47 protein-coding genes, 1 tRNA gene and 1 pseudogene (1 of these 49 running past the window's edge) are annotated in these 57,671 nt (G+C 43.0%); 25 read left to right on the top strand and 24 right to left on the bottom strand.

Features of this window, described 5'->3' with window-relative positions; all coding sequences use genetic code 11:
- A protein-coding gene (locus H5123_RS08340) for an NADH-quinone oxidoreductase subunit L (RefSeq protein ID WP_182697667.1) crosses the window boundary here: on the bottom strand, positions 1-198 show its 5' portion. The gene continues 1,395 nt to the left of window position 1, outside the view; 198 of the gene's 1,593 nt are visible here — the first part of the coding sequence; its start codon is at positions 196-198; its stop codon lies off the left edge, out of view.
- A 97-nt stretch (positions 199-295) separates the two neighbouring features.
- Here H5123_RS08340 and H5123_RS08335 point away from each other — a divergent pair, with 97 nt between their 5' ends.
- Positions 296-1,192: a LysR family transcriptional regulator gene (locus H5123_RS08335; RefSeq protein WP_182697666.1), complete on the top strand. Its 897-nt coding sequence runs from the start codon at positions 296-298 to the stop codon at positions 1,190-1,192.
- Between the two features lie 286 nt (positions 1,193-1,478).
- Complete coding sequence (locus H5123_RS08330; RefSeq protein WP_182697665.1) at positions 1,479-3,023, top strand: methyl-accepting chemotaxis protein; 1,545 nt, start codon at positions 1,479-1,481, stop codon at positions 3,021-3,023.
- 199 nt (positions 3,024-3,222) lie between these two features.
- Here H5123_RS08330 and acnA read toward each other — a convergent pair whose 3' ends face one another.
- Complete coding sequence (acnA, locus tag H5123_RS08325; protein WP_182697664.1) at positions 3,223-5,958, bottom strand: aconitate hydratase AcnA; 2,736 nt, start codon at positions 5,956-5,958, stop codon at positions 3,223-3,225.
- A 92-nt stretch (positions 5,959-6,050) separates the two neighbouring features.
- Between acnA and H5123_RS08320 the strand changes: the two genes are divergently transcribed.
- Positions 6,051-7,427, top strand: a complete 1,377-nt coding sequence (locus H5123_RS08320) for a lyase family protein (protein ID WP_220487586.1) — start codon at positions 6,051-6,053, stop codon at positions 7,425-7,427.
- A 156-nt stretch (positions 7,428-7,583) separates the two neighbouring features.
- Here the strand turns inward: H5123_RS08320 and H5123_RS08315 are convergent, their stop codons facing one another.
- Together H5123_RS08315 and H5123_RS08310 are read right to left on the bottom strand one after the other, a co-directional pair.
- Positions 7,584-9,110: an EAL domain-containing protein gene (locus tag H5123_RS08315; protein WP_182697663.1), complete on the bottom strand. Its 1,527-nt coding sequence runs from the start codon at positions 9,108-9,110 to the stop codon at positions 7,584-7,586.
- A gap of 167 nt (positions 9,111-9,277) precedes the next feature.
- Positions 9,278-10,093 (bottom strand): RecX family transcriptional regulator, encoded by an 816-nt coding sequence (locus H5123_RS08310; protein WP_182697662.1) that lies wholly within the window; start codon positions 10,091-10,093, stop codon positions 9,278-9,280.
- A gap of 800 nt (positions 10,094-10,893) precedes the next feature.
- On the opposite strand from H5123_RS08310, the gene H5123_RS08305 reads away from it, so the two are divergent.
- The 7 genes from H5123_RS08305 (at position 10,894) to H5123_RS08275 (ending at position 17,371) form a co-directional block, all read left to right on the top strand.
- Entirely contained in the window at positions 10,894-11,226 is a 333-nt protein-coding gene (locus H5123_RS08305) for a hypothetical protein (RefSeq protein WP_243640999.1), read from the top strand.
- Between the two features lie 175 nt (positions 11,227-11,401).
- On the top strand, positions 11,402-12,439 hold the full coding sequence (gene cyoA / locus H5123_RS08300) for a ubiquinol oxidase subunit II (protein ID WP_124018233.1): 1,038 nt from the start codon (positions 11,402-11,404) through the stop codon (positions 12,437-12,439).
- A gap of 2 nt (positions 12,440-12,441) precedes the next feature.
- On the top strand, positions 12,442-14,424 hold the full coding sequence (gene cyoB, locus H5123_RS08295) for a cytochrome o ubiquinol oxidase subunit I (protein WP_182697661.1): 1,983 nt from the start codon (positions 12,442-12,444) through the stop codon (positions 14,422-14,424).
- Entirely contained in the window at positions 14,424-15,047 is a 624-nt protein-coding gene (cyoC, locus tag H5123_RS08290) for a cytochrome o ubiquinol oxidase subunit III (protein ID WP_124018231.1), read from the top strand. The genes cyoB and cyoC overlap by 1 nt, the downstream gene beginning before the upstream one ends.
- A complete protein-coding gene (cyoD, locus tag H5123_RS08285; protein WP_182697660.1) occupies positions 15,047-15,376 on the top strand; it encodes a cytochrome o ubiquinol oxidase subunit IV in 330 nt (109 codons plus the stop codon). The genes cyoC and cyoD overlap by 1 nt, the downstream gene beginning before the upstream one ends.
- A 13-nt stretch (positions 15,377-15,389) precedes the next feature.
- The gene (gene cyoE / locus H5123_RS08280; RefSeq protein ID WP_124018229.1) at positions 15,390-16,322 is read left to right on the top strand and encodes a heme o synthase; all 933 of its coding nucleotides are present in this window, start codon (positions 15,390-15,392) and stop codon (positions 16,320-16,322) included.
- 248 nt (positions 16,323-16,570) lie between these two features.
- The gene (locus H5123_RS08275; RefSeq protein WP_182697659.1) at positions 16,571-17,371 is read left to right on the top strand and encodes a hypothetical protein; all 801 of its coding nucleotides are present in this window, start codon (positions 16,571-16,573) and stop codon (positions 17,369-17,371) included.
- Between the two features lie 60 nt (positions 17,372-17,431).
- Here H5123_RS08275 and H5123_RS08270 read toward each other — a convergent pair whose 3' ends face one another.
- A complete protein-coding gene (locus tag H5123_RS08270; RefSeq protein ID WP_182697658.1) occupies positions 17,432-17,917 on the bottom strand; it encodes a hypothetical protein in 486 nt (161 codons plus the stop codon).
- Positions 17,918-18,176: 259 nt separating this feature from the next.
- Here H5123_RS08270 and H5123_RS08265 point away from each other — a divergent pair, with 259 nt between their 5' ends.
- From H5123_RS08265 to H5123_RS08240, 6 genes are all read left to right on the top strand, one after another.
- Positions 18,177-19,448, top strand: a complete 1,272-nt coding sequence (locus H5123_RS08265) for an efflux RND transporter periplasmic adaptor subunit (protein ID WP_182697657.1) — start codon at positions 18,177-18,179, stop codon at positions 19,446-19,448.
- Positions 19,441-20,148, top strand: coding sequence for an ABC transporter ATP-binding protein (locus H5123_RS08260; protein WP_182697656.1), 708 nt, complete (start codon positions 19,441-19,443; stop codon positions 20,146-20,148). Before H5123_RS08265 ends, H5123_RS08260 begins: the two co-directional genes overlap by 8 nt.
- Positions 20,138-22,513, top strand: coding sequence for an FtsX-like permease family protein (locus H5123_RS08255; RefSeq protein WP_182697655.1), 2,376 nt, complete (start codon positions 20,138-20,140; stop codon positions 22,511-22,513). Before H5123_RS08260 ends, H5123_RS08255 begins: the two co-directional genes overlap by 11 nt.
- 205 nt (positions 22,514-22,718) lie before the next feature.
- Positions 22,719-23,444 carry a two-component system response regulator OmpR gene (gene ompR, locus H5123_RS08250; RefSeq protein WP_182697654.1) on the top strand — a complete coding sequence of 242 codons (726 nt, stop codon included), beginning with the start codon at positions 22,719-22,721 and terminating at the stop codon, positions 23,442-23,444.
- Between the two features lie 3 nt (positions 23,445-23,447).
- Positions 23,448-24,779 (top strand): two-component system sensor histidine kinase EnvZ, encoded by a 1,332-nt coding sequence (gene envZ, locus H5123_RS08245; protein ID WP_124018222.1) that lies wholly within the window; start codon positions 23,448-23,450, stop codon positions 24,777-24,779.
- Between the two features lie 124 nt (positions 24,780-24,903).
- Positions 24,904-26,859, top strand: coding sequence for a methyl-accepting chemotaxis protein (locus H5123_RS08240; RefSeq protein WP_182697653.1), 1,956 nt, complete (start codon positions 24,904-24,906; stop codon positions 26,857-26,859).
- Positions 26,860-26,940: 81 nt separating this feature from the next.
- On the opposite strand, the gene H5123_RS08235 is transcribed toward H5123_RS08240, so the two are convergent.
- The 4 genes and pseudogenes from H5123_RS08235 to H5123_RS08225 all read right to left on the bottom strand — a co-directional run bounded on the left by H5123_RS08235 (position 26,941) and on the right by H5123_RS08225 (position 29,238).
- Positions 26,941-27,414 (bottom strand): peroxiredoxin, encoded by a 474-nt coding sequence (locus tag H5123_RS08235; RefSeq protein WP_124018220.1) that lies wholly within the window; start codon positions 27,412-27,414, stop codon positions 26,941-26,943.
- 30 nt (positions 27,415-27,444) lie between these two features.
- Positions 27,445-27,957, bottom strand: coding sequence for a DUF2937 family protein (locus H5123_RS08230; protein WP_124018219.1), 513 nt, complete (start codon positions 27,955-27,957; stop codon positions 27,445-27,447).
- Between the two features lie 89 nt (positions 27,958-28,046).
- Positions 28,047-28,217 (bottom strand): annotated as a pseudogene (locus H5123_RS20615) (LysR family transcriptional regulator); the annotation flags it as partial.
- 124 nt (positions 28,218-28,341) lie between these two features.
- On the bottom strand, positions 28,342-29,238 hold the full coding sequence (locus H5123_RS08225) for a LysR substrate-binding domain-containing protein (RefSeq protein ID WP_124018218.1): 897 nt from the start codon (positions 29,236-29,238) through the stop codon (positions 28,342-28,344).
- Between the two features lie 149 nt (positions 29,239-29,387).
- Here H5123_RS08225 and H5123_RS08220 point away from each other — a divergent pair, with 149 nt between their 5' ends.
- Both H5123_RS08220 and H5123_RS08215 read left to right on the top strand, forming a co-directional pair.
- Complete coding sequence (locus H5123_RS08220; RefSeq protein WP_182697652.1) at positions 29,388-29,834, top strand: DoxX family protein; 447 nt, start codon at positions 29,388-29,390, stop codon at positions 29,832-29,834.
- A 45-nt stretch (positions 29,835-29,879) separates the two neighbouring features.
- Positions 29,880-30,575, top strand: a complete 696-nt coding sequence (locus H5123_RS08215; RefSeq protein WP_182697651.1) for a pirin family protein — start codon at positions 29,880-29,882, stop codon at positions 30,573-30,575.
- A gap of 68 nt (positions 30,576-30,643) precedes the next feature.
- Here the strand turns inward: H5123_RS08215 and H5123_RS08210 are convergent, their stop codons facing one another.
- Genes H5123_RS08210 through H5123_RS08200 form a run of 3 tightly spaced genes read right to left on the bottom strand, consistent with a single transcriptional unit; the run spans position 30,644 to position 32,826 of the window.
- The gene (locus H5123_RS08210; RefSeq protein WP_182697650.1) at positions 30,644-32,233 is read right to left on the bottom strand and encodes a PepSY domain-containing protein; all 1,590 of its coding nucleotides are present in this window, start codon (positions 32,231-32,233) and stop codon (positions 30,644-30,646) included.
- Between the two features lie 15 nt (positions 32,234-32,248).
- Positions 32,249-32,506 (bottom strand): hypothetical protein, encoded by a 258-nt coding sequence (locus tag H5123_RS08205; RefSeq protein WP_182697649.1) that lies wholly within the window; start codon positions 32,504-32,506, stop codon positions 32,249-32,251.
- A gap of 2 nt (positions 32,507-32,508) precedes the next feature.
- Complete coding sequence (locus H5123_RS08200; RefSeq protein WP_124018213.1) at positions 32,509-32,826, bottom strand: hypothetical protein; 318 nt, start codon at positions 32,824-32,826, stop codon at positions 32,509-32,511.
- Between the two features lie 677 nt (positions 32,827-33,503).
- Between H5123_RS08200 and H5123_RS08195 the strand changes: the two genes are divergently transcribed.
- Genes H5123_RS08195 through H5123_RS08185 form a run of 3 tightly spaced genes read left to right on the top strand, consistent with a single transcriptional unit; the run spans position 33,504 to position 37,587 of the window.
- Positions 33,504-34,802, top strand: a complete 1,299-nt coding sequence (locus H5123_RS08195) for a cytochrome c (protein WP_124018212.1) — start codon at positions 33,504-33,506, stop codon at positions 34,800-34,802.
- 18 nt (positions 34,803-34,820) lie between these two features.
- Positions 34,821-35,300, top strand: a complete 480-nt coding sequence (locus H5123_RS08190; protein ID WP_101084828.1) for a (2Fe-2S)-binding protein — start codon at positions 34,821-34,823, stop codon at positions 35,298-35,300.
- On the top strand, positions 35,284-37,587 hold the full coding sequence (locus H5123_RS08185) for a xanthine dehydrogenase family protein molybdopterin-binding subunit (RefSeq protein ID WP_182697648.1): 2,304 nt from the start codon (positions 35,284-35,286) through the stop codon (positions 37,585-37,587). The genes H5123_RS08190 and H5123_RS08185 overlap by 17 nt, the downstream gene beginning before the upstream one ends.
- 105 nt (positions 37,588-37,692) lie before the next feature.
- Here H5123_RS08185 and H5123_RS08180 read toward each other — a convergent pair whose 3' ends face one another.
- The 10 genes from H5123_RS08180 to argC all read right to left on the bottom strand — a co-directional run bounded on the left by H5123_RS08180 (position 37,693) and on the right by argC (position 47,836).
- The gene (locus H5123_RS08180) at positions 37,693-37,833 is read right to left on the bottom strand and encodes a hypothetical protein (RefSeq protein ID WP_165870184.1); all 141 of its coding nucleotides are present in this window, start codon (positions 37,831-37,833) and stop codon (positions 37,693-37,695) included.
- 33 nt (positions 37,834-37,866) lie between these two features.
- Positions 37,867-39,012: an HlyD family secretion protein gene (locus H5123_RS08175; protein WP_124018210.1), complete on the bottom strand. Its 1,146-nt coding sequence runs from the start codon at positions 39,010-39,012 to the stop codon at positions 37,867-37,869.
- Between the two features lie 2 nt (positions 39,013-39,014).
- The gene (locus H5123_RS08170) at positions 39,015-39,398 is read right to left on the bottom strand and encodes a DUF3302 domain-containing protein (protein WP_124018209.1); all 384 of its coding nucleotides are present in this window, start codon (positions 39,396-39,398) and stop codon (positions 39,015-39,017) included.
- 246 nt (positions 39,399-39,644) lie between these two features.
- On the bottom strand, positions 39,645-40,700 hold the full coding sequence (locus H5123_RS08165) for a hypothetical protein (protein WP_182697647.1): 1,056 nt from the start codon (positions 40,698-40,700) through the stop codon (positions 39,645-39,647).
- 6 nt (positions 40,701-40,706) lie between these two features.
- Positions 40,707-41,756: a hypothetical protein gene (locus H5123_RS08160; protein ID WP_124018207.1), complete on the bottom strand. Its 1,050-nt coding sequence runs from the start codon at positions 41,754-41,756 to the stop codon at positions 40,707-40,709.
- 541 nt (positions 41,757-42,297) lie between these two features.
- On the bottom strand, positions 42,298-43,662 hold the full coding sequence (gene argH / locus H5123_RS08155) for an argininosuccinate lyase (RefSeq protein ID WP_124018206.1): 1,365 nt from the start codon (positions 43,660-43,662) through the stop codon (positions 42,298-42,300).
- A 155-nt stretch (positions 43,663-43,817) separates the two neighbouring features.
- Positions 43,818-45,041 carry an argininosuccinate synthase gene (locus H5123_RS08150; protein WP_124018205.1) on the bottom strand — a complete coding sequence of 408 codons (1,224 nt, stop codon included), beginning with the start codon at positions 45,039-45,041 and terminating at the stop codon, positions 43,818-43,820.
- Between the two features lie 93 nt (positions 45,042-45,134).
- Complete coding sequence (locus H5123_RS08145) at positions 45,135-46,040, bottom strand: ornithine carbamoyltransferase (protein WP_124018204.1); 906 nt, start codon at positions 46,038-46,040, stop codon at positions 45,135-45,137.
- Positions 46,041-46,054: 14 nt separating this feature from the next.
- Complete coding sequence (gene argB / locus H5123_RS08140; protein WP_124018203.1) at positions 46,055-46,837, bottom strand: acetylglutamate kinase; 783 nt, start codon at positions 46,835-46,837, stop codon at positions 46,055-46,057.
- Positions 46,838-46,855: 18 nt separating this feature from the next.
- Positions 46,856-47,836: an N-acetyl-gamma-glutamyl-phosphate reductase gene (argC, locus tag H5123_RS08135; protein WP_182697646.1), complete on the bottom strand. Its 981-nt coding sequence runs from the start codon at positions 47,834-47,836 to the stop codon at positions 46,856-46,858.
- Positions 47,837-48,097: 261 nt separating this feature from the next.
- Here argC and argE point away from each other — a divergent pair, with 261 nt between their 5' ends.
- From argE to H5123_RS08115, 4 genes are all read left to right on the top strand, one after another.
- Complete coding sequence (gene argE / locus H5123_RS08130; protein ID WP_182697645.1) at positions 48,098-49,249, top strand: acetylornithine deacetylase; 1,152 nt, start codon at positions 48,098-48,100, stop codon at positions 49,247-49,249.
- A 151-nt stretch (positions 49,250-49,400) separates the two neighbouring features.
- Positions 49,401-52,049, top strand: a complete 2,649-nt coding sequence (gene ppc / locus H5123_RS08125; RefSeq protein ID WP_182697644.1) for a phosphoenolpyruvate carboxylase — start codon at positions 49,401-49,403, stop codon at positions 52,047-52,049.
- On the top strand, positions 52,046-52,585 hold the full coding sequence (locus H5123_RS08120; protein ID WP_182697643.1) for a DUF1439 domain-containing protein: 540 nt from the start codon (positions 52,046-52,048) through the stop codon (positions 52,583-52,585). Before ppc ends, H5123_RS08120 begins: the two co-directional genes overlap by 4 nt.
- 185 nt (positions 52,586-52,770) lie before the next feature.
- A complete protein-coding gene (locus H5123_RS08115) occupies positions 52,771-55,830 on the top strand; it encodes a DUF2339 domain-containing protein (protein ID WP_182697642.1) in 3,060 nt (1,019 codons plus the stop codon).
- A 50-nt stretch (positions 55,831-55,880) separates the two neighbouring features.
- Here the strand turns inward: H5123_RS08115 and H5123_RS08110 are convergent, their stop codons facing one another.
- Both H5123_RS08110 and H5123_RS08105 read right to left on the bottom strand, forming a co-directional pair.
- Positions 55,881-57,155 (bottom strand): CinA family nicotinamide mononucleotide deamidase-related protein, encoded by a 1,275-nt coding sequence (locus H5123_RS08110; protein ID WP_182697641.1) that lies wholly within the window; start codon positions 57,153-57,155, stop codon positions 55,881-55,883.
- Between the two features lie 437 nt (positions 57,156-57,592).
- Positions 57,593-57,669 (bottom strand) — tRNA-Asp (locus tag H5123_RS08105).
- Between the last annotated feature and the right edge of the window lie 2 nt (positions 57,670-57,671).

The following is a 57,671-nucleotide window of genomic DNA, read 5'->3' as shown; positions in this document are numbered from 1 at the left end:
AGCGTGAAGACTCGGTAAAGCAATACTTACCACCAAGGCGGTAATATAGAGCACAACAATAAGACCGCTGAGCTTAATTAACCATCTAGATTTATTGTTAAACCTCGCACTGTCACTTAAACGCCCACTCAGGGCGCTAGCCAAAAGTAACGTAATGGGAATACATAATAAAAAAACGGACGATAACGCGATATTCATAAACTGCCTCTTCTTTTAGTCAACAGAGTATGTCAGAGCTATATATTTAATAAAAATATATATAAACTAATAAAACGTTCTGTTTTGGTTAACTATAATGAGTCGTCTTAATTATCATCACCTTTATTATTTTTGGCGTGTCGCGGTTGTAGGCAACCTGACGCAAGTCGCTAAAGACCTGCATATTTCTCAGTCAGCATTGTCGGCACAAATTAAGCAATTTGAACACAACATGAATGTTGAGTTGTTTGAGCGCAGAGCACGACGCCTCAACCTAACGGTGCATGGTCACCGTGTATTGGCTTATGCCGATGATATATTCAGTAAAGGCGAAGAGTTGGAGTCTTTTTTACGCAAAGGCAGTATGAGTGAAAAGCAGCATTTATCTATTGGGGTCTTAACCACATTATCGCGTAACTTTGTGGAGAGTTTTATCAGCCCGTTGCTGGCCAATCCTAATGTGAGCTTTTCTTTATCGGCCAGAGGTATGAGCGATCTATTAAACGGACTGGCGGATCACGAACTGGATTTAGTACTGACTAATCGACCTATCAGTGTCGATAAAAAAGATCCATTATGGCAAACCCAGTTGGTTTCCAGGCAACCTTTGGCGATTGTGGGCCCCAAAGCTAACCGGATAAACGCCAGTTTCCCGGAAGGTTATCAAGACATGCGCTGGGTTCTACCGGGTAAAAATACTGAAATTAGGGCAGCATTTAATTCCTTTTGCGCGACCTGGCAATATCAACCCGATGTGCAAGCAGAAGCCGATGACATGGCCATGCTGCGTCTTTTAGCCCGCGACAGTGGCGCACTGGTTGTGTTACCTCCAGTGGTTGTTAAAGACGAAATTGAACAGGGAATTTTAGATGTGTATCAGCACTTACCCAATGTTTATGAAAATTTCTATGCCATTACCACCCAACGAAAATTTGTACCTGAGGTGTTATTAGCGCTATTGAAGCAGCAGCTTGATCCTGCATTTAGTGATTAATGTCTATCCATATTTGTTCGCCAATGATATCGCTAAGCCCGCTGAAATAACTATGTGAACACTAAATTTTCGAGCATAAAGCCTAATCCGCTGCTGTTCATTTCAGATCCCTTGCGGTGAATGCGTTTTGGCCTATTCGAGTGAAATTAGTTAGCTTAAAACCTTGGTAAATATCACTTAACGACACACTAAACATATTAAGTAGATTATTTAAGCTTAGACCAAAGTCGATAGCCTACAATGACATATAGAGTGCTAATCTGAATAAAAATGGATTGGAGTCTTCATGCTAACTAAAATAATGTTAATTAATGGTTTAGTGATATTTACCTTAGCAATGCTGCTGAGTTTTTTATCTCTACCTTCATGGCTATATGCATTTTTAGTCGCGGTTGCCTCTGTTATCACCTTACTGCTTACCCAAAAAAAACCTATAGCTGCAGATAGCACGGACTCATCTCAACAAGATGAACACGTTGCCAATGGCATAAGTAAAGCCGCCACTCGAATAGCCATTGGCGGAGCCGAAGTATCATTTTTTATTGAAAAACTCGCACACGCAATGGGTTTACAAGTTAAGCATGTTCAAGAAATCTCACAACGCGCCAGCAATTTAGAACAAGGTGCTCAACAACTATTAGGCCAATCAGCCAATGTACGAGCGCTAGTTGAAGAAGCCAGTACACAAGCGTCTAGCTACGCCGAAGAAATAAAGCAAGTGGATGAACAACAACAAAAATTGTCGACTGAAATTGAATCCACTGCAGTATTACTCATCGAACTAAAAAATAAAGCCAGCGCGATCAGCAGCATCACAGATACGATTAATAAACTGTCTGATCAAACTAATATGCTGGCACTCAATGCTGCCATTGAGGCCGCCAGAGCTGGAGAGCAAGGAAGAGGGTTTGCAGTCGTTGCCGATGAAGTGCGCAATTTGGCCCATAAAACGGCCGAAGCAACCCAAGGTATTGAGTCATTGCTATCCGAAATTGGTCAAAACAGTATTCAATCAGTACAAGCCATGCAACAAGTCAGTGATATGGGCGGCAAACTGTCTAGTCGGATGAATGAAATTTATATACTCACCAAAGCCAGTCAAGAAAGCATGGCCAGTGCCGCGAGCGAAATGCTGCAAATGGATCAAACCGTTAATTTTACCGTTGATAATACCAATGGTATTGGGGCAAATATTGAAGGCATTGGCGCTTCTATCCTTAAAGTCGATACTGATTTAATTGAAGCTTCAGATAGGGTGCTTGTGCTCAGTGGCTTTGCAGAACAGATATTCCGTCATCTACAACATTTTGAATTATCGGATAAACATGCAGTCATCGCCAAAGTAGCTTTGAATGCTGCAGCCAATGTCGGCGCTATTTTTGAACAAGCCTTAACTAAAGGTTCGCTTACACAAGCGCAATTATTTGATTCAAATTACCAACCCATTCCTAATACCAACCCACAAAAGTTCACCACAGGTTTTGATCGTTTTACCGACTCAAATTTACCGAGTATTCAAGAAGCTATTTTAGATAATAATGCCGATATTATTTATGCTGGTGCGGTGGATGTTAGAGGATATTTCCCCACTCATAATCGCAAATTTACCCAAGCGTTAACCGGAAATCGCGAACGCGATCTTGCCGGTAATCGCACCAAGCGTATTTTTGATGATCCAACAGGTAAACGCTGCGGCAGTAACGTTGAAAGTTTCTTATTGCAAACATATAAACGCGATACCGGCGAAGTGATGCATGATCTCTCTGCCCCAATTTATGTTAACGGTAAACATTGGGGCGGATTTAGAATTGGCTACAAGGCAGAAAATTAATACCCTGCATTATTTCGATCGCAATCGTTTGGGGAATATAGCCAGCGGCGATATCTAAACTCAATACAAGTAAATAACGCCTCCCCAGCCATCGCTGCCACAGCTCATCTCGATTCCAAAAAAGAGGCCCAAGTCATGCAACTTGGGCCCATTTACAGGCTATTTAACGCCCTGTTCAACTGAAATACACCTCAATGACTTAGCTAGACGACTTAGCCAAATTGCGTAATACATAATGCAAAATACCGCCATGTCGGTAATAACTGAACTCATTAGGCGTATCAATACGGATTTTAGCTTCAAACAAACGTTGCTTACCCGCTTTGTCGATCACTGACACATTGACGGTTTTCTGATCGGCGCTTACAGCAGGAATACTGAATTGCTCTTCACCGGTAAGATTTAGCGACTCCGCACTGTCATCAGGCATAAACTGCAACGGCAAAATACCCATGCCAACCAAATTAGAACGGTGAATACGTTCATAACTTTGTGCGATAACCGCTTTTACTCCCAAAAGTGCAGGCCCTTTCGCCGCCCAATCGCGTGAGCTACCAGTACCGTACTCCTTACCCGCAAGCACAATACACGCTGTGTTATGTTGCTGATAATACATGGCAGCATCAAATACTGTCATCGACTCACCTGTCGGCATCAAGCGAGTCCAGCAACCTTCGGTCCCTGGCGCCAGCAAATTTCTTAGCCTTACATTGGCAAAGGTGCCGCGCATCATGACTTCATGGTTGCCGCGGCGTGAACCGTAAGAGTTAAAGTCCTTAATGGCGACCCCTGCTTGCTGTAAATAGTCTCCGGCTGGGCTGTCTGGTGCAATAGAGCCCGCGGGTGAAATATGGTCGGTAGTCACCGAATCACCCAATTTAAGTAAACAACGGGCATTGTCGATACCCATAATTTGGGGAACCTCTGCACTGATCCCATCAAAGAATGGCGGTTGTTTAACATAAGTGGAATCAGGCCAGTTATATTTTTGGCTCTGCACTACCTCAAGTCCTTGCCAGTCTACATCACCGCTGTATACATCGGCATAACGGGAAACAAACATCTCGCTTTGCACCGCGCTGGCCATAACCTGTTGGATTTCCTGATTGTCTGGCCAGATATCTTTTAAATAGACGGCTTTGCCATTGGCATCCTCACCCAGTGGTTCAGTAACCATGTCGGCTTTCATATTACCGGCCAATGCATATGCCACCACCAGCGGCGGCGATGCTAAGTAATTGGCTTGTACTTCTGGATGGATGCGACCATCAAAGTTACGGTTGCCCGATAACACCGAACACACCTTCAACCTGCCCTGTTGTATCGCTTCACTGACGGGCTGAGGCAATGGGCCGGAATTACCAATACAGGTAGTGCAACCGTAGCCAACCAACTGAAAGCCTAGAGCATCTAAATCGACATTAAGACCTGATTTTATTAAATAATCCGTCACTACCTGCGAGCCAGGTGCAAAACTGGTTTTCACCCAAGGTTTAACCTGTAAACCTTTTTCACGGGCATTTCTGGCCAATAGTCCAGCGGCGATTAACACTGATGGATTAGAGGTATTAGTACAGCTGGTTATCGCAGCTATCACCACAGCGCCGGCTTCGAGCACAAAGTCTTTATCTCGATAACGACACGCAACACCTGCGCTACCATCGACGACGGGGACTTGCACCGATGGGCCACCCTCGCTTGCCAGCTCATCTTTACCTTCAGCGTCTATTTGGCTAACAGGGATTTGACTGTCTAACCACTGACGGAAACTGACTCCAGCTTGCTCAAGTGCAATTCTATCCTGTGGCCTTTTGGGACCTGCGATAGAAGGCACAATACTGCCTAAATCCAGTTGTAAGCTGGCGTGATAACAGGCTTTATTGTCAGATGCACTGGCCCACATGCCCATCTTTTTAAGATATGTCTTGATCAGCTCGATATGCTCTGGATCACGACCAGTAAGCTTTAGGTAATCTAGCGTTTGTTGGTCTATCGGGAAAATGCCACAGGTGGCACCGTATTCTGGCGCCATATTGGCAATGGTCGCCCTATCGGCCAAGGTTAATTGATCAACCCCGGCACCAAAAAACTCGACGAACTTGCCGACCACGCCAAATGAGCGCAGTTGTTCAGTTACGGTTAACACCAGATCGGTAGCGGTAACCCCAGGAGGCAATTTGCCGACAAATTCAAAACCAACGATCTCGGGTAACAACATAGTCACTGGTTGGCCTAACATCGCAGCCTCAGCCTCAATACCACCCACGCCCCACCCCAACACACCCAAGCCGTTGATCATGGTGGTATGCGAATCGGTTCCGACTAAGGTATCTGGATACAATAAGTTATCTTCATCTTCTTTAACAAAAACCACTCTTGCCAGATATTCTAGATTGATTTGATGCACGATACCGCGCCCTGGCGGCACGACTTTAAAGTTATCGAAGGCTTGCTGACCCCAACGCAAAAACTGATATCGTTCGCGATTTCGTTGGATTTCAATGGCAGTATTTTGTTGCAACGCCCCTGTTTCGGCAAATACATCGACCATCACTGAGTGGTCAATAACCAGCTCTACCGGGTTCAGCGGATTAATCGCGGCAGCATTACCACCTAGCGTTATAATGGCATCACGCATGGCGGCTAAATCGACGACTGAAGGTACACCGGTAAAATCTTGTAAAATGACCCGGGATGGGACAAAGGCAATTTCGGTTTCAGACCAGTCATCTAAATCCCAGCGGGCCAAGGTTTCAATATCCTTTGGCTGGACAAACTCCGAATTTTCATAGCGCAGTAGATTTTCTAATAATATTTTTGCCGCAAAGGGTAAGCGGGATAAATCGAAGTGTTCGGCTAATCGGTCAAAGCTGTAATATCGGAAATTTTTTCCATTACTTTCAAGTTGTTTCAATAATTGCATAGAGTCTTTCATTAATGATCTCCCTATAAACGTTTATGAGTACTTCCTGCTAAGCTTAGTGAACACACTAACATATCCCAATCAAAAATCGAGTCGGAAATATTATGAGTAAGATACGTATAGAATATGACAGCATGGGTAAAGTTGAAGTGCCAAATGATGTTTATTATCAGGCACAAACCCAGCGAGCACAGGATAATTTTCAATTTTCAGAGCGGCGTTTTCCTACACCGGCAATCGTTGCCCTACTCGACATAAAATCAGCGGCAGCACACGCTAATAGTCAGTTAGGTTTGCTGGATAACGCCATGGCGGCGGCGATCCAACAAGCGATTACCGCCAGTAAACAGCTCGACTTTTCAACCCATTTCCCACTGGATCTGTTCCAAACCGGTTCAGGCACCAGTTCCAATATGAATGTTAACGAAGTGATTGCCAGCTTAGCCAGCGACATTTTGCAGGATAAAGTTCACCCCAACGATCATGTCAATATGGGCCAAAGCAGCAATGATGTGGTGCCCGCCAGTATTCACATTAGTACAGTGCGGCATTTAAAGGCTCTACTGTATCCGGCCATTAATAGCTTAAGTGACAAATTAGCGTTTTTGGTCAATGAGCATGCAAATTTGGTCAAAACTGGACGCACCCATTTAATGGACGCTATGCCCATTACCTTAGGGCAAGAACTACAATGTTGGCGACTACAGCTCAATGCTGCTCAAGCGAAGCTCCAACAAGCAGAGCTCAACTTACATCATTTACCTTTGGGCGGCACTGCGGTTGGCACTGGGGTTAATTGTGATCCGCGTTTTGCCAAACTCGCTTGTGATTATTTACAGCAGCAAGATCAGCATCCTTGGCAGGCGGCACCTGTTCCGGCCTTATACATGAGTAGCCAAGATCACACTCTTGCCGTGGCTTCGGCGCTCAAAGGATTGGCGATCACCTTAATGAAAATTGCCAATGATTTACGCTGGATGAACTCAGGCCCTATCGCCGGACTACAAGAAATTAGTGTAACCGCGCTGCAACCTGGTTCATCGATAATGCCCGGTAAGGTTAATCCGGTTATTCCGGAGGCGGTTGCCATGATTGCCGCTGAAGTGATCGGTAATGAAACGACCATAACCATCGCGGCGCAATCGGGTAATTTTCAATTAAATGTCATGCTGCCACTGATTGCTGACAAGTTACTCTCCAGCATCGATTTATTAACCCATGCCTGCCAATCCATGACGGATAAGGTATTTGCGGATTTTGCGCCCAATAGCGACAACTTGACTCAAGTGTTGAAGAAAAATCCTATTCTTGCCACCGCGCTCAATTCAGTGGTGGGTTACGATATGGCCGCGAAAATAGCCAAACGTGCACATAAAGAACATAAATCGGTATTAGACATTGCACTGGAAGAAACCGAGCTGAGCGAAGATGAACTCACTGCGATACTCGATCCCTTGCATCTCGCGAAGCCTCATCAATAACGCCACCAACAGCCAGCGCTAAGAGTGCAAAAGACTAACGCCAAACAGAGTTGGCGAGATAGAAACCTATATTATGTGAATAGGTAAAATCTCGCTAACTTGCCTTGCTGAACTCATCTCCAACCCAAGGTTGGGCCAATAGAATAAAACCAAACATTAAATCTTAAAATGTTTAATTATTGGGCAAAGATCATCGGCACTCATTGGCTTACCGTATAGCCATCCTTGTCCGTTTAATATACCTAAATTTTTAAGTGCTTGATGTTGCATGATGTTTTCAACACCTTCGGCAACAACGTCTATATGAAGTTCGTTAGCCATTTGGACAATATAAGGTATTAATGATGAACGGATGGACCCTCCTTCCATGGCATTAATAAAGCTTCTATCGATTTTCAAAATATGACACGACAATTTTGACACTTGGTTTAAATTTGAATATCCAGTGCCAAAATCATCGATTGCAATCAGAAAACCATGTTGCACCAGGATCTCTAAGTGGTTTGCAAACTCTTTACCGGTCAACTGTTCATCTTCTACAATCTCAAGAACAATCTTAATGGGATGATCATTCACATACGGCAGATCAATTATCTTTAACACTTTTCCGCTAGAAACATCAGAAGGAAAAATATTAATATTGACTTTAAAACCCTTCAAATCAATACCGCTTTCACTTAGGCGCAGCAGCGATTTTTCAACAAGTTGCTCAGTAAACTCCCATGACAGGCCCAGCTGTCTAATTTTGGGAATAAATTCATCTGGAAATATTTTACCTTCGTTATCTTCAAATCGCGCCAGCACTTCACAGCCGACGATCTTACCGGTTTGAATATTGACTATCGGTTGAAATAAAGGAAAAAACTTGTTTGATTTAACGCCTCGTTTAACTCGAGCGCTTATTGACATAAAACCATTGATTTTAAATGATATAAAATAATATAAAAATAATGTCAGAAAAAATGATGACGTAATAATGATAGCAATCAACAGGCGGTTTTTTTCATAAAACTCGCCAGCACTAAGGCTCAGTGCGACACAGTAAGATGATTCAGGATCACATTGTTGAAATTGATAGGCATGGGTTAAGTTCACTCTGCCAACGATACCTTTGACATATAGATTATTGCTGCCTGACACATGTTTATAATGATTTGCTCTATTGAATACAATTTCCCAATCGAATCCCATAGAACTGAATTTATTGATCTCCGCAGGCTCAATCACTACATTGAAAGCGTTATGCTTGATGACAACCGCGGTATGTAACCTATCAAAAAGCTCTAACGCTTTATTTACCCACACTTTTGCACCGTAGTTATTAATGTAGTCGGGCTCAGATTCCATACTCTTTGTAACAATTATCCCTAAACCTGCGGTACACAGCAATTTACCATTTTCATCTGAATAGCCTATATCTTTGATAAAGATAGACAGGAAGTTCTCACGGCGCATATGCAGCAACATTTCACTACTACACACTGGATCATCAAGCCTATCTAATCGCTCAAGAGTGTGTTGAATGTCTTTGCTAATAGTACTCATTAAGGCCAAATGGGTTGTTGCAGCTTGCTCTTGCTCAACGGCAATCTGTTTTTCTATCCATAAGAATAAAAATAGAAAAAACAAAGTGCCCAGAGACAAACTAACGATAAATGACACTAACTTATGTTTAAACGACATAATTTGCCGCCCCAAATAGTAATAACACATGAATAGTAGCCAACCACATTAACGCGATATAACGACTATGATGACGTAAGTGTAATATTTATTTTAAATGAGAATAATCGATAAAATTTATTCACAGCTTATTGTTAAAATGTTTACCACTTCTCTAGAAGCTATTTTTATGATGCATCATTATCTAGGCTCATGGCCTCTTTTATTTCATCACTGGCAAAACCTTTACGAGATAGAAACGCATACGCTTTGGACTTGTCTTTATAATCAGATAAGTTATAGCGTTTTTTAGCCAACTCATTTTTACAGCTTTGATAAAAATCGACATCTTCTGTTAAGGTTAATTGATACAAGGTTTCTTCAAAATCACTCACATCAATCAATCGCTGTTTGAGTTCCTGTAAAATGAGTGTTTTACCTTTACCTTTATTAAACAGCTTAATTATTTCAGTTGTTAAATCGACTTTTTCTGCTTTTATCGCCAATTTACTGCGCAATGTTTCACCTTGTGGATGTAACGATAATGCATGATCAATTTCAGATCGAGAAAATCCTTTTGCGGTCATTTGAGCATAGACTTTTTCTCTGCTGGTGCCGTAAAAATTCTCAAATCGGCCTAGTAGCCTTGATGTAGCGAGCTTAAAAGTATCTATTTTTTGCTCGTGCATAACCTGTTCTAGCGCGGCATCAACCTCTGTTGCACTCACACCGCGAAGTTGTAACTTACGCCTTATGGCACCAGTCCCCACTTCATTGCTAAAGGCGAGTTCGCAATAACGCACGGCAAAATCGAAGTCATTTTTTAAATAACCACTGTCGATTAGCTTGGCTAATACGCTATCAATCCATTGCTGGTTCTCGGTTTTACGCTCAAGCTTGGTACGAATTTCGCCAATAGTAAAGTCTTGCTGACTAAGGTGCCAGTAAGCACTATTAAAAACGTTATCTATGGTTTTAGCTTGGCGTAGTTGTGGACGCTGCATAAAAATTAATCTTACCTTAATATAATCAAAATGAGTGTAGCAGCTCAGTCGGTTATTGAGAAAGATCTAGATATTTCATTGTTTAAATCATTTAAAAACCAGCTGTTTATGGTGAGTTAACTGCAGCTCTTTAAAAAATTATAGTGTAATTTATCGATGGAGACTTGTTGAGCTAAAGCCGCATCAATATTCACTTAGCTGCATTACGCGCAACGGAACATCAGTGGAGAAGGGCTCTTTATACTCGAGTCATAAGTGATTATTACTTGATTATTTAACGCAGCTGAACCGGCGCAGACAGCCACTAATAACTTCAATAGATAATCTGCTGCCCGCAAGCGTTTATTGCGGTATCGATTTGTAACAATACAGAAGCCAGAAAATATTTTAGTTCGCAAAAAATATGATCCTCATAACCCCCCAAGGGCGTATCAATACGTGTTAGGATTGTTGAATTAAGGCGCTTATATCTGATCACATCCACCCATTTATATTAGGTGCTAGGGATCACAGATTTGTGACTTTTGAGCCATTGATAAGTAACAAAACAGTTAACAATGTAAATAAACAGTATAAATATTGTTCGAATTCAAGTTTATTTAATAATTCCGCTGTTTTACTACTCTGATTTACTTTCAATCAATAGCGCCTTCTTGTTATTCTCCTGCAAATGAAAATCGTCAGCTGGATCTATTGATTCAACTACCCACTCCTTTGAGCTCGGTTGGAAACGTTTCTTGAAACTAACCCTTTGCCAATACCTTGTTAAATCGCTTAATCGCATCACAAGGTTATCCAAGTTGAGTAAAGCACATTTAACACTGTGTTTCGGGTTACTGTTGCTGCAACCTTTAGCTGATGCCTTGTCTATTTCAATCGGACATTTTATTGATATTGGCGAGTTTATCGCTATTGCTGACGGTATATTAGCTGAGTTTTTGGGTGCGGGTTTAATCAGTTTATTGCTGATTAATCCCTTAGTTATCCAGCACTTTTGGCGTTTATTCAATCTTAATTCTAAATTTAGCAACTTGCTCGAACTGAGCGATGCGCTAAGTGCTCTATCTCCTGTTATTCCTCAATCGCTAGAATATACGGCACATGGTTGTCGCGCCCCGCCTTTACAAGCTTAACTTTTTTATTTTAATACGCCATTCGCGAGATATATCTTTTTTGGGAAACTAAGCCAAAATCACATATTGTTGATTTAGTTTATCTTTTTCTACTATTCGCGTTTGATGATTATTGTGCAACTGCCAATCCCCCTGTTGGTAGCGTAGTAAGCTTTAAGGTTAGAGGAATCTTCCTTTGTTAATTCGAAATTTAAGTAAACCTATACTGGCTGCATTAGCATTTATGCTAGCCGGTTGTGAAGGCGGCGTGCTGGATCCCAAAGGTCAAATCGGCATCGATGAGAAGCATCTCATTATTGTGGCAACCTTGCTGATGTTGATTGTGGTTATTCCAGTAATTTTCATGACCTTGTATTTTGCATGGAAATTCCGCGACGGTCGCGATGAAGAAATTTATGCACCTAAATGGGCACACTCAACCGCCATTGAAATCGTGGTGTGGGTCGTACCGATTATTATCGTGATCATTCTTGGTGTTATCACTTGGAAATCGACTCACGATTTAGATCCCTACAAACCGCTAGTGCATGACGCTAAACCGGTGAAGGTTGAAGTGGTGTCATTAGATTGGAAATGGTTGTTCATTTATCCTGAATATGGCATCGCATCGGTTAACGAATTGGCCTTCCCTGCCAATGTTCCGGTTAACTTTAAAATCACTTCTGACACAGCAATGAATTCATTTTTCATTCCGCAGTTAGGTAGCCAAATCTACTCAATGGCTGGCATGGCGACTAAGTTACACCTTATCGCAAACGAGCCAGGCACTTTTGAGGGTATTTCAGCTAACTACAGTGGTGCTGGATTTGCTGGAATGAAGTTTAATGCGATTGCAACTGCAAACGCTGACGATTTTGATGCTTGGGTTGCCAAGGTAAAACAGCAAGGTAATACCTTGGATGTTGAGCAATATAAGCAACTGGCTGAAAAGAGCGAAAACAATCCGGTGCAATACTACGGGTCAGTACAAAAAGGCATGTTTAACTACATTGTCATGCAATACATGCATCCAGACTCGAATATGAAACCAATGGACAGCATGGAAGGTATGCACGACATGAGCAACATGGAATCAATGTCTGGTATGGATCATACCAAGCATATGCAAAACATGGAGCACATGGTCGACAAGGACGCGGAACATTCTGGGCTTTCATCACCTTCACATTCAACCACAGAGCATTCTTCGACTGCATCTGGGGAGGCGAAATAATCATGCCATTTCTAGGAAAATTAACTCTCGAGTCAATTCCGTATCATGAACCGATTATTATGGTGACCCTTGCTGCGGTTGCCATTATTGGATTCATTATCGCGGCATTAATGACTAAGTATCAAAAATGGGGCGTGCTTTGGCATGACTGGTTAACTTCGGTTGACCATAAAAAACTCGGTATTATGTATATCGTGTTAGCAATGGTAATGCTGATCCGCGGTTTCTCTGACGCGATTATGATGCGAACTCAGCAAGCACTTGCCACCAATGGCGCTGCGGGGTATTTACCACCTGAACATTACGACCAAATCTTCACTGCCCATGGCGTGATCATGATTATCTTTATGGCGATGCCATTTATGATTGGTCTAATGAACTTGGTCGTACCATTGCAAATTGGTGCTCGTGATGTCGCGTTCCCGTTCTTAAACAATTTAAGCTTTTGGCTAACGACCTCTGGGGCGATATTAATCAATATATCACTTGGATTAGGTGAATTTGCCAAAACGGGTTGGGTAGCTTATCCACCATTGTCAGAACTCGCATACAGTCCGGGGGTGGGGGTTGATTATTACATCTGGGCCTTGCAAATATCCGGCATCGGGACAACCTTAACCGGGGTGAACTTTATCGCCACTGTGTTAAAAATGCGCGCTCCGGGCATGAAGCTAATGCAAATGCCAATTTTCACTTGGGCCTGTACTTGGGCAAACGTGTTAATCGTTGCATCGTTCCCAATTTTAACCGCTGTGTTAGGTTTATTAACCTTAGACCGTTATTTAGATTTCCATTTCTTTACCAATGACGGTGGCGGGAACGCCATGATGTACATCAACCTGTTTTGGGCTTGGGGTCATCCTGAAGTATACATTTTGGTATTACCGGCTTTCGGTATTTTCTCTGAAGTGTTTTCAACCTTTACCTCTAAGCGCTTATTTGGTTACACCTCAATGGTGTGGGCAACGGGTGCGATTTCTGTACTTGGCTTTATTGTGTGGTTACACCATTTCTTTACCATGGGGTCGAGCGCTAACGTTAACGCCTTCTTCGGGGTGATGACCATGGTGATTGCGGTGCCGACTGGGGTAAAACTGTTTAACTGGTTATTTACCATTTATCGCGGCCGTTTACGTTTCACCGTGCCAGTATTGTGGTCTTTAGGCTTTATGGTGACCTTCACCATCGGCGGCATGACCGGAGTATTGTTAGCATTACCTGGCGCAGATTATGTACTACATAACAGCTTGTTTTTAATCGCCCATTTCCATAACACCATTATTGGTGGTGCAGTATTTGGTTACATGGCTGGTTTTGCCTACTGGTTCCCTAAAGCGATGGGCTTCCACCTTAACGAACGTTTAGGTAAGGCATCATTTTGGTGTTGGCAGATTGGCTTCTATATCGCCTTTATGCCGTTATATGTGCTTGGTTTTATGGGCATGACTCGTCGTATTAACCACACAGATAACCCAGCGTGGAACTTCTGGCTTTACTTTGCCGTGGTCGGCGCGTTTATCATCCTTGTGGGTATTATTTTACAGTTTGTACAATTGTATGTCAGCTTCCGTGATCGTGAGCAAAACTTAGATACTACTGGCGATCCATGGAATGGCCATACGCTTGAGTGGTCAACCTCTTCACCACCACAGTTCTATAACTATGCCCAGTTAGATCCAGTAACAGACATTGATGCGTTCACCGACATGAAAGAGAAAGGCACTGCCTATCAACGTCGTGAAACATACCAGCCGATTCATATGCCTAAAAATACCGCCAGTGGGATATTTATGGCCGCTGCGATTACCGCTATGGGATTTGCCGCAATTTGGCATATTTGGTGGTTAGCCATTGTTGGATTTGCAGGTGCGTTTGTATTGTTCTTAATACGTGCTTACGACAATGATGTTGACTACTACGTGCAACCAGACGAAATCGCGCGTATTGAAAATGCACATATAGATAACGTAGCAAGGGGCAGATAATGAGTATTGCTATTAAAGCAGATTTACACGACGCTCATTCTGCTGAGCACCATGATGAACACCACGATACCAGTGGTAACACCTTATTCGGTTTTTGGATTTATCTAATGACCGACTGTATTTTGTTCGCATCCGTTTTTGCGACTTATGCAGTGTTATTCATGAACACAGATGGTGGAGTGTCGGGCAAAGATATTTTCGAATTAGACTTCGTGCTTATCGAAACCGCCGCCTTACTAGTCAGTAGTATTACTTATGGCTTTGCCATGATTTGCGCTAGACACCAAAAGAAAGCGGCGACATTAGCGTGGTTGTTAATCACCTTCGCGTTAGGTTGTGTGTTTATCACGATGGAAGTATACGAGTTTCATCATCTGATTGAACACGGTAATGGCCCAGATCGCAGCGCCTTTTTATCAGCATTTTTTGCCTTAGTCGGCATGCATGGTTTGCATGTTACCGCGGGCTTAATTTGGATGCTGATCATGATGGTTGAAGTTATCAAGTGCGGTTTAAATAATCGTAGTATCACTCGCCTAAGTTGCTTAAGTTTGTTCTGGCATTTCTTAGACATCGTGTGGGTGTGTGTGTTTACCGTTGTTTATTTGTTAGGAGTCTTGTGATGAGCAATGCACATTCAAGCCACGGCGAGGGCGACTTTGGCGCCAGTGTTAAGTCATATTTAGTCGGCTTTGTGTTATCGGTGATCTTAACCGGTATTCCATTTTGGTCGGTAATGACTCACAGCTTTGACCATACAACCACCTTATGGATTGTGGTTGCTGCGGCAATAGTACAAATCGTGGTGCACTTAAAGTACTTCCTTCATTTAGATTTTTCTAAAGAAGGCAGGATCAATACATTCTCTTTCTTATTCACTGCACTGATTATTGTCATGGTAGTGGGTTTATCTGTGTGGATTATCTACGCAGCTAACGAATTGATGATGTAATTAGACAGCTATCATGAATAATCAAGGTCAATCTATGTCAGCACAATTAACATCACGCTTACGAGGATATGTTCAGGTAACTAAACCTGGCATCATCATGGGCAATTTAATTTCCGTCGCCGGCGGGTTTTTACTCGCCGCACAAGGTAACGTAGATTGGACCTTGATGTTTGCAACCATGATAGGGCTCTCTTTAGTGGTGGCGTCTGGTTGCGCCGTCAATAATTGTATTGATCGCGATATCGACGCCAAAATGCAGCGTACTCGTAACCGAGTTACCGTTACCGGTGAAATATCGGTACAAGCTGTATTGAGCTTTGGCATTGGTCTGGGGATTATTGGCTTTACCATGCTAGCCATATTCACTAACAATTTAGCGGTATTATTTGCCGCTATCGGTTATGTGGTTTATGTCGGCGTGTACAGTCTATATATGAAGCGCAACTCGGTTTACGGCACCTTAGTGGGTAGTTTCTCAGGTGCTGTGCCACCAGTTGTAGGCTATTGTGCGGTCAGTGGACAAATGGACACAGGTGCAATCATTTTGCTACTGATGTTCAGTTTATGGCAAATGCCACACTCGTATGCGATTGCAATATTTCGCTTTGATGACTATGCCGCAGCCAACATTCCGGTGTTACCTGTTGCTGAAGGTATGGCCAAAGCAAAACTGCATATAGTGCTCTACATTGCCGTGTTTGCATTGGTTAGCGCACTATTACCGCTGGCGGGTTATACAGGTATTGCCTTTATGGCCGTGACCTTTGCCACCAGTTTATGGTGGTTAGCCATGGCGTTAAAAGGTTATCGTCGCGACATCAACTTACAGTCTTGGGCTAGGCAAGTATTTGGATTTTCCATTATTACCATTACCGCATTAAGCGTGACCATGGCATTGGACTTTCAAGTTGTAGCCCAACCTGCACTGCTAACATTAGCGCCTTAAGTCCCTTAGCAAAAATTAACCATTCTTAAGCCCATTGCATAACGCAATGGGCTTTTTTATTTGATTAATCAGAATATTTTACTAGGCTTAAACTCTAAAAATTAAGCCATCAATTAGGATTTAACACTAAGGTCTAAGCTTAGTACTCGCTAAGATTTGGGGCTAAAATACACTAGCTAGACCTCTCACGGTTCAATAAGAATAACACCGAACTGTAAAGGCAAACATAAAGGGATCTTATGTTTATCATGTCACGCACAATTCAGCATCCAGCGCTTGCACTTAATCGCGTCAAAAATATCGTTCCGCGATTGTTGTTGCTAGTGTGCGCTTTGATCACGGTCAACTCACTGTATGCAGCCCCGCAATCGCCGCCTACAGCGACTATTTTTGGTAATTGGATCATTGATAGCCCAGAACAAATCACGCTGTTACAGTTAACTCGTGACCAGAGTTACTTATACATACAATTAAACTTAATTGAGCCACAAAACAGCGTTGCTGAATGGGGTCGAATAGATATCCAGCAAGCAGATGTTCACTTTTTCCCAAGCTACAGTAGTAATCAACAACAGGGTCTAGTTGCCTATCAAATAGCTCATCCTAAATTGCACATAGCACTTACTGTCGAGTCAGCCCGGTTAGTCTTTAGTATCGACACTAATGGTGACAGCGTTGCCGATGAACAACATCACTATGACATCACTCCAAGCCAATCTGTCTATGGTGTCTGGCATCAGTTGTCGACCCCGGCACTGAGTAGCTTGGTGCTGTTCGATAATGGCTATTACGCCATGGTGAAGATTAACCTCCACCAAGACCCACAAGCTAATGAGCACTTCACCCATCTACAATGGGGGCGATTTGTACTGCAACAAAAGCAGCTGCTCATTGAGCCCATGTTTAATAGCCATCCACAACAAACATCAAGCTTATTAAGCGCCATTTCGAGCATTGTTTATCAGCCTAGCAAACAGCAATTGACGTTATCTTTTATGATGGAGGCCAATCCTGATGACATCGCGATTAATCAACGATATCGACATTAGCTCAAACCGAATATGAAATTGCATAAAACGCGGTTAATAACAGGTAAACCACGTTAACGTTTAATAGGTAGTGTAACTATTTGCATTATCTAATTGAGCCAAAACCGATTTAACTAAGCTATCTCTCGCCACCAAATTAGGATCCATTGCAGCAAACTGCTCTAACATGGGTTCCGGTAAATTATCGAAAAAAATGATGTACTCCTGCGTAAAATCTAGCAGTGGAACAGCTTGCTTAAACGCTTTATTTGTCGTGCTAAAGTGACTGCTATCTTTAACCCATTGCTGCATCACCTCAATCCATAGCGGTTGATCGTTTAATCTGCTGAGGTAAGATTCTGCGTCTTGTTTACTCAGAAACTGCTGCGTCTTTACATCATAGAGATATAGCGCAGGAAACTGCGGCTTAGCCGTTTGGCTCGACACTTCAGAATAAAGAGCCCCCTTTAAGTGACTACCTAAAGGCGTTATGTCTGCTGCAGTCGCCAGACCACTGGTTATGGCTACAACACCGAACAGTAAAAAAGCGATACCTTTATTATGCATGATCGTGCCTCCAAGCATGGCGAGGGCCAATCAAATCTAGAGGACTATGAGGTGAAATACTAATCGATGAAAGTTGGTTCAACATAGCAAATCCTTTTGTAAGTATATAATAAATAAACCTTCTCGCTGTTAGAGCTTATAGGCTATTTTTTTTCTGTCAACCAAGAATTAGCTTAGTTTTTAAGCATGAAATTAAGTGCTTTATTCGCCTACCTGCGTTATCGTTAACGGATAAAAACAATATAAATGGAATTATAGAATGTTTGAAATCCCCAAGGACAAAAACCGTTTTGCGCATATAAAAACGATCTCGATTATTATTATCACATGCATTTCACTCAGTTTTATTGCATTGTTTTTCGGTAAAAATGCCCTTTCAAGTTCATCATCAAATTCACCTGGTTTACTCACTGAAGTCAATCAAGGGCCTATGCTCGTCACAGTTTCAGGTTATGGCAAGTTAGTCCCTAAAACCCAACGCGGCATCAATACCATGAGTAGCGGCCACATTATTGAAGTGTTACAGCAACCTGGAAATGTGGTTAATAAAGGCGATGTGATCATTCAGCTGAATAATCCTAAACTACAACGCACAATGGAAACCAGTGAATTAGCTTTACTTGAGCAGCAGTCTAACCTTATACAGATTATGGCCGAATCGCGCCAAGCATTAGATGACCAACAAGGAAAAATGCGTTTAGCTAAAGTGCGCTTGGCCTTGGCTCAAGCAGAACTTAGTGCCCATGAAAAACTAAAACAAAGCCAAGTGATTTCAGTACTGGATCTTCATAAGGCACAAGTCGCTTGGGAGCAAGACAACGCCATTTTACAAATGGAAACAAGCCGATTAGACACGCTGCAGCAAACTCGTAAAGCCATCAATAACTCAGCACAATATCGCTTAGAAAAAGCACAAAAACAGCGAGAACTACTAGTGTCGGAAGTCGAACAACTGTCGATTAGAGCCAGTATGGATGGCATGCTAACCGAACTGGCCAACGATCTAGACATTGGCAGGCATTTAGAAGAAGGTCAGATTGTGGGTATGATTGCCGACTTGTCGCAATACTATGCTCGGATCAACATTACCGCTAATGATGCTGAATTTGTTATCCCTGGTTTACCTGCAAAAGTAGCCATAAAAGGCATTGATATTGTCGGAAATGTTACCCGAGTAGAACCTACAGTTAATAATGGCAGCGTTGAAATAGACATTAGCTTTAACGGCAACTTACCTTCCTCTGTGAGACCCAATATTGATGTCAATGCCATCATTGAAATAGCAAACCACCAAAATACTTTAGTGATTAAACGCCCTGTTGGAGTTATTCGTGGGCATCGTCAATATTCTTTCTTTATCCTAAATGATGAACTTGAACAATTTGAAAAGCGTGACATCAGCATAGGTGATATTGCTGAAGAGCAAGCACAAGTCACCGCAGGACTTCATCAAGGCGAACGTCTTTTATTGCAAGTACCTAACCGCCTACAAGATAGAATTCAGTTTAGTGAAGGAGAACTATATGACTAATAACGTGATTAGCCTAACTGGATTGAATAAGTCGTTTCAGCATCATTCAGGTAATAACTCGGTATTAAAGCAAATTAGCTTGCAGATAAAAACCGGTGAAATGATTGCGATTCTGGGGACTTCTGGCAGTGGAAAATCTACCTTACTGTCTATTCTTGGATTACTCGATGTAGCTGATACGGGGAGTTACCAACTGTGCAATCAAGACGTAAGTGCATTATCAGCATATCAATTAAGCCAATTACGAAATCAACATATTGGCTGGGTATTTCAAAATTTCAATCTGATTGCCGATATGACAGTCGCTGAAAATCTCGCAGTACCGTTACGTTTTAACCCCGCCATCAAAGCAACTCAATACTCTGAACGAATAAATGATGTTCTGGCCAAAGTCGGTTTAAGTGATCGAGCCTCGTTTTATCCTGATCAGCTCTCTGGTGGACAACAACAGCGTGTTGCCATTGCTAGGGCACTGATCTGCCAACCTGATATTTTATTATGCGACGAACCTACAGGTAATTTGGATTCAAACAACGCCGCAAAAATTATGACTTTATTAGGAAATCTGCATAAAGAAGGCAAAACAGTATTGATTATAACCCACGACAACACTGTCGCTGCATGCTGTCAAAAAGCTTATAAAATGCATGATGGTGAGCTTTCTCCTCTTGAAGATGAGGAGTATAGACGTGTTGTTTGATGTCAAATATGGCTGGCGAAAATGGCGTGGCCAGCGTGGTATATGGGCAGTATTAATCATCAGCCTATGCCTTTTTTGCAGTTTAATTGGTTTTGTGACTAACCTACTGTGGTTATTAAGTAGTGATAGACCGCAATGGGTAAACCAAACTTCACCCTTGATAACCGTGGCGAATCAAGATTTTAATGGCAACCTTCAACCAACATCTGAATATGATATTGCCTTATTGCAGCAATTATCAGCAGTACAAACTGTCGCTAGCGTGGCGGTACAAACAGCAGTGGTCTCTGTCGGGATAAAAGAAATACCTGGTTTACGGATTGGCTTTTACACCGACACCTTATTGCCGTTACTTGGCTTACCAGAGCCTTTTTCGCAACAAGGATTTGAAGCCAAAAAGGCTATACTCTCGTCGCAGTTTTGGCACAAACATACCAACGCAAAAGCACTATCGCAGCTGTCACTGTATTATCAAAACCAAGTATTACCTATTGCGGGTGTGGCGCCTGCATCAATGGATAAATTGGGTAATATTCAAATTGACCTGTGGTTACCAGACAGCTATTTATTGTTAGATGTGCCACAAATGTTTACTGATAATCCAGCGCTTTATATCAATAGTAAGGGGAATAGATATGGTTTCGCTTTATTGAATGAAGCGATTCCTATTACTCAGTTACAGCAAGCATATTCAACTCTAAGACAACAAACGCCGCGTCCGCAAGGTGGGTTTATTGATAGTCAATTTACATCATGGTTAATTGACGGTGTAGAGCTTAAGCCAATTGAACGTGACATGTTGCATAAACAGGCTTGGATATTAATGGTTTTATTAGTCTGTTTTGGGTTTATTATTTTTAGTAGCATAGTGTCGGCCTACATGCAGCAAGGGATAGTGCGTCAATCTGAAATGCAGTTAAAGTTGGCATTAGGTGGCGATAAAAAACAACTAATAAGTCAGTTGTTTAAAGAAAATATTCCCGCATTCGCTGCTCTGATTATTATGGCTCCAATATTAGGTTATGGCATTTTGCAATATGTCAGTCATATTCCTGTTTACCGAAGCTATTTCGATACTGGTTTATCATTTAATCTCAGTTTATGGGTTGCGGCAGTAACGATATCGGTTAGTTTATATTGGCTTTGTGCACAAATTCCGATGCTGGGTATTATGACCACGCAGTTTAGCCGAGGCCAACACGGACAAATGACCAAAGCACAACAGCGTATGAGCCAATTAACCTTAGTGGCGCAACTCACTGTGATAGTAAGCGTTATCATCTTATCCTTGGTGCTGTCTTTTTCTGAATGGCAGAAATATCAGAAAGTCAGCTTTTTACCCGATCTATACAGTTACGAGCCCAAGGTAACCAGTCCATTATCGTTAGCACTTACTGCGCAGCAATTAGAGGGTAAATGGCAAGTTGCAGGCAAAGCAGTGGCTTTGTCCTCGGCGAGGTTCACCGCCTTAGGTGATCAAGGATTACAATATAATACGTCGAATAATTCAGGGATCAGCAAGCCAATAAATGGCCTTTATGTCTCAAGTAATTTTTTTGACTTGCTGGGCATAAAATATCTTATCCCGGCAACACTAACGACTAATAGCGTGACAGTAAATCGAACGATGGCAAGCCAGCTAGCCGACGAATTAAACTTAAATCATTGGCAAGACATACAAGGGATAACACTCAATGTGACGGGGTTTTATTACCAAAAACAATTCACCATTACAGCGATTGTTGAAGATCAACTTCATTTTGGCCTTAATCAAAGTCCATCACCTGTCATGTATTTACATTTAAGTGCGCAAAACCCGCTGTTCGCTCATCGCATTGCGCCAGTTTTTTATAGTCGTACAGCCAACCCTGAACTCGTTGGGTCGCGTATAAATGAATGGGCCTCTTTGCAATCGACTCATTTAAGCTATATATCCAATGGCACTTTGGCACAACAAATTATCAATACCGATCCTGCAGGCAAATTATTATTTATGACCTCGTTTGCAATGGCGATAATGATATGTCTTCTGGTTGTTTTCACCTTGTACTATCGTTTTCATTTTGCCGTTAAAGTACAGCAACTCAAGTTGGCAATTTTACTGGCTGTCGGTGGACAAAAAAATACACTGATGTTGCACATCATTCGGCTCAACGTCAGTCTAATGGCGATTGCAGCTCTGTGTGCAGGCATACTGATGCTCGCAATAGATGACTACAGCATAAGCCTATTAGGGGTATCAATGTGGCAACCTATGTTATGGCTATATGGGATTGTGTTTTGCACTTTACTGATTATTGCGATTACATTTTTGGCCGCTAAACGCATCTTACGCCACAGTATTAGCCGGTTATTACAAGGATAATGATAAGTCGTTATCCATCACCTCATTAACCCTAAATAGTTTAATGAAAGACAACTTATGTAACTATCCAGTACTATTTATGCGATAAACAAACATTTACAGCTATTTAGTTACAATTTCTGCCACAATCAGCTATTCAAATTTAAGCGATTACACTTCATACTGAGTCATTGCTGGTATCAATTTAGTGTTTAAAGGATATGTCATGGGCCAAGAAACCTCGAAGATTCTCGTTGTCGATGACGACATGAGATTACGTTCATTATTAGAACGTTACTTGATAGAGCAAGGCTTCCAAGTTCGTAGTGCTGCGAATGCAGAACAAATGGATAGATTACTTGAGCGCGAAAACTTTCACCTTTTAGTACTTGATCTGATGCTACCCGGTGAAGATGGTTTATCGATTTGTCGCCGCTTGCGCCAACAAGAAAACCCTATTCCGATTGTGATGTTAACCGCCAAAGGCGATGAAGTAGACCGAATTATCGGCCTAGAACTGGGCGCCGATGACTACTTACCAAAACCCTTTAACCCGCGTGAATTATTAGCGCGCATTAAAGCGGTAATGCGTCGTCAAATAATCGAAGTCCCTGGAGCACCAGCTCAACAAGAAGAAATGATTGAATTTGGTGAGTTTTCACTAAATCTTGCCACCCGTGAAATGTTTCATGGTGATGAAAGCATTGCCCTAACCAGCGGTGAATTTGCAGTACTTAAAGTGCTGGTTAACCACCCTAGAGAGCCATTATCGCGTGACAAGCTGATGAACCTTGCTCGAGGGCGTGATTATTCGGCACTTGAGCGTTCTATTGATGTGCAGGTTTCACGCCTACGCCGTTTAATTGAGAAAGATGCTGCTAACCCACGCTATATCCAAACGGTTTGGGGCTTAGGTTATGTATTTGTCCCCGACGGCACCACACGTAAATAAGTCATGGAACTTAAGTTAAAATGGTGGCAACGCTTTTTACCCCGCAGCGCTTTTAGCCAGACCGTATTGTTGATTGGCAGTTTACTGCTGATCAATCAATTGGTGTCTTATTGGTCTGTCGCCGTTTACTTTATCAAACCCAGTTATGAACAAATTAACCAACTGATCGCCCGCCAAATCAATATTTTATTTGTCGATGGTGTTGATGTTGGCCGTGAACATCTCACCATGGTTGATGCCTTAAATGCCAAAGTGCGTGACGACGGCATGACAGTTTATAATCTTAAACAAGCTCAAGAAGCGGGACTGAACCAAGCCACTTATTACAGCTTTTTATCTGAGCAAATGTCGGTATATCTGGGCGGTGAAGCTGAAGTGCGTTTTTCGCAAGGTGAAAAACTCAATGTGTGGATTAAGCCACCACAAGCACCGACGTTATGGATTAAAGTGCCGCTGAGCAGTATTAACGAGTCAGATTTATCGCCATTAACGCTGTATTTATTAGTTATTGGTGGGCTCAGTGTCGCCGGAGGCTGGTTGTTTGCACGGCGACAAAACAGACCGTTAAAACGACTGCAAAAAGCTGCCGTCGCGGTATCTAAAGGTGATTTTCCGCCAACGTTACCATTAAGCGGCTCTACCGAGATTGTTGAAGTAACTCATGCATTTAACCAAATGGCCAACAGCATGAAGCAACTTGAGCAAGACCGTGCCTTACTGATGGCAGGAATTTCTCACGATTTACGCACTCCGTTAACCCGCATTCGCTTAGCATCTGAAATGATGGTGGAAGATGATCAGTATCTAAAAGAAGGCATAGTCACCGATATTGAAGACATGGATGCGATTATTAACCAATTTATTGCATACATTCGTAACGACCAAGAAGGCGTTCGTGAGCCTGACCAAATCAACCGCTTAATCCAAGAAATTAGCCAACAAGAGTCACATCGTGAAGAAACCCTCGAATTATCATTAGCCGATTGTCCTGACATCGCCATTAATAGTGTAGCGATCAAACGGGTGCTGAGTAATTTGGTTGAAAATGCTTTCCGTTATGGCAATGGCTGGATAAAAATAAGCTCTTATCATCAAGGTAATACAGTATGTTTTAGTGTTGAAGATAATGGCCCCGGCATTGATGAAACTAAAGTCGAGTCACTGTTTCAACCCTTTACCCAAGGCGACTCAGCTCGTGGCAGTGTGGGCTCAGGCTTAGGTTTAGCCATTATTAAGCGCATTGTTGATCGTCATCATGGCAATATTCAATTGTCTAATCGCCCCCAAGGCGGCCTGAAAGCACTAGTATCACTGCCGATAATCGATAAAAACTAATATCACTAAACTGATGTTATGACCTATTTTCGGCCTATCTTAAACAACCTTCACTGCGCAACACAAACTGTAACATTAGTGCCATAAAATACACATAATGGTCTTTCTGTTAAGTTTGGATAGCATGAAAATATCAACTTTATCCCTCGGTGCATCGGCATTATTATTAATACTTGCAGCCTTATTAGCGGCAACAGTGCTATGGAGTAACCAGCAACGACAAGTGAGCGAACAGCTCAATCAAAATTTACAGCAAATCCAACACACCTTTCAGTTCGATGTACGCAATAATATAAGTAACTACCTACAAACTGGGCAAAGCAACTACCTCGAGCAAGCGCGTACCGATATTGTAGGTATCACCAACAGCATTAACCAATTACATCAGGCACATCCGCAGCTAGATAGCACCTCGTTAACTGAGTTAATGACCCAGCTGATCAGCGACTTAGACACTAAATATCGTGCTGCTGGCAAACTAGCAGGTAATCCACGTCAATTGTTAGCATTTGCTGAATCAGAAATGCTCAACTACGCTCGCAGCCTAACCCGCTATGCTCAATCGGCCCCACAAGACAACAACGATGCTCAGCAATATTTAGCGCTTACGCTGGAATTACCCAGCTTGGTTTATCAATTATCACAGCTAACCCAAACCTTACTAATAGACCAAGATACGGGCGTAATCAACAGTGTTAACTTCTCTATAAGTGCGCTTAATACTTGGCATGATGATTTGCAAAAACTGCCATTATTAGGCATTTACCGCACTGAAGAAGTCGATGAGTTTGCCTTAGGTGATGATGAGCCCGAGCGAGTTGAAATTGGCGAAACGCCTCGCTCAGAATTACTCAGCTTAACCCAGCGCTACAGTAAAGAGGTAGCCAATACCAAGCAAATGCAAACCGATATTCAAGCGGTACAAAAGGCGCTAATGAATGCGACTAGCCAAGTCGAGCAGCAATTAGTGTCTCTGGCCGATATACAGACAGCAACTGACCAACAATTAAAGCGCAACTTACAATGGTTGCTGTATAGCATGGTGACCTTGCTGGCACTGTTTTCGGTGATTTATTTAATCTTACAACAGCGCAGAGTTGTGGCGCCGTTAAAACGCTTAAATCGTGCTTTTTCTATGTTAAGTGAGTCCAACCAACGTGAACCGCTACCCGTAACAAGCCAATGTGAGACAGGCCAAATTGCGGCGCATTTTAATCGACTACTGCAACGATTTGAGCAAGAGGATGAGCAGCAAAAACACAATTTGACTCAAGTGTCGCACTCATTAAGCGAATTAGTTGCCAGAATAGGCTCATTATCAAATAGCACCCAGCAAACGCAAACCGTGGTGCAGCAAGCACAAGGGCAAACCGCTGATTTAATTGCGCTAGCCGAATTAGTAAACCGGTCGTCTAGCGAGTTAACGGACAGCGCCCAACAGACCATGAATGACATGCTAGCCAGCCAGCAAGAAGCGCAAGGTGTGTTGACGGCAACCGAAAATACTCTGACGACAGTCAACCAATGTAACCGTTCGCTAACCCAGCTAAGTACCTCTGTCGCTGATGCCGCTAAAATTGTTGATGTGATTGGTAATATTGCCGATCAAACTAACTTATTGGCACTCAATGCTGCTATTGAAGCCGCAAGAGCGGGCGAACAAGGCCGTGGATTTGCGGTCGTAGCCGATGAGGTGCGTAACTTATCTCATCGAACTCAGTTATCGCTTAAAGATATTATGGCGATATTGACCCAATTAACGACCTCTAATGCTGCGCTCAGTAGCAGCGTTAATGACATTAGCCAAGCATCTGAACAACAAAAAATACGCGCGCAAAGCTTGTTAACAGTGGCTAAGCAAGTACAGCAACAAGCCAGTACTATGGCAAAGAGTGCCAGCCAAGGCAGTGAACACGCTAACCAACAAGTGCATCATCTTGATGAGTTTGTAGCAGCCATGGACAATTTACTCCAGCGGGCAAAGCATGCCTTTGAACAAAGTGAGACCATTGCATTAGAAGTGAGCAACAGTGTCGATAATATCGAACAAAACTTGGGGATTGGTGCGAGTAAGGTTTAAACCTCTAACAGGCTTTTCAAATGTAAAAAGGGTGCCACATTAGGCACCCTTTTGTCATATCATCAAGCTGTTATTAACAGATTATAGTGCAGCCATTACCGCTTCTGCAGTGCTGACTTCAAATGACTTACCTTCTTCAACGTTCAGTAAAGTCACCACGCCATTGTCAATGACCATTGCATAACGTTGTGAACGAATGCCACCAAAACCTGCGGTATCCATTTCTAAGCCTAATGCTTTAGTAAAGCTGGCATCACCATCTGCAAGCATCATCAATTCAGATGCATTTTGCGCTTCGCCCCACGCTTTCATAACGAATGCATCATTTACAGCAACACAAGCAATAAGATCAACACCTTTAGCTTTGAACTCGTCAGCTAATACAACAAAACCAGGCAAATGCGCTTCTGAACACGTTGGGGTAAATGCACCCGGCACGGCAAATAAGACCACTTTTTTACCGGCAAATAATTCAGTTACATCATGGTTAACCATACCGTCTTTAGTCAGTTGGCTTAGGGTAGCTTTTGGAAGAGATTGTCCTTTAGCGATCATAATATTTCCTTAACAGTTAAATAAGAAGGGTTATCTTGGCGCCAATACTTTACGGCAGCCCAAATATAGAATAGATAATACTGATTCACATAGAATCGAGATCAATAGTCCTAACAACATACCTACCGCAATGGCTTCTGGCTTTAGCAAAATAACATGCGAATAGTTTTGCCATACTTCAGCCTGAATGTCTGTTTGCGGTGCGAGAAACACTTGCTGGTAAGGACTATAACTATGTTGACGAAAACGAGTTAATGCATCAGTTAGTAGTACATAACGCTGGTAGATAGACTCAATACTCTCACCACCAGCACTGAACACTGGGTCGTTATTCTGTCGATAATGACGGATCAGTTTATTGATATCACCACCAAAAAAACGGTCGGCGTCATGCTGAAATTCACCCAAACTCTGCTTCGCCTCTAACTGATGCGCTTCTAGGCGTTGGCCGTATTGGTCAACAAATCCGGGAACTTGAATGCCAATCAATACGCCACAAACAAACAGCACTAAACGAAGGTAGTCCATTAAATGTTTTATCATGATGTCATCGGTTACGATAAAAATAAATTCACAAACACCACAATATCACCTCTCAGTTAACTAAGCATCTTGTATAAAGGGATGTTAATTTACAAGGTTAACCTTGGCTGAATAAACTCAATAAATACCGAGATCCGCCTAGCCACTATTGACGACTTATAATACACAGCATTAATTTGTTCACGTTCTGTTGCGATGATTTTTTCATTCATGAGCATTGGCACTAATCGCCCTGCGGCGAGGTCATTTTTAAACAGAAACACCACCAACGGTCGATCGCTGTTAATAAATCCAATACCGCCATAAGATCTGCTGTTACGGCATAAAAAATACACCAATAATAATACTCAAGGAGCTAGCACTAAGTCCCTGAGTATCGTTAATCTAATTTAACCCCCAGTCGGCGTTAGGTAAATGCTCCACAAACCAGTCAAAAGCGCGACCTTGATGATCTTTATGCCAGGCAAGATACAAACTCTGATTTGGCCTTGGAATTGAACATTTTTTTTCAATTAATTCACCACTGTCAAAGTAGCATTGCACCATATGCTTAGGTAAAAAACCAATCCCGAGCCCTTGCAGTTGGGCAGCGATCTTGGTTTCCATGGTGTTCACTTTAATCACCTGCTTACTTTTAAACAGGCCACTGCTGCGTGTCGGCAAAACTTGTGCGGTATCAGCAACCACCACTGAAGCGTATTCAGTAAGCTTGTCAGCTTCTAACACGCCATCAACAAACGCCAATGGATGATGCGGTGCTACTGCAAATACAAATTCAATTTCACCGATTTTATGGGTTTGAAATACGCCTCGAGGTAACTCGCCAGATGCACCAATGACAATATCGGCACGGCGACTGTGTAATGCATCCCAGCCTCCGCCGACGGCTTCGACATCGATACTAATGTCGACTGAATGATCTAATTGGTTAAATTGCTCAATCAACTGAAACAATGGTGCTTGAGGAATGACAGTATCGCGCGACAGCCGAATTTCGGTTTCCCAACCTGATTCTAACTGCTGCACTGAATCAATCAACCGATTGGTGGCGAGTAAGATTTGCCGTCCTTGTTCCAGCACAATTTTGCCTGCCGGCGTCAGCTGGGCTTTTTGTTTTGTTCGGTCAAATAATGCCGTGCCCATATCATCTTCAAGTTTTTTGATGGTATAGGTCAATGCTGACGGAACCCGATACAGTGACGCGGCCGCAGCAGCAAAACTGCCTTTACGCTCTATGGCGTCTAGCGCCCTTAATGCATCAATCGTAATGGCATGGTGCATGGCTAACTCCATATTCAATTATTTTGAACTATTAGCTCAGTTTATTCCGATTTTTTATTCAATCAAGTCTCAATATACTCATTATCAATCGGTGAGACCTACTCACAACAGTATTTATATTATGTTTAAATTTATTGAGGATAACTATCATGAAAGCACTAATCAAAAATATCACTCGCTCTACCGCTGGTTTCAGTACCTTGGCATTACGTGTACCAGTTGGGATTATTTTTATGGCTCACGGTGCACAGAAATTGTTTGGTTGGTTTGGCGGTTATGGTTTAGAAGGCACAGGACAATGGATGGCATCGATAGGCATGGAACCTGGCGTATTAATGGCGTTTATGGCTGGCAGTGCAGAGCTTTTCGGTGGCTTGTTCATTCTATTAGGCTTACTGACTCGTCCAGCTGCGGTGGTGTTAGCGTTCACTATGGTCATCGCCATTGCTAGCGTACACATCAGTAACGGTTTATTTATGGCCAATAACGGTTATGAATTTGCGTTAGCACTGTTGGCTATCACAGTGTCACTGGCAATATCGGGTTCAGGCAGAGTTGGGATAGATAACGCCATTGCCACGAAATTAGCTAAGTAAGCCAAGCTTATATTCTGTATTTAGATCACGCTTTAGGAGCACATTATGATTACATTACGACTTGCAAGTGAACGCGGTAAAGCTAATTTTGGCTGGTTAGACAGTAAGCACAGCTTTTCATTTGGTAGCTATTACGATCCAGAGCACATGGGCTTTTCAGCGCTACGCGTCATCAATGATGACAGCGTCACTCCAGGTGCAGGATTTGCTACTCATGGTCACCGTGACATGGAAATTATCAGCTACGTACTTGAAGGCTCTATCGCCCATAAAGACAGCGAAGGCAATGTTGAAGTATTGCCCGCTGGGGAATTTCAATTGATGTCAGCGGGTAGCGGTATTAGTCACAGTGAATACAATGCATCAAAAACTGAATCACTGAAGTTTTTGCAAATTTGGATCCAGCCAAATACCTTAGGTAACACGCCTGGATACCAACAAAAAAACTTTGCTCAAGCAGTAGGACTAACGACGATAGCTACGCCAACGGGTGATAAAGGTACCTTGCAAATCAAGCAAAATGCGACATTGTCACAACTGATTCTGGCGCCTAACTCTGAAATAACCTATCAGGTCGCTGTTGGACGCAAAGTATACGTGCATCAGGTGGCTGGAGAGCTGAGTATTGATGAGCAAAATCTGAGTGCAGGAGACGGTGCTAAACTCACCGACATCACCACTGTGACCTTGGTTAATCCAGCGGACACTCAGTCAACAGCACTGATTTTTGATTTGCCCTAGATCAGCCTAGTTAATGATTAAGCCTGTGATAGTGTTGTTCACAGGTTTAATCAATTTATATCAATCCATTATCCATTGGCAGCTGTGATATTTTTAGCCATTGTTGGCAGCGAACAAGGTGATACTCTTAACTGACTAGCGGTCCATAAACACACTGCTGTTATCAGTATCATGCCGACTTGGATGCCGATGACGCCATGATAACCACCTTGCCATAATGCTAATATTTGCTCAGAAAACAACAACCAATCTGCCACAAAAGTGATGACTAATATGCCACTGGTGAGTAACAGCAACTGACTGATATGACGCTTAATATCACTCACTTTTAGACTGTACAACATGACGGCCAACAGTGACGTTACAAAACAACCCACCAGCCATTCTCCTCGCCCTATTAAGGCTGTGGGTAATAGTCGTTCACACAAAAAACCAACTGCTGTCGCCACAATAATGCCACAACAGCCGCCAATCGTCATGGCAGTTACGATAGCAATACTGCGTGCAGAAGACTGGCGCTGAGCACTGCGTTTATTAATCCATAGCATATTGCCTGTCACAATCATGGCACTGATAGCTAGCGCCAAAATAAAGTACAAAATACGGATATCTAAGCCTGCAAAGTTACTAAAATGCAATGTCACTAATACATCTCTACCTTGACGAAACACATTGTAATTATCGGCATTAACCTTATCCATCACAGTGCCGTCCTGAACCCGATAGGTCACTTCATCTCGTTGGGCAAAATTAACCGTGTCGGTTCCACGTACTTGTACCAGAGCATTATCGGCGCCGTAATGGTGGAAAATAATATTCCGTAATTCAAAATTCGCTTGCTGTGTAGTGTGTTCAATTAAGGTAAACGCATTGCTCATATTCAGTGGCATTTCACTGCGAGGTTCGCTGCTACGGTTAAAACCGGCATCATTAAACAAAGCTTGTCGATCGCCCTGATAAATAAACACCACAAAAGCCAGCTGAAACACTATGGCCAAGTTAAGGATCAAGCCACTCAACGCATACATCAAAGTAAAAGGTAGTGTCATCACCCCAACAACAGTATGAAGATCAAGTAATTTATCCCGGCGTTGTTTGTCGACACGATACAAAAAGAAATGTTTCAGTAATTTACGCGCATGGATAAAAATACCCGAGACTAACGCAAATAGAAAAATCAGCGTCACCACACCAATTAAATAACTGCCGCCAGGCAGATCAAGGTTGTAATGCAGGCGGTAAATAAATTGTGATAAATAAAAGTCATCCTTATCAGCCACAGTTTCACCGCTTTTAGGATCAACCAGTATCGCCATTGACTGAGATGCTGATTGTGGATCGTCTCTCACTTTGTCAAAGTAAAAAATATAATAAGGTACTAGCTGGGTCGGCATATTAATCCGAAAACGGCCAGTTTGATCCATTGGGTATTCAGCCCTTTTTTGCTCGACAAGTTTTGCTAAAGGAATATCAACTTGAGTAGGATCAATTGGATGATGCGGGGTGACGGCCCATTGAGTGATCTCATCGTGAAATAAGGTTACGGCTCCAGCCCAAAAAACCAAAAATAATAACGGTGAAATAATTAGTCCAAGCCAGCTATGGGCTTCGATAAGATTTTTAATGACCTTGTGCTTAACGGGATAATCAGACTTCATTGAGGTATTCATGACTTAAGTTTGAGAAAAAAATAACAACGCATTGATAAGGTTACTGGCCATAAGCCATTTTACACATACGACACTGGCCGCCTTTGCACTATTGCGGCTATAACAAAATGTCATCACCCCAACCCACACACAAAAACCCAGCATTAGCCCCACAAATAGTTTTACATCAACAGCAGCCGGCAATATCCGAAAGACGATGAGCATTAAACTGATGGCCAGTACTAATCCCCATAAAAATGCAGCAACAGATTTAGGCCACATGGTTATTTAACCCCAATAAGGAGGATACTGACAAACAATGCAAAGCCTAGCGAACTGACCCAGATGCTTCGACCTTTATAGTGCGAGGCCACCAGCACCAGCAATATCCACATGGTCATCATGCAAATCAGCACCACTAAACTGGCAACTAATACACTGTATGTATGACTAAATCCCCACACAGAAAATAACACCGCTAAACAGCACAAGCTCCAAGCCAATAATTTAGGGAAAGGCAAACTAATAAGCTGCTGTTTGTCAGATGCCAAATAGGCAAACAAACAACCAAGCCATAAAGAAGAGACACTGACAAGTTCCATTTGATACAATCCTAGGCCGATTAACGCAAATGATAATGATTTGCATTAATTATCCTAAATGTACTCGGTTATTACAAGTAGAATGTCAATCAGGCTTAATAATAACTCTGGATCGGCAATCTAAAAGCGCTTTATCCACTTAGCGATACCATTGCCACAATGGTATATCTAGGTGAAAGGCTGAGTTGCTAAGAGAATTACCGCCTTGAAACAAGCCACCTTAGAGGTAATCACATGGTTACGACCTTATATAACCATGGAACAAGTCAGTCATAGGCAAATGAAGGCTGCATAATATATAAAGGAGTAAGTCAGAAAATAGGGGGGGGTTAAGACCGCACGTCCACTCGCTCATCAATCTTGTTGTACCTGTCACATTTGTCATAGAACGCTATGATTAACGCAACATAGAGTAAACCTAAAAAACGGTTAACTAACATAAAATTAACTATAATATTTTTTTTACCGTACTCAATGTTACTTATCAGCACAGTGCTGTATTATTTTATTCTAATGCAATACAAGATCCGTCATTATCAATGCTGGACAAAGGGCTATCCCTTGCTTAGGATTAATATTTGACCAATCACAATAATAATACAAAGTCGAACAGGGAATGTTAAATGAGATATTCCCTTCTCTAATATCATTTTTTATTTAAAATAAGGCAATGTTATATGCTAAAGCGCATCGTTTACGGCGTATGTGGCGCAGCTATTGTTGGATTAGGTATATTCAGTATATATGCTTGGCACCCAGCAATTGATCCCGTCGAACCTACTCAAACAGATTACTCTCCACACGTTATCGAACAAGGTAAAGTCTTAGCCGCAGCAGGCTATTGCAGTACTTGTCATACACCACCTGGTGGCACCGCCTATGCTGGTAACTATGAAATGCATACTGACTTTGGCACCATTTACTCAAGTAACATCACTCCTGATGTCGAAACAGGCATTGGTAGCTGGTCGCAAGCCGCTTTTGCTCGAGCCATGCGCACTGGTGTGAGCCGCGATGGACATCATTTATTGCCTGCGTTCCCTTATGAACACTTTAATAAAATGACCGACGATGACATAAACGCGATTTACGCGTACATCATGACGTCAGTTCCGGCAGTTAACCAAGCCAAAAAAGACAACGGTATTCCATTTCCACTCAACATCCGCTGGTTTCAAGCGGGTTGGAAACTGCTGTTTGCTGACACCCAACCTTTTGAGATCAACAGCCAGCAATCTGCAGAATGGAACCGTGGGGCTTACTTAGCTGAAGGTATTGCTCACTGTGGTGCATGTCATACACCACGTAATGCGTTGGGCGGCGAAAAATATGCACAAATGTATCAAGGGGCTGCCATTGATGGCTGGATAGCACCATCATTAACATCAACGAGTACTTCACCTCTGCCATGGCGCGCGCAAGACTTTTACGAATATCTTACTACTGGTAACTCGCCTTACCATGGTAGTGCGGCAGGCCCAATGGCGCCGGTTATGCACAAAGGTCTGTCAGCTCTACCTGACAGTGACATAGAAGCCATTAGTGGATACTTTGCTGAGATTGCCGGTACCAATAATACCGACGAGCCTGACTCAAGTAGCACCTTACAGGCAGCAATAGCGGCACAAGATCAACAACCAGATCAGCGGATTGATCAAGGTGCACGTTTATATGCGACGGCTTGCCAAGCATGCCACTACAACAGCGACCAATTAGTGAAAGGGCGACCATTGATTACTATTGGCTCAGCAACACATCTTAATGATCCAAGCAACCTAATTAACGTAATACTGGATGGCGTACGCAGCGACCAAGGGATTAGCGGCGTTGTAATGCCAGGATTCCGCGATGCACTTAACGATGATGATATTACCGCAATAGCAGCCTATTTGCGTCAAGCAGCTGGGGAAAACACCTGGCCAAAACTACAACAAAAAGTGGGCGAGATCCGCAATCAACCCCGATTTGAGCACTAATTCACTGGAGAAGTGACAATGGCAAAATTTATTTTAAACGGCAAACCGATGACTGCCGACGTAGAGAGTGATACTCCTCTACTGTGGGTTATTCGTGATGAACTGGACATGACAGGCACTAAATTTGGCTGTGGTATTGGTACCTGTGGTGCCTGTACCGTCCATGTTGGCGGCCGAGCGACACGTTCGTGTATAACCCCGATATCGTCAGTTGAAGGAGCTGAAATCACCACGATTGAAGGGCTTTCTGAAAAGGGCGATCATCCATTGCAAATTTCTTGGCAAAAACTGCAAGTACCACAGTGTGGTTACTGCCAGTCGGGCCAAATTATGCAAGCTGCAGCACTACTAAAAGACATTCCAGAGCCTTCAGACAAAGACATTGACGCTGTGATGGGCGGAAACTTATGTCGTTGTATGACCTACGTTCGTATTCGTAGCGCCATTCATGAAGCAGCAAACGCAATCAAGGAGAGCAACGATGAGCAGACTGCCTAAACGTGGATCGGCTGGGATAACCCGCCGCGGTTTTTTAATTGCCATGACAGCGGTAGGTGTCAGCTTTGGTTTTCCTCGCCATTTAATGGCGGCAATGGATCCGGCTAGCCCTGACGGTAAAGTATTACCAAGTGAAGGCGACATTTACGAACCGTCTTTATGGTACTCAATCGATACCGCCGGCAAAATTAAAGTCAACATTATGCGCTCAGAAATGGGCCAACATGTCGGTACTGCTATTGCTCGTATTCTTGCTGATGAACTAGAAGCTTCATGGGATGATATTGAAATTATCCATGTCGACAGTGATCCACGCTGGGGTTACATGGTTACGGGTGGCAGCTGGTCTATTTCGCAAAGTTGGCCTGTGTACCGTCAAGCAGGTGCTGCTGGTCGTACAGCGTTAATTGAAGCTGCGGCTAAAAAATGGGGCATCGCTGCAAAAGACTGTAAAGCCAGTAACGGTAAAATTATCTCAACTAAAGGCGAGCTATCTTACGGTGAATTAGTCACCATGGGCTTAACGCGTCAGTTTACTGAAGAAGAACTGAAAACCCTGCCGCTGAAACCTAATGCCGATCTTAAACTTGTTGGTCAACAGGTAACGTCTCTTGATATCGCCAACAAAACCAATGGTAAAACCATCTTTGGTATCGATGCGAAAGTTGATGGCATGGTGTACGCCAACCCTATTCTGCCTCCTACACGTTATGGCTCCAAAGTGGTTAAGTTTGACGACTCTGCAGCAAAAGCAGTAAAGGGTTACCAACAAACTATCGTACTAGATGATGCCAGTGGCAGTGTGCCAGGATGGTTAATGGTTATCGCCAGCAGCTTCAATGCGGCCCAAAAAGCCTCGAAGCTGGTAAAGGTTACATGGGATGCGGGTAAAACGGCCAACGTGTCTGAAGCAGACATCATTGCTCATGGTCAAAAATTACTTGGCGATCAAACCAAAGGCAGTATTTTAGACACGGGCAATGCTGACACTGAGCCAGCATTTGCCAGTGCCAAAAGCACTATTGCAGAAGAATATATCACCAGTACGGTATTACATGCGCAAATGGAACCGCTTAATGCCTTGGTATTTAAAAACCAAGACGGTATATGGGAAGTGCATTCAGGTTGTCAGTGGCAATCACTTACCCTACCCGTATTAGCAACAGCATTAGGTGAAGAAGAAGCTAACATTGTTATTCGTAGCTACATGTTAGGCGGCGGCTTTGGCCGCAGACTTAACGGCGACTACACCATTCCAGCGGCGTTGACCTCTAAAGCATTAGGCGGTAAACCGGTTAAAATGGTGATGATGCGTCCACAAGACATGTTATTTGATAGCGCGCGTTCTGCATCAGTTCAACAGCTAAAAATGGCATTTGATGACAAAAAAGCGGTTACCGCAATGGAACATCACGCAACAGCAGGTTGGCCAACTCAAGTATTAGCCCCAGGATTTATGCCTAAAGGCACCAATGGTGAACCGTATGATCCGTTCTCGATTGCCGGCGCAGACCATTGGTACACTGTTGGAGCTCAAAAAGTACGTGCGGTATCCAATGATCTTGCGATTGCGACCTTCAGACCAGGTTGGTTACGTTCAGTTGGACCAGGTTGGACAGGTTGGGCTGTTGAAAGCTTTATGGATGAAGCGGCACATCACGCGGGTAAAGATCCATTGCAGTTCCGCCTAGACATGCTTATTGCCGAAGGCCGAAATGCTGGTAGCACACCCGTTGCTGAAGGTGGCGCGGCTCGCCAAGCCGCAGTACTTAAGAAAGCTGCTGAGATGATTGGTTGGGGTACTCCACAAGCCAAAGATACAGCACTTGGAATTGCATCAACCTTTGGCCAAGAGCGTGACATGCCAACATGGGTATCGTGTGCAGTACAAGTTCATGTCGACAAAAGCAACGGTATTGTCAATGTTCAGAAACTGTATATAGCTATCGATGCTGGTATTATTGTTGACCCTAATGGCGCTGAAGCTCAGTGTCAGGGCGCGGCATTATGGGGATTATCGATGGCCTTGTATGAAGGTACTGAACTGCTTAATGGTCAGTATAAAGACTCAAACTTCGATACTTATACCCCGCTGCGTTTAGGTCAAACGCCAGACGTTAAAATCGAGTTTATCCCGAGCAAAATGCCACCCTCTGGATTAGGTGAACCGGCGGTAACTCCTGTTGCGCCAGCGATTGCCAATGCAATCTACCAAGCAGTTGGTGTGCGTTTACGTAAAATTCCGATGAAACCTAGCGACGTGAAAAGCGCGTTAACTAAAGCATAATTTATCTGCACTAACAGCCCAGTCTTTATCATAATGACTGGGCTTTTTTATACCCATTTAACCTCATCATTGCCATTGCTTGAACTAATGAATCAATCACTTAATTTATACCAACACGATAAAGAAGTTATCTAAGGCAATCAGCATTGCCAGCATATTGCGGACCACTATAGAGGATGCTGTCGGTAAAAAGTCAGGCGGTTGATTGCGCCAAATACGGCAACAGAAACCAAGTACAGCAAACACAACCTTTAAACCATAAACCTCATAAAGCCAAGGTTAATGCCCTTCAGTAAACAAGTAATTTAACCAACCCTGCATTCTTAGCAATACCTTTCGCATTACCGCTACATGGCTAAAATGATCTGTATAAATGGCCACTTGCCCTGCTACACCGGCGGGTAACGATTGTCTTAGTGCATCATCTTCGAGCTCAATCAACACCAATACTCGACCACGTTGAAACAACTTATTTGATGAGAGTAAATTACCGCTATATTGGATCTCACCTTCGGCCATTGCAGGGAGGATTTTGGCAACTTTGCCTTGAAACACTTGCCCAGGCATGGCATCAATTATCACTTCAGCTTCATCGCCTTCTTTAAGACGTAATAATGAGTTTTGCCAAAAAGCGCCAGCAAAATATCTCGTCTCATCTGGAATAAACGTCAGTGCTGGGCGCAAAGGTAAAGGCACAGCCATAGCGCCTTTTCGCAGCGCTAATTGAGTCACAACACCATCTGCAGGCGCTCTGATGACTGTTTGCTGCAAGTCATATTCAGCCTTGGCGAGTTCAGCTTGTAGGCCTGCTACTTTGGTGTTTACACCATCAATATTTGACTCATATGCCAAACGAGTTCGCAGCCCCTCAGCTAAAGCGCCATCAAGTTGCGCTGATGAGGCTATGTATAACTGGCGACGATTGTCGAGCTCAAGCTCAGTAAACGGTGAATTACGCCCCGCTTTTTTGCGACCGTCTTCATAACGACGATAAGCTGATTCAGTACGATCTTTATCTGCTGTTGCTTGTTCAACTTTAGCCGTCGCTATTTGAAAAGCGGCTTCCAATTGTGGCACTTGCAGCTCAGCTTCTTTTAGGGCCGCTTGTTTTTGCTTAACGATTGAAAGGTAAGGTGTAGGGTCAATTTTAAATAACACCTCACCTTCTTTAACTGGTGTGTTTGGCTTAACATTGACTTCGATAACTAATCCTTTAACCACAGGCACAATCGGAATAGTGACAAAATACTCGCGGGCAAACTTCGAATAAGGGTGGTTGTAATTCATTAACATTAATAACGCACCAATTAATACAATGCCGCCGAGAATGGCTGTTGGCACTGTCCATTTAGTTAATGGAATTTTAAAGACTTTAAAAACTGCGATACAAAATGCGGTATAAGTCAGTATGAGTAGTAAGTCCATGCTTATGCCTCTTGTGAGTGTTCACCTGAAACGGCAGGAGTCGTAACCACAGAACGTTGCTCCAATAGCGACAAACGTTCCGTTAGCGCAGTGACATGATTCATTAGTTCTTTAACTTCACCTTCGAGTATCAATTCTCGCTTTCTCGAATCACTAAACCCCCAACCTCGATCTTCTCGATATAATGTGGCCCAAATCCATAAAAAAGGCCAAATAGCATGCAAAGTAAATAAGCTTACCCAACCAGCAATATGCAGTGCATCTTGCTGTGGATGATTACGTTTTTTCGCAATCTCATAGGGGATATCATGAATCGCAATAATTCCGTAAAAAATAAATATTGCTACAAAAAATAAAATCCCTAGCGCAAAATAATCTAAAAACATATCTCCTCCTAATATCGATTTTTTGTCATCAAAGTGTCTTTGCTTGAATAGACAGTGAAGCCAATTTCAGTATAGAACTGATTAAAAAAAATACATTAAAACTATTGAAAAAACGAAGAAAATAATCGGATTGCCTGCACAATTTCATGCTGCATACATGGCTCATTTGACGTTATTTAGACACAAAAAAACCGCACTATTTACTAATGCGGTTTTTTAGATAATGTAAGTAACAATGGCTAAACCTTAGTCTCCTGCCATTTTTTGCAAAAACTCAAGTCGCTGCATTTCTTGCTCATCGGGTTGCCATGGCTCATCAGATAACGACTCAACGGCAAAGTCACCTAGCTCATAGGCAGGTTCCTCACTATGGCCGTACTGAGTTAATTCACCGGGCACAGCTGGACGACGCTCCAATACAAATGTGCTTAGAACATAAGGGCCTTTATATTGTGCAAACACTTCTTTATAGGCTTTAAGATCCAACACCACTGAACCTTGTGTCAGCTTGTCTGAGCCAGTTAGCAAGGCAATCGGCTGCTTATCTGCTGTATATAAATTAGCACGTAAACGATAGTAGCCCGCTAGCTCGACATCCACTTTAACCGGGATCAACATATCACTGCCTTCAGCACGAATATCCCCGACTCCAGTTATGGTTGCAGTAGGATGACTATATTCTATACCGGTTTTTAGCGTTTGCTTTTTGCCCTTAGCACTAAAGGTTACACTGATCTCTATTGGGCCATCCCAATCCTCTTCGGCATCAAGAGTTATCGCCCATTCTCCATCACTCCCGAGCATGGTTTTAGCGACTAATACATCTGTTCCACCTGCAAGCTCGCTGCGTAATGATACACTTGCACCATTAACCGCTAATCCCTTTACTTCAAGCTTTACCACCACAGGTTCTGGAAAACTAAAGCGGTATTGTGGTAACACGATACTGGCGCTGGCGCCATCTTGTAGTAAAACCGCTTGTGGGATATAAGCATTAGGGTTAAGCAAGGTACTGTCATTAGCTGACAGTGGTATCGAATAAGCGGGCAAAGTTAGGTCACTAGCATAAGCCTGAGCCATAAGCTGAAAGCTGTCGCTGATCGATTGAGGCAGCTTTTCAACTACGGTTATCTGCTTTGGCTTCATCGAGGGCACCTTGGACTGAACAGACACAAGATCAACCGGCGCTACAGCAACCGCCAGAGACGGCTTAAGTGTCGGCTCTGCGGTATAGCGGTATATCCCATACCCTACCGCTACAACAAGTAGGGTAATGGTTATAGCGAGTTTTTTATATTTCATATACGCTTAATTAGCTGCTTGATATACCAGTGCTGACATACTGGTTTTATTCGAATTACTCACCAATCTATAACGCGAACTAAATATCCACCAGCCACGTTTTTCATCATAGGTGCTGAATTGTAAGTTATCGCCATTGAGATAATTGGCACGACTATTAGCAGAAGTCACTTCATCTTTAGCGCTATTTAAAATGGTATCGCCATGGCTATACCCTTTACTCATTAACATCGGATAGTGATAAGGCATAAATCCACTTGGGCCATTTGTTGAAGTGAGCTTGCCATCAAATGCCACGCTGCGTGAGCAACTGCTGTAACTGCCAACTGATGCAGCACCGCAACTCGAGTGACTGGCAACAACACCATCATCTTCGCCGGGTAAAAATGCCCCCGTGACACCGAGAAAGTCAGAACCTGCACCAGCAAAACGCAAACGTGGAACTCGACTGTCAGGAAACGCGGCCAATTGACGTGCAGTATTTACACGTAAGTCATTCAATACCCCAATATTGGATGACGACGGCAGTTCACCTAACCATAGTGATACTGCCAGTTTTAATGTGCTATCCAGTAAACCTGAGCCACTGGCAACATTCGCGGCTAAATCTGCCAGCTCAACACCACCGCCGGCACCAGAAAAATCAAATGTGGCGACAATATTAAGCGGTTTTAAACCGGCATTTTGTAACCATAGTGCTTGGTTATCAATAATATAGCGCATAACTAAATCACCAGTAGAATGGGTGACAAATACACAACCACTGTCACATGTCCCTGAACGCGATAATTGCTGTAGTTTAGGCCATACATATTGGCTGGTAATTTTATTGGCAATGCGCTCTTGCGAAGGCCAATCAATACGTTCGTCTGCGCGATCACGCCAATACTGTGCCCAATATTGGCCACCATTTTCGCTTACCTTCTCCCCAGTCGGTTTGCTTTGTAAGTTATCGGGTTGAAAGCCGTGCACTAACACCACAGGGTATCCCCCCACAGATGCTTGTGCTGCACCAGTTAATAAACCCGCTAATAATAAAAATAGAGATTTTTTCATCGCAATATCCTTATATTTTCCGCTACATCAGCCTGCGCCGTGTGCGTGTTTTTTTATATTTTTGTTACCGAATTGATGCATTTCACTCCAGCACCAACATCAACATAGAGCAGAAATAAAACAATGCAACTCTTAAAAATCAAGATTTTTACACCAAAAACACCCGAGTGTTTGAATTAAAACAATCGATAAGTGGTCGATATCGAGAGCAGATCTTACCAATAGGCGATAACAAGGATTTAACAATGGCAGTAAGCACTAACACATATGTTTTAAGCTTTTACTCCAATATTAGATAAAAACTTAGTTCACCTGTTTGAGATGCTCAAGAATCAAAGTATGTGCAAAAAATTTGCTGATATTTACGCTGACTCAGATCAAAACATAATAGATAAGCTGCACTTTTATCCCAAATGCTGGTTATCTATAAGCAGTGTTAGACATAAAAAAGCCCTATAGACTTGCATCCATAGAGCTTTACAGACTGTCTGCCAAAGACAAACCGCCAGATTATTTTGCTCACTTCATCTTATGAGATTGGTTACGCTTTTTTAGCCGCTATGGCGGCTTGTACTTGATTAATGGCGGTGCCGCCTAATACATCACGCTTTTCTAAACACGCTTCAATCGTAAGGTTTGGATACACATCATCGCTAATCACTTTAGCAAATTGTTGCAACTCTGCCACGCTTAAGTCTTCAATCGGCTTTTGCTCACCAATGGCAAATACCACCACCTCACCGACGACATGATGTGCTTCACGAAATGGCATGCCTTTAGCCACAAGGTAGTCGGCTAGTTCAGTGGCATTAGCGTAACCTTGCTGCGCCGCGACCAAAGCTTGCGGGCGGTTAACGGTTAAGCCCGACAACACTAATGCAGCCATGTCTAGGCAAATAGCCCAGCTGTCGACCACATCAAACAAGCCTTCTTTGTCTTCTTGCATGTCTTTGTTGTAAGCCAAAGGTAAGGCTTTCATGGTAGTGAGAATCCCCATTAAACTGCCATAAACACGGCCGGTTTTACCACGAATAAGCTCTAATGCATCTGGGTTTTTCTTTTGTGGCATTAATGATGAGCCAGAGGTAACTTGATCGCTTAACGAGATAAAATTAGCTTCACCAGAATTGAAGAAAATTAAGTCTTCGGCCATCCGGCTTAAATGCATCATGCTGATAGACGCTGTGCTACATAATTCAACCACGTGATCGCGATCTGACACACTGTCTAAACTGTTTAATGTCGGGCGGGCAAAGTTCAATGCTGCTGCGAGTGCGTGACGGTCAATAGGATACGCGGTACCAGCAAGTGCGCCTGAACCTAATGGACATGAATCGGCACGCCCCAATGCATCTTGCAGACGGCTAATATCACGCTCGAACATTTCGACATAGGCTAACGCCCAGTGACCAAAAGTGACTGGTTGTGCGCGCTGTAAATGAGTATAACCAGGCATTACTGCATCGACTTCACGCTCTGCAAGGGCAATTAATTCTGCGTGTAATGTGCCTAAACGCGCTAGCAGCGCTGCACCTTCTTTTTTACACCACAGTTTTAAATCGGTAGCGACTTGGTCGTTACGTGAACGGCCTGTATGGAGTTTTTTACCCAAATCACCGACTTTAGCAATCAGCTTTTGTTCAACAAAACTGTGAATATCTTCTGCGCCATTGCTGATGATAGCTTGGGGATCATTACCCACTTCCACCAGCAATTCATTGAGGGCCGCTTTTAAATCAGTACATTCTTGAGCAGTAATAATGCCTACGCTGGCAATAGCATCAGCCCATGCGATTGATCCAACAACGTCTTGTTCAAATAAGCGATAATCAACCGGCAGTGAGTCATTAAATAACTTGAAAAGTGCACTGGTTTCACCTTGAAATCTTCCGCCCCATAACGCCATGTCGGTATCCTCTGTATTAAAAACTGTGTTAAGAACTGGGTGTTCAATAATATAGCTGTAAATCATATTCTCTTTCTTGTAATGACTCTGCCATTAGCCCAAAAGTCATTATAAGAAAGGCGCTTTGCAGCGCCTTTATATGGTTGCCGTATTGGTTATTTAGTATTGAGTGCGCGAATACGGCTAGCTAAAGAATACAAACGGATAAAGCCTTCAGCGTGTTTTTGATCGTATACGTCATCTTCACCAAAGGTAGCGAAAGCTTCTGAATACAAGCTGTTTGGTGAACGCTTTTTAACTGCTGTTGCTTGACCTTTATACAGCTTAATCACTACATCACCGTTAACTGACTCCGCTAATGATTCAGATGCTGCGATAAGTGACTTACATAAAGGCGTAAACCAACGACCGTCGTACACTAGGTGCGACATTTGGGCTGCAATCTGCTCGCGCCACGTACGGCTGGTTTTATCTAATACCAATTCTTCAATGGCACGTAAACCAGCAAACATCACTGTGCCACCAGGGGTTTCATAACAACCACGTGACTTCATGCCCACTAAACGGTTTTCAGTAATGTCGATACGACCAACACCGTGCTTAGCAGCAATATCATTTAACGTCATTAATGCTGCATATGGTGATAATGCCTCGTCATTGACATGGGTAACACGACCATTTTTAATCGCTAACGACACATATTCTGCTTCATTTGGTGCATCTTCTGGCGCGACTGTTAGCGTCCATACACCTTTTGATGGCTCGTTCCACGGATCTTCTAACTCACCGCCTTCATGTGAAATATGCCATGCGTTGGCATCACGGCTATAAATTTTGGTCGCTGATGCGCTGGTTTTAATGCCGCGCTCAGCAAGGTAAGCCAACAAGTCTTCACGGCTACGCATTTCCCACTCACGCCATGGCGCGATGACTTTTAAGTCTGGGGCTAATGCGGCAAAACAACCTTCAAAACGCACTTGGTCGTTACCTTTACCTGTGCAGCCGTGACATACCGCATCGGCGCCGACTTTACGGGCCACTTCAACTTGCGCTTTAGCAATAATCGGCCGCGCCATTGAAGTACCTAATAAGTAAGTGCCTTCGTAAATAGCGCCCGTGGCGATAGTTGGGTAAATATAATCGGCAACAAACTCTTCTTTTAGATCAACAATATGGCACTCAGAAGCACCAGAGGCTAATGCCTTTTCGGTTAAGCCAACGAGCTCTTCTTCGCCTTGGCCTACATCGGCACAGAATGCGATGATTTCGCAGTTATCATAGGTTTCTTTTAACCACGGGATAATGGCTGAAGTATCTAAACCACCTGAATATGCCAATACCACTTTTTTAACGCCGGTTTTTTTCACTGCACTAGACATGTTTAATTCCTAGAATCGATTACGTATATGTTCAATTTAAATAACGCCAGAGGCATTATTGTCTTAATCTTTTGAATAACTTAAATAAGGTGTCTAACTTAATAAAGTCACTAAAACTGCATTTTGCGCATGCATGCGATTTTCTGCTTGATGTAAAATCAATGAACCTTGACCATCCATTACCTCGTCGGTTACTTCTACGCCACGATGTGCTGGTAAACAATGCATAAAGAATTTAGCACCAGCTTGAGCCATTAGCTCACTGTTAACTTGGTACGGTGCAAAACGGGCTTTTATGTCAGCAAGCGGAGTGTCATCGCCCATAGAAATCCACGTATCGGTATAAACAGCATCATGACCTTCTATAGCATTAATGTCAGCACTCAACGTTAACTTACCGCCATTTTTTTGCGCTAACGCTTGTGCTTCGGTGACCACTAATGCATCTGGGAATGCACCTTCAGGGCATATCACTGTCATGGTCATACCTAAAATCGCCGCACCATAAATGAGTGAGTGGGTGACGTTATTACCATCGCCAACATAAGCTAATTTTGCTTGGCTTACATCATCAAACTGCTCGGATAAGGTTAAAAAATCGGCCAGAGCCTGGCAAGGATGATATAAGTCAGACAATGCATTAATCACTGGTACTGTGCCATGCAGCGCGAGCTGTTCGATAGTCGTATGCGAGTAAGTTCTCGCGACAATGGCATCAGCCCAACATGAAATATTAGTTGCAAAGTCTGCCACGGTTTCACGTTGACCTAAGGCGCCATTTTGTTGGTCTAAGTATAAGCAGTGACCACCTAATTTATTAATGCCAATGTCAAAGCTGACTCGGGTGCGCAGTGATGGCTTTTCAAATAACATCACCACACTTTTTCCATCTAAGGCACGACGGTACTCAGCTGGGTTGTGCTTAATTTTTTTAGCCAATTCAATGATGGCTAATAGCTGAGATTGAGTTAACTCTTTTATCGACAATAGGTGCTGCATATACGACTACTCCATTAAGGTTGTATTTGAGTCCCGACGGACCCACCTTTGACTAAGGTTTTTAATTGTTCCGCGTCGCGCCACGAAGCCACTTGCACAGGTTTCCCCATCCACTGAGCAACTTCTAGTGCCGCTTCCACTTTCACTTTCATGCCTTTTTCAATCACCCCTTGGGCGACTAAGTGTTCAATTTCGCTTTTATTTAAGCTATGAATTAATTGGCCTTTACCGTCTAATACACCCGATACATCTGACAATAGCACTAGGGTGCCATTCACTAATTTAGCAAGTGCAGTTGCGGCTTGGTCAGCATTCACATTTAACATCTCGCCTTGGCTAGAAATGGCAATAGAACTGCAAATTGGCATCCAACCTTGGCTTAAAATAAAGTTTAAATAGGTAGCATCTTTTGGCTCAACTTCGCCCACCAGCCCTAAACGTTCATCTTTAATTTTAGCCGTAACGACATTGCCGTCTCCTAGGCTCATGCCGATACTGACAATGCCAGCTTTAGCGGCTGCGGCTTGTAAAATTTTATTCGACGAGCCAGCGAGTGCACCTACCACGATTGCAATTTGATCGGCAGGCGTAACGCGTAAACCGTCTAATTTAATAGTTTCTTTACCATTTGCAGTCAGTTGCTCATCAACTAAACACCCACCACCGTGTACCAATATCACTTGTTGGCCCGCGGCAATCATTTCAGCAGCGGCATCCATTAAGCGCGCCATACCCATTTCGCACTGCAGTAAAGCACCACCGACTTTAAGCACTAACACTGATTTTGTAGTCATTATTATTATTCCTTAATCCGCTTACACATCGAAATGGATTTTAATACACTGAAGCCCTTGGCTGGCAGCGCCTTTCATTAAATTATCAATCGCACTGGCGACCACTAAATAACCACTTTTAGCATCATATTTCCAACCTAAATGACAATTGGCTGTATTGACTACATCATCGACTTTAGGAAACTGGTTGTGCTTAACTGTTACGATTGGGGCGTTATCGTAGACGCTGTAAGCCTTGACCACATCCGCTTCGGTAGTGCCCGGCTTTAGCTGTACGGTTATCGTCGCTAAAATGCCGCGCTTAAAGTTACCTAAATGCGGCGTGAAGATCACTTCTTGACCCAAGTGTGTGGCAATTTCAGGCTGATGTCTGTGGCCTAACACACCGTATGGCGTTAAGCTGACTTCACAAAAATTAGTATGCAGTTGCGCTTTACGTCCCGCTCCCGTGACACCACTAACCGCATTAATCACTGGGTACATTTCAGTTAAAAATGGTTTAAGCGGTTTTAGTGCAGTAAGTGATGCCGTAGGATAACAACCAGGTACCGCAATCATTCTGGCTTGTTTAATTTGTTCGCTATTCCACTCGGCTAAGCCATACACTGCCTGAGCTAACACATCAGGATGAGTATGCTCAAAGCCATACCATTTAGGGTACTGCGCCACATCAGCAAAACGATAAGCACCACTTAAATCGAATACAGCCAAACCCTGCTGGTAAAACCATGCCGCAAGCTCTAGGCTCACTGAATGCTCAGTCGCTAATACTACTGCATCAGCTTCGGCTACAATTCGTTTTTTAGCATCATCAGATAATGGCGATAGTGTATAAGCCATGTGGCTATATACCGGGTATAGATCAGCTAATTTACGACCTTTATCTAAACTATTTTCTGATACATACAAACCTTGAACGCTTAGATTAGTGTCTGCATTAATTAACGAGGTGATTTGTGCACCTGTGTAGCCACTGGCGCCAATAATTGCGATGCTTTTCATAAGTTTGGTTTCTTTTTGATAATGAGAGAAAGTGTCAGCATAGCCTATTTAGACGGGAGCCGCCTAATTTAGAACTATCGTCGCAGGAAGTTAGCGATGATTATTGATATAGTGGATTTAGCAGCGAGAATGCACATATTTATTTTCATTTCTAATGTTCAATTTATGGTGTCGGTTAATGCTGTTTGCTAGACTACCACACAACATTAATTATGCAATATATGTGAATAAGTATTTTACATATTATTTTTAGGATAACCCATGAGCACACTCCCAAATCTAAAAAGTTGTTTTACACAGCTGATTGCAGCGCCATCAGTCAGTGCACTCGAAGCTGAACATGATATGAGTAACCATGCAGTTATCAACTTGTTGCAAAACTGGTTTAGCGAGCTTGGTTTTGAATGTGAAACCCCTACAGTAGAAGATTCGCGTAATAAGCAAAATCTTATTGCCCGAATAGGTTCAGGTAGCGGCGGACTATTATTAGCAGGCCATACCGATACCGTGCCATTTGATGAAGGCCGCTGGAGCCAAAGCCCATTTGAGATGGTTGAAAAAAATAATCGTTGGTACGGCTTAGGTACTTGCGACATGAAAGGCTTTTTTGCGCTAGTACTTGAAGCATTAAAAGACATGCCACTCGATCAATTTAAGCGACCTTTAACTATTTTTGCCAGCGCTGACGAAGAAACCACTATGAGTGGCGCCAAGGCATTTGCTGAGTCTGCTGTTATCGCGCCAGATTATGCGGTTATCGGTGAGCCCACCAGCTTGAAACCTGTCTACATGCATAAGGGGCATTTAGCCCAAGGGATCCGCGTCATTGGTCGCAGTGGCCATTCATCTGATCCAGCACGCGGCCTCAATGCCATTGAAGTGATGCACAAAGTCATTGGCAAACTAATGCTACTCAAACAGCATTTAAGTGAAAATTACCGCGAAGATGCGTTTACCGTGCCTTATCCTACGATGAACTTTGGCCATATTCATGGTGGTGATGCTGCTAACCGCATTTGTGGTTGCTGCGACTTGCATTTAGATATTCGCCCATTACCGGGTATGGAGCTAGCTGATCTGGAATTAATGGTATTAAACTACTTATCTGACATCAGTAAAGAGTATCCTGGCAGTATTAGCGTCAGTACTTTGTATCCAGGGGCTGAATCATTTGCAGGAAAAGCAGATAACCCGTGGACCAAATTAGTGGCACAATTATCAGGTAATGAAGCTGAAGTGGTCAACTATTCTACTGAGGCACCATACATCAATAAACTCGGTTGCCAAACCTTAGTATTGGGCCCAGGAAGTATTAACCAAGCCCACCAGCCAGACGAATTTATTGGCTTAGAATACCTCACACCTACGGTTGAATTGATCAAAAAAATGATTTATCACGCTTGTATCAAGTAATCGGCGCAGTTAGGTTTTTTAACGATATAAATGTAACATTTTTACGAAATAAAATTACGAAACACACTGCCTGTGTATTGACCGATATTGATACGCTGGGTATTGTGATGTAAGAGATATTGGAAAAATCGTTCATTTTTCGGGAGTAAGTATGACAGAGCAAACGGCAGATATGTATGCATCACTTCGATCAAATGTGGGGCATCTAGGCCAGATATTAGGCGAAACAATGCAAACCCACTTAGGTGATGCATTCTTAGAAAAAGTAGAACAAATTCGTATTTTAGCCAAAAAATCTCGCCAGGGTGACGAAGCCTCTCGTGAGCAAATGCTAGCATTATTAACCGCGTTACCAGACGAAGAGCTGGTGCCTTTCGCGAAAGCCTTCAACCAATTTTTAAACTTAGCCAATATCGCAGAACAATTCCATACCATTAGCCGCAATTGCGACGAGCTAGTGTGTGTTCCGGATCCTGTAGAGCAACTGCTCGGGCGAATGCTAGACACTGATTTAGATAAAAAAGATGTCATAAAGTGCTTAAAAAACTTAGACATTGATTTAGTATTAACGGCACATCCAACAGAAATATCTCGTCGCACCTTAATCCAAAAATACGCCGCCGTTGTAGATTGCTTAACCGAGCAAGAAAATTCTCAGCTTACCGATCGCGAACGTGAGCAAAGCACACTGCGTCTTCGTCAGCTGATTGCTCAAATTTGGCATACCAACGAAATCCGCAGCGAACGCCCAACACCTGTTGATGAAGCACGCTGGGGCTTGAGCACGATTGAAACTTCATTGTGGCAAGCGATCCCTGACTTTTTACGTCAATTAAATGATCAAGTTGAGCATAAAACCGGCCAGCAGTTACCTATTGATGTATCTCCAGTGCGATTTTCGAGCTGGATGGGTGGTGACCGCGACGGCAATCCATTTGTGACCTCCACCGTCACTCAAGAAGTGCTTGACCGTAATCGTCACGCGGCAGCCAGACTGTATCTAAAAGATATTGTGACCTTACTCGGCGAATTGTCGATGGAAAACGCTAATGCTGAATTATCAGCGTTAACCGATAACAGTAAAGAACCGTACCGTGATGTGTTACGCAAGTTGCGCTGTCAGTTACGTAACACTATCGATTACCTTAACGCTCGCCTTGAAGGTAAAAAACCTGACGTCGATACTCGCGAGCTTATTTGGCATAAAACAGATTTACTTGAACCGCTTCAGTTACTTTATAAAAGCTTGACCGATTGCGGCATGAAGTTAATTGCCAACGGCCTGTTACTCGACATCTTGCGTCGTTTAGCCTGCTTTGGTATTCACATGTTGCGCCTCGATATCCGTCAAGATGCATCACGCCACAGCGACGTAATCGCCGAACTGACCCGTTATTTAGGTATGGGCGATTACAACCACTGGGACGAAAATGAAAAACAAGCCTTTTTACTGCGTGAACTCACCAGTAAACGCCCGCTGATCCCTGCAAATTGGCAACCAAGTGATGATGTGGCAGAAGTTGTCCGAACCTGCAACTTAGTCGCCCAACAACCCGTTAATGCATTAGGGTCGTATGTGATCTCTATGGCCAGTAAGCCATCTGATGTACTCACAGTGTTGTTACTGCTAAAAGAAGCTGGCTGCACGAACCCAATGCGAGTGGTACCGTTATTTGAAACATTAGCAGACCTTGAAAGTGCAGCTGATTGTATGACAGCGCTGCTCAACATTGATTGGTATCGTGGTTACACTAAAGGCATGCAAGAAGTCATGATTGGTTATTCTGACTCGGCAAAAGATGCTGGGGTTATGGCAGCAGCTTGGGCACAATATCGTGCTCAAGAGCAACTCGTTGCTGTTTGTAAAAAGGCTGACGTTAAGTTGATGCTGTTCCATGGTCGTGGTGGCTCAATTGGCCGTGGAGGTGGACCAGCTCACAAAGCCATTTTATCGCAACCACCAGGTTCGGTTGATGGTCGCATTCGTGTGACAGAGCAAGGCGAAATGATCCGCTTTAAATTTGGGTTACCCAAATTAGCAGTGCAAAGTTTAGCGCTGTACACTTCGGCCGTAATGGAAGCGACACTACTGCCGCCACCCGAGCCTAAAAAGGCATGGCGTGATTGTATGCAACGTATCGCTGCAGAGTCAGTAGCGCATTACCGCGGTATTGTTCGTGAAGAACCAGACTTTGTTGCGTACTTTAGATCCGCTACGCCAGAAGTTGAACTCGGTAAACTGCCATTAGGCAGCCGCCCAGCGAAACGAAAAGTCGATGGTGGCATTGAAAGTCTCCGTGCTATTCCGTGGATTTTCGCTTGGTCACAAAACCGCTTAATGTTACCGGCTTGGTTGGGTGCTGGTGAAGCATTACAAGATGCTGCGGATCGCGGCGAGCTTGAACTATTACGCGAGATGGAAGACCAATGGCCTTTCTTTGAAACTCGTATTTCAATGCTAGAGATGGTTTACACCAAAGCAGAACCTAACTTAGCTAAGTATTACGAGCTATGTTTAGTTAAACCAGAACTGCATCATTTAGGCGAAAAGTTGCGTCAACGTCTGCAACTGGGTATTGATGCTGTATTGTCATTAACCCAAGCAACAGAGTTAATGGCACATACTCCTTGGAGCCGTGAATCTGTTAAACTGCGCAATCCTTATATCGACCCACTTAACTTTTTACAAACCGAGCTATTAGCCCGTACACGTAGAGAGGTAGAGCCATCGGCGCATGTTCAGTTAGCATTGATGCTGACTATTGCCGGCGTTGCTGCAGGAATGAGAAATACTGGATGATAACCTTGGTTAAAACCCTTGGACTTGGATTGTTATTACTACTGACTGGCTGTGCCAGTCAGTACAGCATCACTGAGTCTGAAATAGAACAATACCTTAATAAAGACATGCATTTTGAGGTCAAACAGGGCAATAAGTTAATTGGAGTGTCGCTTAAGCTAAATGACATGCAGGTAGTATTAGGCGCTAAGCCAAATACTATGGCAGTAACAGCAACAACTATGATCACTGTTAATAACCCATTACTGCCCATTCACGCTAAATTAAAAACGACATTTGAGGCAGTGCCTTGGTACGATACTGACACTAAGAGCGTGTATCTACGACAGTTAAACTTAGTCAAAGTTGAGTCTGAACCCGCTGATATTGAGCGTTACATCAGCCAAGCTACGCCACAATTAATGGGCTTTTTACGTAGTTATCTTGAAAATCAGCCAGTGTATACCTTAGACACTCGCGACAGCAATCAAGCGCTAATGGCGAAAATGACCAAAGAGATTGCCGTACAACAGGGCAAACTGGTGGTTAAGTTTTAGCACTATCTTCATCGTAATAAAAAGCACCTGCGGGTGCTTTTTTATTGCTTCAAATCTCTGTACATCCACATAATCAATAAAGGTTCAACCTCTCAAATATCAAAAAACTGAGCATTTCCTATTCAATCATAACCACGTACAATAACTTGGTAATATTGGAGTGCATAATAATCATGGGATGAATGATGCCGTTAATGGATGACGTAGCCAAATTAAAAGCACAACTGGCGGAGCTAGTCTCACAGCAAGGTGCACAACAGGCCGATGTAAATCAACAATTGGCTCGGTTCGCTCAGCAACTTGATGCTTTAGCCCAGCAAGTACAGGCGCAAAGTAATAATCAACAACCGCTTAGCTTGTCTGCAGAAAACTTACATATTCCTGTGCACGAGAGTCGAGCAAACGATTCGAGCAGCAATATTGTTGCCGATAAGCCTCAATACTCATCTTCCGCTTGGGAGCGCCAACCGTCAGACACAAGTCATTTGGTGTCAGCAGCATCGATATCGGCACAACAAACTTCGGTAGTCACAAAGTCACCAGCCAGACAAAGCGCCCTTAGTGCCATGCTCACCCAGTTAGCTGAAGCTATTGGTGAGTTCAGTGCATCTGCACTTGCACCTTTGTCTGGGTTAACCGAACAAGCAAAAGGCTTTTATCAGCATTACCAAGCTAAAGGCTTAAGCCCAGTATTTTTGATGACAGTGGCGGGCATCATTACTCTGACACTAGGCTTTGGTTATTTACTGCAGTTTTCAATCAACAACTGGTTTTCAGAGTTGGATAAAGCCTTACTAGGAATCGGGGTCGCAAATAGCATTATTGTCGGCGGAGTGTTTATTCGGCAAAAACGCCCGGGGATGCAAGATTTTGGTTCCGGACTCGTCGGTCTTGGGCTTATTCTTAACTACTTGTGTTTGTATTTCCTAGGACCATATTTTAATCTTATTGCCGATGTTGCCTGCTTTGGTTTGCTATTTCTCAATACGATATTAGGTTATGGCCTTTCAAGTAAACTCGACACTAAAGTAGTGGCAATAATCGCCTTAGTTGGCGGCTCACTTGCGCCATTGATGTTACTTGACGGCGGTCAAACACCTTTATTATACCTACCCTATTTGATGCTTATCGGCATCTGCTCGATGATCCAAAGCCACAAATTAGCTTGGCCGATACTTATCGAAGTCACCGCATTACTCCACATTGCTTGCGTACAGATATTGAGCTTAGCTATTCAATTGCCTTTACCTGTTATCGATTGGCAAAGCGGCTTAGCATTACTGATGATCAATGGGTTGTTCTACCTCTACAGTATTGCCAGTTTATTATTTGTCATAAAATCAGCTTTAACACCAAGACTGCTAGCGGTTCCAATCGCACTAATGGCCTTTATCCTTTACGCCCTGACGCAATGGAGCGTTTTTGCTGGAGAGATTTTTGCACTTAATGCATTACTGTGTGGCTTGTTATATTGGGTGATTAAACGCGATAAAGATATTGCTGCCCTAGCTTTGGCTTTTGCAGGAAGCTTTGCTGGTTTTGCTGCACTGTTTTTACTTAGCGTAGAACTGCTAGGGCTAGTGCTGCTGTTAGAAGGTTTGCTGTTACTGTGGATTGGCTGTAAACAGCTATTTAGCCCTATTAGAGCTGAAGCCTATGTCTTACTTATACTAGGCATAATCAGCAGCTTTGCTAACGTCTTTGATGTGCTAACACTGTCGAACTATGACAATGATGGTCTATTAGGATATCAAGCATTATTGAGTATATCGATGACACTAACCTGCGCGATGACTTTGGCGGCGCAAAAGCTGCTTAGCTGCCATCAAGCTGACTTAATGAAATTAGAACACTTAGCAGTGCGATTTATCCGAGAGTTACTTGGGGTGCTTTATACAATCACCTTATTGCTGGTGAGCTTCTTCATCACCGAGCAATATTGGCTTAATACATTGCCATTCATCAGCTTATTGCTGCTGTACATGAGCGCTAAACACACCTTACGCTTTAGCGAAGTATTAGCCTGGTTATTGCAACTGCCGTTATTAGGGTTAGTTATTTTTGGCATGGTAGACGCTGATAGCATTAGCTTTGCCGACCAAGCAATCAACGCTAAATTAGCCCGTATTGAGCTCTTTGTCGGATTATTACTGGCGTATTATTGGTACAAAAAATACTATGCTGATGCCAAATTAATCCGCTTTGCTTACTATGTTCAGTTAATTTGTTACCTAGTGCTACCGTTACTAATATTGCCCAAAATCATACGTAGCTATCCTGACTACATTGCTATCTCATTGTGGCTGAGCAGTTTGATGAGTCTAGGTTTGGCTTACTTTGTTAAGCACAAAAATCTTCACTATGAGACGCAAATACTCACGATCCTAGCAACCATGATCACCGCAGCAATGTGTCTAGCAGAACAGTGGCAAGGACTTGCAGCATTGGTCCTAGGCTTGCTATTTCTCGGATTTATTAGCTTACGTTATGAACAACTACCCAAAAAATGGCAACACATTACCACGCTACAATGGCACATTGCGCCATACTATATTGCCTTAGTGATAGCCGTGTTAAGCCAAACCATCACCAACTTGTTCCATCCATCATGGGCAATTACAGCGTTAATCATCTGTGGATATTTTAGTGTTATTAGCGAAAGAAACACACGTATCGGTCAACATTTTAAGCAGGCTTTAGCACCAAGCTATAGCTTGGCATATTGTATGATTTTTGCTTGTGCAATTTTACCTATCCTATTTCACAGCGAAACACAGCTCACCTTTAATACTGATAATGTGCTGATTAATTTAGCAGAGCTTGGAGTGCTGATGTTATTAGGTCGTTATTTGTTAACGGCAAGATTAGGCATTAGAGCACACAGAAAAATTATCTCTTATGTCGCGCTTAAGTGGGCTTGGCATGCATTATTAGTAATAAGTTACTTGCTGTGGAGCTATCAATTCGACCAGAGTATTGCAGCACCAATGAGTGCAATACTGTTAGTTGTGCATGCCTGTATGGTGATGTTTATAAGCCTACGGCCTCAGCAAGCGAACCTGGTTAGGCTAGCTGCACTGCTATTTGCTTTGGCTTGTATCAAGGTGATTTTTGTTGATATGGCGTCATTTGAATTAATTCAAAAAATCGTCGCGTTTATTTTGATTGGCGTTATTTTGCTGACGGTTGCTTACTTTTATCAAAAAGCGAAAAACAATCAATTGCCTGATGACCTTACAGCCTAGTCATTACATCGAGCTTGCTTACACCAGAGGTAAGCAAGCTCGACATAAACTTACTTGGCAAACCGTGGAATTGACGGGTAATCGACAATAACAGCTTCTTCAAGCAATGCACGACGAAGCATATCGTAAGCAATTGCGGTACTCATACTTCTTACAAGCTGGCGTGAACGCTTTGGTAATTTCACCATTTGACTGTATACGCCATGTTTAGTTGCTAATGCTATCGCCACAGTCCCAACGGGCTTATCATCAGATCCACCATCTGGGCCAGCAATACCGCTAGTGGCTAATGCATAATCACTATCAAGAATAGCGCGTACGCCTTGCGCCATCGCCTCAACAGTAGCAATAGAGACAGCACCATGATCGTCCAATATTTGTGGGTTAACACCTAAAACTCTCACTTTAGATTCATTGCTATAGGTCACCAATCCATGGTGTAAGTATGATGAACTGCCAGCAAAGTCGATTAACTGACTGGTAATCATTCCACCAGTACAAGACTCTGCGACACTTAAACTCAGTCCAGACTGATACAAGCGATGATGAATTTCAGCTGCTAATGTTGGTCGATTCTCAGCGACAACTGCATACCCTAATAAGGCTTTAACCTGCTTTGTTACTTTGGGTAGCTGACGGATAGCTTTTTCACCACGAGCAAAAATTTTAATTTCAATGTGTGGCATTGATGAACGATAACCTAACTCGATACCTTCAGGTAAATTCAGCTCAGATAAGGTATCCGCTAAAGATGACTCGCCGTGACCAATTGTGAGTAACTTTTCTAAAGCTGACTTTTGTTGAGCACCAAACTCTTCGATAATAAATGGAATAAACTGTTCGGTGATCATGTGCTTTAATTCAAATGGCACACCAGGAGTAAAAAATAGCCATGCATTATTCAACTTCACACGAAAGCCACAAGCTGTACCGACAGGATTATCGATCATAATAGCCGAGGCAGGTAACCAAGCTTGTTTTAAGTTACTCTTCGCCATCACCCGGTTATTACGCGTAAACCAGTCTTCTAAATGCTCACGCCACTGCATATTTTCGACAAGCTCTTCGCCTTTAGCTTTAGCCATCGCTAATGCCGACATATCGTCACTAGTAGGTCCTAAACCACCATTCACAATAATCACATCTGCATGCTTACTACGTTCATGGAATACGGCAATGAGATCTTCCATTCGATCGCCAACGGTTACCCTATGCTGCATCTCAATACCTATTTCCATCATAGTATTAGCAACCCAAGCAGCATTAGTATCGACTATCTGACCAGATAATACTTCTTCACCCGTGCAAATCATTTCTAGCTTCATCATTATTTCCTATACCCTTTCATTGGCACTAACTTAGGCGTCCAACATGTGAATGGCAAGAAAATAGATCGAAATAAGAGAAAATTAAATCATAAGTAGATGAATGGATTACAACAAATCAACAGAAATAGCTCAAAACAATTAAAGGAGATAAACAGACAATACCAATGAGGTTGGTACTATGTTGCCAAAGTAGGTTACAGCAACAGCCTTCAACTTATATTGCCGGAACGAACGGGAGCTTAATCCGTGAGTCTTTGCGACAAAGACAGGCCGTAGTCTGTTCATAAAGAGGCTAACATGCCATGGATGGGTCCATACACTATAATCTCGCAACCTTGTCACTTCAACGAACCGCCGCGGGGTTCTATGTTGCTATCTTTTTATCGCCCAACGAAAAAAGCCCTAGCATTTCTGCTAGGGCTTTCATCTTAAGTTGGCGGAGCGGACGGGACTCGAACCCGCGACCCCCGGCGTGACAGGCCGGTATTCTAACCAACTGAACTACCGCTCCTT

The sequence above is a fragment of the Shewanella sp. SR43-4 genome, from assembly GCF_014163845.1.
In the GTDB taxonomy this organism is placed as follows: domain Bacteria; phylum Pseudomonadota; class Gammaproteobacteria; order Enterobacterales; family Shewanellaceae; genus Shewanella; species Shewanella vesiculosa.
The sequence above is the reverse complement of the archived record's forward strand: the minus strand, read 5'-3'. Positions and strand labels throughout refer to the sequence as shown.

Excerpts from the sequence above, each read along its gene's own strand:
- H5123_RS08205 (WP_182697649.1), bottom strand. The coding sequence starts at position 32,506 with ATGTGGCCTAAATCTGTTGCTGCATTTTTATGGGGATTAGTACTGGCC.
- H5123_RS08190 (WP_101084828.1), top strand. The coding sequence starts at position 34,821 with ATGGCAAAATTTATTTTAAACGGCAAACCGATGACTGCCGACGTAGAG.
- H5123_RS08225 (WP_124018218.1), bottom strand. The coding sequence starts at position 29,238 with ATGCACCATGCCATTACGATTGATGCATTAAGGGCGCTAGACGCCATA.
- H5123_RS08260 (WP_182697656.1), top strand. The coding sequence starts at position 19,441 with ATGACTAATAACGTGATTAGCCTAACTGGATTGAATAAGTCGTTTCAG.
- H5123_RS08145 (WP_124018204.1), bottom strand. The coding sequence starts at position 46,040 with ATGCAGCACCTATTGTCGATAAAAGAGTTAACTCAATCTCAGCTATTA.
- H5123_RS08320 (WP_220487586.1), top strand. The coding sequence starts at position 6,051 with ATGAGTAAGATACGTATAGAATATGACAGCATGGGTAAAGTTGAAGTG.
- H5123_RS08270 (WP_182697658.1), bottom strand. The coding sequence starts at position 17,917 with ATGCATAATAAAGGTATCGCTTTTTTACTGTTCGGTGTTGTAGCCATA.
- H5123_RS08230 (WP_124018219.1), bottom strand. The coding sequence starts at position 27,957 with ATGATAAAACATTTAATGGACTACCTTCGTTTAGTGCTGTTTGTTTGT.
- H5123_RS08115 (WP_182697642.1), top strand. The coding sequence starts at position 52,771 with ATGCCGTTAATGGATGACGTAGCCAAATTAAAAGCACAACTGGCGGAG.
- H5123_RS08240 (WP_182697653.1), top strand. The coding sequence starts at position 24,904 with ATGAAAATATCAACTTTATCCCTCGGTGCATCGGCATTATTATTAATA.
- H5123_RS08220 (WP_182697652.1), top strand. The coding sequence starts at position 29,388 with ATGAAAGCACTAATCAAAAATATCACTCGCTCTACCGCTGGTTTCAGT.
- H5123_RS08265 (WP_182697657.1), top strand. The coding sequence starts at position 18,177 with ATGTTTGAAATCCCCAAGGACAAAAACCGTTTTGCGCATATAAAAACG.
- H5123_RS08310 (WP_182697662.1), bottom strand. The coding sequence starts at position 10,093 with ATGCAGCGTCCACAACTACGCCAAGCTAAAACCATAGATAACGTTTTT.
- ppc (WP_182697644.1), top strand. The coding sequence starts at position 49,401 with ATGACAGAGCAAACGGCAGATATGTATGCATCACTTCGATCAAATGTG.
- H5123_RS08175 (WP_124018210.1), bottom strand. The coding sequence starts at position 39,012 with ATGGACTTACTACTCATACTGACTTATACCGCATTTTGTATCGCAGTT.
- acnA (WP_182697664.1), bottom strand. The coding sequence starts at position 5,958 with ATGAAAGACTCTATGCAATTATTGAAACAACTTGAAAGTAATGGAAAA.
- H5123_RS08210 (WP_182697650.1), bottom strand. The coding sequence starts at position 32,233 with ATGAAGTCTGATTATCCCGTTAAGCACAAGGTCATTAAAAATCTTATC.
- H5123_RS08275 (WP_182697659.1), top strand. The coding sequence starts at position 16,571 with ATGTCACGCACAATTCAGCATCCAGCGCTTGCACTTAATCGCGTCAAA.
- H5123_RS08170 (WP_124018209.1), bottom strand. The coding sequence starts at position 39,398 with ATGTTTTTAGATTATTTTGCGCTAGGGATTTTATTTTTTGTAGCAATA.
- H5123_RS08315 (WP_182697663.1), bottom strand. The coding sequence starts at position 9,110 with ATGTCGTTTAAACATAAGTTAGTGTCATTTATCGTTAGTTTGTCTCTG.
- argC (WP_182697646.1), bottom strand. The coding sequence starts at position 47,836 with ATGAAAAGCATCGCAATTATTGGCGCCAGTGGCTACACAGGTGCACAA.
- ompR (WP_182697654.1), top strand. The coding sequence starts at position 22,719 with ATGGGCCAAGAAACCTCGAAGATTCTCGTTGTCGATGACGACATGAGA.
- H5123_RS08235 (WP_124018220.1), bottom strand. The coding sequence starts at position 27,414 with ATGATCGCTAAAGGACAATCTCTTCCAAAAGCTACCCTAAGCCAACTG.
- H5123_RS08120 (WP_182697643.1), top strand. The coding sequence starts at position 52,046 with ATGATAACCTTGGTTAAAACCCTTGGACTTGGATTGTTATTACTACTG.
- cyoD (WP_182697660.1), top strand. The coding sequence starts at position 15,047 with ATGAGCAATGCACATTCAAGCCACGGCGAGGGCGACTTTGGCGCCAGT.
- argE (WP_182697645.1), top strand. The coding sequence starts at position 48,098 with ATGAGCACACTCCCAAATCTAAAAAGTTGTTTTACACAGCTGATTGCA.
- H5123_RS08200 (WP_124018213.1), bottom strand. The coding sequence starts at position 32,826 with ATGGAACTTGTCAGTGTCTCTTCTTTATGGCTTGGTTGTTTGTTTGCC.
- H5123_RS08150 (WP_124018205.1), bottom strand. The coding sequence starts at position 45,041 with ATGTCTAGTGCAGTGAAAAAAACCGGCGTTAAAAAAGTGGTATTGGCA.
- H5123_RS08335 (WP_182697666.1), top strand. The coding sequence starts at position 296 with ATGAGTCGTCTTAATTATCATCACCTTTATTATTTTTGGCGTGTCGCG.
- H5123_RS08110 (WP_182697641.1), bottom strand. The coding sequence starts at position 57,155 with ATGAAGCTAGAAATGATTTGCACGGGTGAAGAAGTATTATCTGGTCAG.
- cyoE (WP_124018229.1), top strand. The coding sequence starts at position 15,390 with ATGAATAATCAAGGTCAATCTATGTCAGCACAATTAACATCACGCTTA.
- H5123_RS08185 (WP_182697648.1), top strand. The coding sequence starts at position 35,284 with ATGAGCAGACTGCCTAAACGTGGATCGGCTGGGATAACCCGCCGCGGT.
- envZ (WP_124018222.1), top strand. The coding sequence starts at position 23,448 with ATGGAACTTAAGTTAAAATGGTGGCAACGCTTTTTACCCCGCAGCGCT.
- argH (WP_124018206.1), bottom strand. The coding sequence starts at position 43,662 with ATGGCGTTATGGGGCGGAAGATTTCAAGGTGAAACCAGTGCACTTTTC.
- cyoC (WP_124018231.1), top strand. The coding sequence starts at position 14,424 with ATGAGTATTGCTATTAAAGCAGATTTACACGACGCTCATTCTGCTGAG.
- H5123_RS08165 (WP_182697647.1), bottom strand. The coding sequence starts at position 40,700 with ATGAAATATAAAAAACTCGCTATAACCATTACCCTACTTGTTGTAGCG.
- H5123_RS08215 (WP_182697651.1), top strand. The coding sequence starts at position 29,880 with ATGATTACATTACGACTTGCAAGTGAACGCGGTAAAGCTAATTTTGGC.
- cyoB (WP_182697661.1), top strand. The coding sequence starts at position 12,442 with ATGCCATTTCTAGGAAAATTAACTCTCGAGTCAATTCCGTATCATGAA.
- H5123_RS08195 (WP_124018212.1), top strand. The coding sequence starts at position 33,504 with ATGCTAAAGCGCATCGTTTACGGCGTATGTGGCGCAGCTATTGTTGGA.
- H5123_RS08160 (WP_124018207.1), bottom strand. The coding sequence starts at position 41,756 with ATGAAAAAATCTCTATTTTTATTATTAGCGGGTTTATTAACTGGTGCA.
- H5123_RS08330 (WP_182697665.1), top strand. The coding sequence starts at position 1,479 with ATGCTAACTAAAATAATGTTAATTAATGGTTTAGTGATATTTACCTTA.